Here is a 50,502-nt window from a genome sequence, read left to right on the forward strand (position 1 = left end):
AGGCGATCAGGGCGGGATTCGGCAGGGCGGGACCTGGCGCCATGGGCCTTTTGGTCGCGACGGCCATGTCAGCGCTCCATGATTGGATCTCACGCGAGGCGCGCGACGCCCGATTGGGCTGTTCCCCGGCTCAAACCGGGGACAGGCGACCGGGCGGGCGGGTGCCGCCCGGCCCTCCCGCACGCTTACCAGCGATGCCAGCGGTGCCAGTGGCGGTGCGGATGCCAGCCGTAATAGGCCGGGCCGTGCCAATAGCGGTAGCGCGGATACACCACGACACGGTTGGGAACGCAGCGCCCCCAGGGATTGGGATGCCAGCCGGGTCCGCAACCCCAGGCCACATGCTCGATCAGCGCCGGCGCGGCCGGTTGCGCCACCATCGGCATGGCGGCGGAGGTCGCGACGGTTGCCGCGGTTCCGGTCAAGGCGAGGACGGCTGCTGCCGCATACTGTGTCAGACGGTTCATGACGTTACTCCGAATGTTGTCCGAGAATGAAAACCTGTTCGTACCGATGGGGCCGGCAGGTCTGCCCTTCTCCCGGTTAAACGGCCCTGCGGGCGCTTTCCGTCGGCCGTCACGGTGATTTTTTTGGCTCCGCCTTCGGCTGCGGCCCGGCGCGCCTGGCCAGCCCGTCCGCCAGCACGGCGCGCGCCTCGGCGGAGCCTGCAGCCGCGAACTCGGTGATGCGCTGCTCCAGCCGCGTGCGCAGGGTGATGTCGGCATTGCGGGCCCGTTCAAGGGCCGCCGACAGCGCCGCCGTGTCGAGGACGGGCTGCCGCAACAGATCCGCCGCCTCGCGCCTGGCCTGCTGGCCGTCGAGGATGATGTCGCGCGACTCGCGGCGAACCTCGCGCAATGCCTTGCGGAACAGCATGCGCTGCTGGTCGGGAAGACGGCCGCCGGCCGCCTCCAGCGAATAGCCCTGGCCCTGCTTGCCGCTTCTTACCCAGACGGCCCCGCCGGCAAGCGCCCCGGCCAGGAAGACATTCAGCGCCACCGACGCGATGATGAGCTTACGGCCCGTGCTCATAGGTCCTCCCCGACTGTTTCGCCGTCGGGCCCGGCATCGCCGAACGCCGTCGCATTGGCATCGAGCACATAATGGTCGGACGGAACCTCTGGAGTAACGATGGTCACCAGGGCCAACCCGGCCACCGCGCCCGCCAGGCCAATGCCGGCAAGGCCCAAACCCAGCCACCAGACCAGTTGGCGCCGGCGCTTGACAAGGTGCCGCTCGGCGGTGCGCAGGATGCTGCCGTGCAGCGCCGCGCCGGGCGCCTTGACGGCATAGCTGTCGAGCAAGGCGTCGAGTTTCCCGGCGTGGCCCAATATGACCGCGCCCATCTCGCTCGCGGCGAACATCGCTCCGGCCCTGCGATCGGCCTGCGGCCACCGCCGCAGATCGCCGCCATAGGCCGCCGCCAGAGCCGCAAAGCGCTCGGCATCCATTGCGGGTTCGTTCCTCGACCCATCAGACATCAGTCCATCCTTTGCCGATTGGCGCCGCGTGTCCGGGCGGTTGGATTCCCGGGACCTGGCCACCGGACGCTCGCGAGGTACGGTGAATTCTTCGCATCATGATCGCGCCTTTCTCAGTCATGGGCACCATCCCTGGCCAGGATCGTATGCAGCGCCCGCCGGCCGCGCGACAGCAGGCTCTCCAAGGCATCGACACTGATCTCCAGGGTCGCGGCCGCCTCTATGTTGGACATCTCCTGATAGTAGACCAGGATGATCGCCTCGCGCTGGCGTGGTGCGATTGCCTGCAAGGCCTGCTCGACCCGATGCGGCTCTTCGCGGGCATCGGGAAGCGGGGCGGGATCGACAATGTCCGGCACCGCGTCGGTCACCCATTCGCGGCGCCGGCGCAGCCGGTCGTAGCAGAGGTTGAGCGTGACGCGGTGGATCCAGCTGTCGAAGCGTGCATTGCCGCGCCGCCAGCCCGATGCATGACGCCAGATGCGCATGAAGGTTTCCTGCGCGACATCCTCGGCCTCCGCCGCGTCGCCCAGCATGCGCACGGCCAGCGAAAGGATGCGCGGCAGCTTGCGCGCGACCAGCAACCGCACCGCCTCCGGCTCGCCGGTACCGACGCGGCGAACCAACTCCTCGTCCGGGTCGGCGCTCATCGGCTGGCGCACTCCCGATGTCCATCACGCGTCATAGCCTCTTGGTCATTGCTCCGGCTTGGGAGCGGATTTGTGGCCCGGCCTCTCGTCGGCCGTTAGAATGCCGTCGCCATTCTTGTCCAGCCTGGCGAAGCGCTTGGCGAACAACGCATCGAGCTCGGCCCGGTCGATGAAGCCGTCATGATTGGAATCGATGCGCGCGAAGGATTTGGCGGGATCGCCCTTGACGTTGCGTTTGGCCCGGAAGGCCTCCCACTCCAAGAGGCTGATCTTGCCGTCGCCGTCCGTGTCGGCGGCCATGATCGCCTTCTCCCGCCGCTTCTGGAACTTGGCCAGCGTGATGTCGGACTTGGCGGTGCGGGATGGGGCAGTAGGGGATGTGGCCGCGGGGGATGTGGCCGCGGGTGGCGTGGCGGCCGGTGGTTCTGTCGCTGTCTGGGCCAGAGCCGCGGTGGTCAGCAGGCTCAAGGCAGCGGCAAGGATCGAACGGCGTATCATGCTTCACGTCTCCGGTTGGCGCATGCCATGGCCCAATGCCAGGGTCACGCTTCAACCGTTAAACGCAGCGATCGGAGAAATCCGTCGGTCGCCGATGCCGATCACGCGCTTGCCGCAATGCCGGGCCTTGGCGGCGGCAGGAGAAGTGGCAAAGCACTTCGTCCGGCGCGTCTGGATTACGCCGAGTGATCGTCGGCTACCAGCTGATCCGATTTGAAGCCGGCATGCTGAGGGGTCCACACATCGCCCTCTTTATTGAACCAGTGGCACAGATACATGCCGGAAGCGGCGCCATCGCTGACCGTCATCTTCGGGCCTCCCGACTTCAGCTTGACGACGTCTCCGGTCTTGAAAGTGTTGGGCATTTGGACCTCCCATGCTGACACCTGACATTTCATACCAAAACCGGTGTCCCGACAATGGCATACGGGTCTTTTGGGCCACTGTCTCATGCGGCAACGCGGGGGGCATCGCGGACGGCGCCCTCGGGGCGAAGCGGGCGGCCTCCGCGGATCAGTCCGCCTCGATCACACGCCGGGCCGGCTTCCTGACCGGCTCCCGTTGGCGCGCAGGCGGAGGCTTGTCCGCCAAGGCCTCCTGCTGCAGTCTCTGCTCCCTCAGGCGGGCTGTCTTGGCGTCCCTGGCGTGGCGCTCGGCATCCAGCACCAGCCTCGCCTCACGGTCCGCTCTTGCCAGCTTTTCCTTGTCGACACGCCTTGGCAATTTAAAACCTCCTGTCCGTGGAACCATCGGCAGGAAATGTGCGACCCAAGCGTCTGTTCCAAAAAACAGGCGCCTGTTTCAAAAAAATAGAAATGCGATATCCATCATTTGTTGTTGAGATTTGAAAATGCCGGACCGCGCGGTTGTCAGCGCGTTTCTGGGCGTTGGACCGACCGGCAAAAGGCAAAAGGCCGGAATTCGGGCCAACTTCCGCGCACCCAAGCCGCTTCGACCATTGGTTTGAAAAACTGGTGCCGCTTAGGTGACTCGAACACCTGACCCCATCATTACGAATAAGGGGCGGCCTGAAAAACGCTGGAAATGCAATGGCTTGTATCACGGGTATTTTGAGTAGGCCAAAGTAGGCCATTTCTGCCTTGTGCAGCTATCCAATCTCTGATAGAAAATCTGGACAAATCGGAGTCCAGAATGACAGTTTCCCCATTCACCAAAAACGGCCGGCCATATTTCAGCGTCAAATACCGCGACGAGAACGGGCACCGGAAGAACAAGTCGTTCAGCGACAAGCGCGAGGCCAAGGATTTCGACGGCTCGATCGTGGAAGTGATCCGGCAGAAGAAAGCCGCGATCCTCAACGGCGGCAACGTCGAAGCGCTGATGGCGATGAAGGTCGCTAGCGGCGAACTCAACGGTGACATCGTCGACAGGATCGTTGGGCGCACGGCCGAGGTCACGACCAAAATCAAGACGGCGGTTCCGTTGTTCGTGCAGGCCTGCCGGATCGGCCGCGAAAACCACAAGCCGGTGCGTCCACACACGGCCGACTCCTACGAGCACAAGCTGCGGCCGTTCGTCGATCTGTTCGGGGAGAAGATGGCCGGTGAGATCGGGCAGAAGGAAGCTCGTGAATACCGCGACCACCTGATCGCCACGCGGCGCTCGCGGGCGCAGGCCAAGAACTCGCTGGTGATTGTCAAGATGCTCTTCGCGTGGCTGATCACTGACCGCGCCGAATTGAAGGTCAATCCATTCGAGGCCGTCCGAGTCCTCACCGAGGAATCGAACATCACAATGGTGACCGAGGACGACATCTATTCCGATGAGCAGATCGGCAAGCTGGTCGCCGAGGCCAAGAGGCAGGCCACGACCACGAACCGGTTTCCGGTCCAGTACCACAAGGACCTCGCCGTCCTGACGCTGATGGTCTACGCCGGCCTCCGCATCGGCGAGGCGTTGGCGGTCGAATGGGACAATGTCGATCTGGAGGCCAAGACGGTCGACGTTCGGCAGACGCTGCTCAAAGACATGACCATCGGCCCGCCGAAGACCAAGCAGGCTGTTCGAGTGGTCGCCCTGCATCCCAAGGCCGTCGAACTGCTCAAGCTCTGCGAGGCGCGCGCCGCAGGCAAATACGTGTCGTCTTGCGTCGGCGGTGAGGATGGGGAGGAAGAAGGTCGGCCGACCAGCTACCGCAACTTCAAACGGACGCTCGACCGGCTGATGAAGGGTGCAAAAATCCCGCTGCGCAAGCCGCACTCACTGCGCCACTACTTCGCGTCCAAGCTGATCGACTCTGGCTACGACGGGCCGTCGCTGCGCTCGCAGATCGGTCACGCCGATCTGGCTTTCACGGTGAAGGTCTACGGCCACCTTCTCAATCGCCACACGCGCGTCACCAAGGACGTTGACCGCATGGCGAACGTGGAGTTCGCGTGAGAGGCGTCAAGCCTCCCACTTCAAGAACTCGCTCATGGCGTCGTAGAAGACCTCGGAATCGGACTCCAACCCGAAGCACGGGTTGGCGAACGGCTCCGGCCACCATTCGACGCCGTGAGCGGTGCGGCTGTATTCACGGTAGACGGCGAATGCATCGTTCTCGGACAGGTCGAAGCCATCGGCGTGCGCCATGGCAACGAGCCGCTGAACGTCGGGCTGACATTCGGCCGGCACCGGCAGTTCGAAGTACATAGGTTTCAGCATAAATCCCTGTCCGTTTCTGTGATGTCCTTGATCCGCTGCGTGCACTCTCGATAGCGCCGCACGAACCAACGCACCAGTCGATCTTCGGCCCGGTAGACGGACCAGTCGGATTCCTCGATCGAGCCCTCGGCCACAATGAGGCAGTCCGGACCTTCTTCCTCTACCCAGAACACGCCGAGATTGAAGATGAAGTTCCAGACGCCGTGCGCCCAAGTTGGTGTGCCGTCGTGGGAGAGGACGATGCGGCGCTTGAAGCTGACCCACGTCGCGTCCTCGTACTCCAGCAAACTCAATGCGTCGTCGAGCGCGGACGGCTCGACGGGCACGCTCACAGGGGGTCACCGCCGAACTGTTCGACGAACTTCTGCATGTCGGCGGCGGTGCCGAAGCTGTACACGGTCACCTGCTCGTCGGTGATCGGCGACATCTGAATGTCCATTTCGAGGTTTGCCGGGCGCGCGGCGCGGATCGGCCGCGTCACGTGAAACTTGTATCCCTGCCCGTCGAGAGCGCGGGCGCGTGTCTTGGCCTTACCGAGGCTGCGCTGAAACTGCGGTGCAGTCATTGATTCTATCTCCTGTTGTCAAGAATTACTGGACAGTCTCGGCAAAGAAAGCCTGTCCCGTGGTGTGAACGACCGCCACCGATTCAAGGAAGTCGACGACCTCTTCGAAGATGTTCGTGGTCACGTAGACCTCGGAAGTCATCTGCTCGCCGCCGTGCTCGAACGAGATCATGACGATCCAGCCGGGAAGCTTGCCGGCGACGGCCGAGTGCTCGATCTGGGCGACGATCGTCGCGTCGTCTGTGTCCGCGTCGACGCCGATGGCAAGATCGCTTACGATTTGATCATCGGGATCAACGTTGACGATGAAATCGCCGAAGGCGTTGTCGTAGTTGCCGCCGATCGAGGCGAGACCGGGAATGAAGATGTTGTCGATCCGGACGCCGCGCGCGCGGAGCGCCATCATCTGCTCGTGAGTCATCATATAAGTGCGCCTTTCAGTTTTGCCCAACATTCCGGGCCGACATAGAATTTCCCGCTATCCGGGTCGCGGACGTATCCGCCCGGTGGGACGACGATGAACGTGATGCCGGTCAGGTCGATTTCCGGAAGGCCCAGACCGACGCCGCGCAGCGGGCTCAGTTCGGCCGCTGGAATCTCAGCGCAGGGGTTGGCAGCCGGATTGTCCGAGACCGTGTTCTTCTCGTAACGGCAGCCGAACAAGCCGCCGTTCTTACACACGGCGCAGCCGCTCTTGGGATAGGCCTTACCCTCGTCGCGCAGACGGTTGCGGCAGAGCGCCGGCCGACCGTACAGTTCCTTGTAGACGCTGATCTGCGCCTCGGCGCGTGTCTGCTCGGTCATGCCGCTGTTGCCTTCCCGTAGCCCTGATTGGGCTCGGACCTGACGCGCTCGCGCAGCCATTCGGAGAAATCGAGCGTGCGAATCCTGATCACGTCGGCCATGCGATAGACCTCGTGGCTGTAGCCGCGATCGGGGAAATGGAAGCGCGCATGGCGATCCGTGTCGATCTCCAGAAGGCTATAGTCCCGGTTGATCAACTGGAGGCAATCCTTGACGCTGAACCAGTTGCACAGGTTCGCCATCGAGTCGGTGACGCTGATCCAGCGGCTCTGGAACGCGCGGAAGTACGGATGCGGCCCCATGGGCAGCGCCGCCGCCTGCGCGCCGTCCAGCGTGTGGATGAGGCCGGTTGCGGAGCCTTCGGCGTCGTACCAGAGGCCCTGCGAATCTGCCATGTGACCAACGCGGTAGACCTTGGCGCGGCCTTCAATCAACTCGATCATGATTCAACTCCCAACTCGTCGTGAAAGGTCGTCAGGTCGTCAAGCGCACGCTTCAACGTCCCGATCTGATGCTTCAACGTCGACCCAACCCGGCCGAGGCGCTGCCCGAGCTTGATCTGCCCGGCGAGTTCCTTGGCATCCCAGATGCTGTCCACGTCGATCCCGGCTTCCTTGATCCTCGCCAGCGTCTTGAGCGCCCGGTCTGCTTCCATCGTCTTGCGATCGACGGCGCGCCGAACGCGATCCTCGAAGCTCTTCTCCAACTCGGCCGCGCGCATGCTTACGGCCGCGTCAAACGTCGCCGCATCCACGTCCGAAGCCCGGCGCAGCATTGCCGCTGCAAAGTTGCGATCGAGCGGCTTGACGCCGTCCTTCTTGGGCGCGGGCTTCTTCACCCGGATCGCGCCGTTTTCGTTCACGACCATGTGGCCCCACAGGGCCGGAAGCTCATGTTCATGGACGATGTCGTCCGGCGACACGATCCACCACTTGTCGCAATACTGGGCGATCAACTCAGCCTTCGCCGGATTGCCCAATTCGCGCCGCCAGTCAGATCGCGACACCTTGACCTCGATCCCCTCGATCAGGAGACCGCGCGAAGGCCACAGATTCATGACGATGGCGTCGGCACTCCGGCGCGCAGAGTGACCGGTGGTGTTGGCGACCTCGAACATCAACGCGTATTCGGCCGGCTTGTAGTAGCGCCGTAGCGCCGCGTTGATGTCAGGTGTACTGAGCATAGGCGATCACGTCGAACAGGGTGTTTACGTTCCAGAGCAGGAGGGCGGTCATGCAAGAGAAAGCCCCCGACACCTTGTCGAGCCTGCCGAGCAACTGGTGCATCTGCGGCGTGATGCCGACAGGCGGCTTGAGCGCGTCCGGAAGCATTGGATTGTTGCCCGGCACCGAGGGATCGTCCGCGATCTCGGTCTTCTTGATGTAGACCTTTTCCTTCGGGTCTTCGGCGATGATCAGCGGCGGAAGAACCTTGATGCAGCGGTACTGGACGAGTCGCTTGTTCGTGGATTCCTTCCGGATCAGCCCCAGCGCGAGAAGCCGGCGAATCGGCTTGGTCACGTGGGAAGCGGGGTCATTTTTAAATTTGAAATCGCAGCCGATCTGCGTCGGCGTCAACGGACCATTTTTCTGCAAATGGGTGACCACACGGGCGTCGAAATTGTTCAGGACGATGAAGGGCATCTCAGACTCCCGTTGAACCGAAGCCGCCCGCGCCACGGTCGGAGGTCGGCAGATTGTCGACCTCGATCAAATTGGCATCGGACTTTTTCTCGAAGATGATCTGCGCGATGCGATCACCGTGTTTGATGTTGATCGGAGTGCTGCCGTGGTTGACCAAGATCACTCCGATATCGCCGCGATAGCTGGCGTCGATGACGCCGGCCAGTACGTCGATGCCGTGCTTGTTTGCCATGCCGGAGCGCGGCGCGACCCGCATGTAATGATCGGCCTCGAACGCGGCCGACAGCCCCGTCGAGATGAGCTTCCGATTACCCGGCCACAACGCGAGGACTTCGCCCAGACCGAGATCGGCACACACGTCGTATCCTGCGGCCTGCGGGTCGCCCTTGACCGGGAGAGATGCAGTCGGCGTGTTGCGCCGCACAAGAACGTTAATCATTCACTTTTCTTCCTCTTACATAGTGAACTGGCGACTGCTCAATAAGTTTCGCCGGATCGCTCGGATCGGTTAGTATTGTTGGGTGCGCCGCCAAGTCTGTCAGTGCGTCATTGACATCGAACTCCGAGGCGAACACGAACGTGTTCACCGTCAAAGGGTACGGGTAATCATCACGATTTCCCGTGACGATTGTGGCGGTCGACTTGAACGGGATCGTCTCAATCTTGACGATCTTCTCGGCGCGGTAGGGGCTTACGTCTGGCCGAATCCCTTGAGATTCAATCAGTCCCACCGCGCGCGCAGCTTCCAGCGCGGGCTCTTCCAACTCGATCACGAGTTGGTTACCGCCAGAAATAATTGACAAATGTTCCGCTGTCGAGAGGCTTTCGCGAATATCCGCAGAAACTCCGAAGCGGAGTTCAAGCATATGCTTAATGGAGCGTAGAGTTGCCTCCGAACGATGCGCGATCACGTACCTTGACGGCGCACGTACTGCCCCATTGAGAAGCCCGTAAGCAAAAGCCCACGCCTCGCGCCGTCCCAATTCCATGGGGTTGAACATGAGTTCTTGCGTCTTGTTGGGCTCAATCTGCCAAGATGCCGCATGTGTTAGTGTGCGAGATTTGATGAAGACTGTTCCGTCAGGCAGAATGCGGACGGTAGGACGGCGGGTGCGGCCGAAGCCACCGTAGTCACGATCCGTGGCGATAGCCTCAAGGAATCGATGAACGTCCTCGCCGAGGTCCATAGTTGGTAGGGTGATGTTCGAGGGCCGGCTGCGCTCGGTTGAATGAAAACCGTTAGCCACAACGAAGCCAATCAAGGCAAAACGCCGGAGGTCGCTTTTGTCGATGCCATCAACCGGTGCGGACCAATCGAGCCGAGGGGGAGCGGCTGCGAAGGCCCCGTCTACAGGGATATAGCGAACGACGCGACCGTCCGGCGTTTTGCGAAGCGAGAAGACTGACTCGGGGGACAAGATCAGCTTCGCGCCACTCTCCGTTTCGATGCTGAAAAGCGGCTGCTTCTCTTCGAGCGGAGCGATGTTGACGCCACCTTCCAACCTCGCTGGGCGACTGCCGGAGCGGTATTCCAAGCTGCCGTCTGGACGCTGGTCCAGAAAGAGCGAGTCGCAGTGGAAGATGGCGTTCAACATGTTAATAGGTGTTAACGTAGCTATCCGAGGCTGTCAAGAACAACTGGACAACAAATTAACGATTTAGCGCACCGGGCACGCTCCGGTGGCGCATGCCTCAACGTCAACACCGTCGAAAGAGTTGTCGTTGGCGAGGTCCAAGGCGTTGAGATTCTTGACGTATCGGTCGTAAGTCGACTTGGCCACGACCTCCTGCGGCAGGTAGTCATAGCCAAGGTCCTTCGCGGTCTTGGTCACGTCCTGACGCTGGAGGAAGCTAACTCCGATGAACTCCGACCAGTTGTCGTGGAGCCACTGCACGATCGCCGGGACTTCTTCCGGCCAGAACGAAACCGTGATCGAGCAATTGTGGTCGACGAAGTGCTGCATCAGGGTCTTGTAACGCTCCAACTGACGCACGGCCGGCTCGTTGTCGATCCAGACCTCTTCCCGCTTGCCGTCGACGACGCGGGTGACCGCGCTCAGGCCGCGCTTGCTGTACTTGACCGGGAAGCGGATCAGCTTCTCAGTGACCAAGCGTTCGGTGCCATCCGGATTCTTTCCGGCCGGCTTGTCAAACACGTGGTAGCCGGCGTCGATCGCCTTCTTCAACAGCGGGTCGTGGACGCTGACGCCGATGTTGTTGAACATGTGCTCGGCCTTGGGCTGGTGAGCGCCTTCCTTGATCTCGTCACCGTCCTCGCCCATGGCCTTCGACCCGGTGCCGTTCGGCTGGACCTGAGTGACCAGCGCCGGGCGCGGCGTGTTGAGTTCGTCGGCCATGCTGTAGGCACCGATCTTCGAGATCGAGCGGAAGCCGTTCAGCATCTCTTCAACGTCGGCATACTCCCAGTCGACGTAGCCGGTCGGGCTGACGCCGCACAGGCGCAGAAGCTTGTTGTTGTCGTCCCATGCCGTCTGGAGCACGCCGTCGCGCATGGAAACGCACGTCTGGCGATAGTTGGCACGCGCCAGAATGTACGCGGCGCGCATGAGGCCTTCGTAGTCGCCGTTGAAGCGGTGCATGACGATCTGCACGAGATTACAGAAGCCCTTCGACGGCAAGATGATCTCGGCACAGGGGTTGCAGCCCTCGGCCCAGCCGGCGCGCAGCTTGGCAGCGGCCATGTTGTAGAAGCCCGGCTCGCCGGAGACCACGACCGAGTTGAACAGCACCGACAACTCTTCGAGCGCCGGCTTGCGCATGTAGGTCAAGCTGTTGTTCGACTGGGCGCGCCACGGCGTCTTTTCCCAGTAGTTGTCCTTGGCACGGGCGAAGCGCGCGGCGTCCGGATGATCGGCATCGAGCAAGGCGATCTGGGCAGAGCGGCGCGACGAGAGCACGGTGCCCAGCGCGTTGATGATGTCCAGAATGTCGATGGCATCGAGCGTCTGGCGCGCCTTGGCGTTCATGACATTGAGCATGATGCTCAGGCCGTCACGCAGCGGCTCCCAACCGGACGAAATCCAGCCGTAGCCCTTGAGGCGCTGACCGGCCGGCCGAAGCTCGGAGAAGTCGATCACCAGCTTGCGGGCGCGGTACTTGTTGGCGGTCAGCTTGCCGACCAGCTTGGCCCATGCCTTGGCGCTGTCGCCGACGCGGATCGTCCACACGCCGTCAATGAAGGTCTCGACGTTGTTCTCCGCGCCGCCGCTGTTCGTGCGGGTCGACGGGATGAACTCGAACTCTTCGATCTTGGTGCCGAAGCCGGACAGGAGACCGGTCTGCGGACGGAAGCCGACGCCGCAACCCTGCAAGAGCAGCCAGAACGCGTCGACGATATCGGCAGGAATACGAATGTCGGTGAAGCTGCAATTGAATGCGGCGCTCGCGCGATTCTTGATCACGTCGGTGCCGGCCATCCACTTGACGCGGCCGGACAGGGAGCCCTTGCGGCTCTCCAGAAGCAGGCGAAGCTCGGTGAGTTCCAGTTCCTCGTCGAAGGTCAGCTTGACCTTGTTGGCGTAATCCGCCTTGATCTTGAGCGCCTTGGCGGTCAGTTCCTGCGACTGGACATAGGCAGCCTGTGCCTCGGCCGGATACGGCAGGCCCAGCGCGGAATAGGTGTCGGGGTGTCCCTCGGCATAGAGTTCGAGCGCGCGCGCGTTCAGGCGGTCGGCTTCGATCATCAGGCCCTTGAACTTGGCCTGCTTCGCATTTTCCCAGAGATAGCGCTGATGGCCGATCTGACGGTCGAGTTGTGCGGACTTGGTTTCGAGAATGTCGCCGCCTTCAACGGCTGGACGGAGGTAGGTGCGGTGCTCGACGAAGGCAGCACGCGCGGACTGATTTGCCATTTATGGGTATCCTTTTTGGGCGCAAAGATGGGTACGCCGGGAGCGGTGGTAAGCCGCTCCCGGCGTGACTGGTGTTGGTGCAGTGAGAAGGCGGATGATAGAATTTCGAGACGCAAACGTCCAGCAAATCTTGACAAGCGGCTCACGATATAGTGGGTGCCACTTCCCACGCAGACAAGTTATGGTACGTCGGGGATGTCCAGACCGGCTGTACGCACGAGCACGTCAACACGACATACCCGCCCGTCCAACAAGTACCCTCGGTAGTCCTGAGACATCCTCTTGCCGAGGATCAGACGGGCCTTCTCGATCAAAGTCAGGCCATAGTCCATACCGAGTGCACTGCGCTTATCCACCTTCTGGCGAGCCCGCGCATGGGCAGATCGAGTTTTGGAGGACGGCGGGATTCCCAATTCCGCAATCCACCGTTTTACCCGCGACAGAGACACCTTGTAGTAGACGGCGATCTCGTCGCGGTTCATTCCATTTTCCCGCAGCTTTGTAAGTTCCTCCCGGCTAGGCGTGACCGGGCTTGATGCCATTCATGGACTCCAGACTAATTTCAACGTTTCCGGGTGCGAATCCCATCAATTCGCGCATTGCCGCGAGCACGGTTCCATCGTTCCACATGCGGAACATGGTGGCCGCGACCGCGAAGCCCGTCTTGACCTCTGCGTCGGGGTCTTGATCGAGCCCATCGCCCTCGATTTCCATTTCGAGGCGAACTTTCCCGTCCGGCTGCCGATACTCTCGGATCACCAGACGGCTTTCTTCAACAAACTCTTCCATCTTTCCTCGCTGCCTCATTGGCTGGGCGAGTGGCGGGGCAAACCTGATCAATTGGGTCTCCTGAGAACACTTAGGAATGAAATCCTATCTGAACTCAACCCAAGAGTCGAGGCTCACTTGGGGACGCTACCGCCACTGTTCACATAGACTTCCGCCAACTCTTCAAGTGCCCAGATGAGGCCCTTGCCCTTCGGCACCCAGAAGCCATAGTTGCGCGTGATCCCACGGGCGACGGGCGCGCTCGGCACGGGCAGATTGACGTGGACGTAGTTGAACAGGTGCAGTTCGACGGCGACCTTGCGGTCCTCCTGACTGGGCAGATCGGCGATGGCCGGCAGCGTCAAGACGTTCATGAAGTGCGTCGTCTTCATACCGTCATACGGCCCGCCGATGCAGAGCCCGGTGAACTGTTGGGCTGCCGGCCCATCCAAGATGACGCTGCGCGGAGCCTCGTCGCCTTCACCCTTCTGCGGCCACTGATGGCTCTGGTTTGCGATGTCGACCAAACTCATGTCAGTGCTCCGTCATGGTGGTAGCCGCCGTGATGCTGTTCACGAATCCGACTTCCTCGTATTCCTCGGGATAGTCGGTGCGCAGTCTGCGCTCGACCTGTTCATCGGTGGGCTTGAACGCCCACACGTAAGGCCCAATGGCGTCACCGCTCTCGGTGCAGCCGGTGGTCACCCAGACCTGAGTGCCAGCCGTTCGGGCGAGCGCCTTGCGCTGTTGGTCGCCTTCCGCGAGAAGATCGTGCGGGTAGTCCTGTTCCTGCCAAGCCATCGCCTAGTCCTCGATCGTGTCGCCCGCGATCAGCGCCCGGAAGGGCACCCATCCCCGGAAGTTGCGGGTGATGCCGCTGTCGAGCTTGCCGCCCATGGGGAACGGCGTAGCCTGATGCTCGGTCGGAGACGCGTGCACGGGCTGATTGACGATGAGGCGCTGGAAGAGATTGCAGTCGTCCACATAGTCAGTCGGCTTGCCTTCGACCGTCCGATACGACACGCGGGCACTGCGCGCCGCCGACACGATGACCTTGACGGCGTCCAAGGTGGAGTTGAACCACGCGCCCTGTCGGTTCGGCCCGCCGATCACCTTCAACGACGGGATCGCAAAGGACAGATCGGTTGAGCGCAGACGCTGTTCGTCGCCGCCTTCGATGTAGGGCTTGTGCCATTCCCCAAGGCGAAGAAGATTGGGGGTTGAGTGCAGACGGGCTTCCTTCACCTTCTGGGCGAGGTCGCGGATTTCCGGCTGGGCATCCTTGTGGTCCCGCAGGCCGTCGAAGTTAGCCCAGTCGGTCGAAGTGACGACCGTGCGCGTCGACAGATACGGCTCCAGCACGCGGTTGACGATCTGCTTGGCGAAGCCGAGGCCGTTGAGTTCGAGCGCATGCCTGACCGCGTCGGCGCGCGCCGCGTTCCAGATCGCCCGGCCCTTGTCGGTCAGGGCGTCGTCGGCGATGTTGAACGCCTGCATGCCAGACTGGTTCAGGCCCCATTCCAGCGGCTCGACCAACTCGCGCAGGCAAGCGGCGATCAGCTTTTCAGTGGGGATTGCGCGGCTCGATGCACCGTTGCGGCTGAAAGCCCGGTGCGTGTTGAACTCCGGCAGGATGTACCGGTGATAGTGTAGTTCGAGCGTGGTGATGCGGATGCCGGACTCAGAGATGGAGTCCGCGAGGATGTCAGCGCTGATCTCCATTAGACGAGACCCCGCGATCCGTTGACGACTTCCATCATTCGGAAGACGGCCGCGTCCAACTGCGTGAGGCTACCGTGGTTGTAGATCGTGAAATCGGGCACGATCTTTTCCATCTCGACCTCGGATGGATGCGTGTCCCCGGAGTTGGTGCCGGGACGCACGACGCGGGCGACGGTGCCGCCATGTTCGCGGACGAAGTCGGCCTCGTGCAGGAACCGCAGGTCGGTCAGCACGACGCGCTCGGTGCTCTCAACCTTGGCCCGGATGATGTCGGTCCACAGATTGACGCCGAAGAAGTTGCGCCACTCCGTGCCGAGCTTCTGCATGGCAAAGCGAGTCGACTTGTTCTGGAGGACGCGAAGCGGCTCTTCCTTCTCGGCCTCTGTGCCGTTGATGCGCACGTCGGCCTGTTCGTCTGTCATGCCGGTGCACTTCAAGAGGAACTTGATCATCCCCTTGAGCGGACCAGCGAACGCCACACGATCATAGTCGTATTCGGCGTCGATCATCGAAGCGACGGTGTCTTTGCCGGAGCGCTTCTTTCCGGTCATTCCAATCAGCAATTGAGTTCTCCTTGTCAAGTAATTCTGGACACGATGGTCAAGTTTCGAGCGCGCTCAACCAGTATTCGACGCGCTGCCATTCCGTGTGCTGCATCGGAATGTCGCTCAGAAAAGCGCGAAGCTCTTTGATAGGATCGGCTTGGCAATCCGGACACTCGACGACACCAGAGGTAGGCTCGCCGCCAAGGCGTTCGTCTACTCGCTTCGTGTCGCTGCACGTCGAGCACCGGAAATCGAGCGGCCGGAAGTACGGGCGCGTTGCGTCCCGTTCCTCCTGCACGGTGAGCAGCCCGCGCTCGATGAGGACGCCCTGAATGTAGCCAAGCCAGCGATTGGCTTTGCAGATCGGCATGGCGGACTCACACCCGTCGATCAGTTCGTTCATGAAGACCCGCAGGTCAGGATCGTAGAACTCCAACCGGGTATAGCGATCCATGACGCACACGATGGCTTTGTGGTACGGCGTCATTACATCACCAGCGTGAGGCGTTCGGCCGCGCGCGTAACGGCGGTGTAAAGCCAGCGAGACGCGTCGGCGCGGAAAGAGCGCGACTGATCGTGCACGACGACTTCATCCCACTGCGAGCCCTGCGATTTGTGGCAGGTGATCGCATAGGCGTAGTCGATCTCGTGGACGTTCGGGTCCTGCCGGGCGCGGAACACGTCCCGCTTCGGCGCGGTCGGATTGTTCTTGCCCCGGTAGTGCTCTTCGAGGGTCGCCTGCAAACAGCGAAGCTGAAACGAGCGACCTTCCTCGTCGTTGATCCCCATGTTGAACGTGATGCTGCCGTCCGACAGCCGGCCAACGTCCTTGTCGACGATCGCCATGGTGCCGTTGACCAAGCCCGGATGCTTCTGGCTGTTCTTGGTCACGATCATCATCTCGCCGGCACACGGGCCGTCGCCGCCAAATCCGGAAAGCTTCCGCAGCTTCCGCGTAATCTGCCAGCGCTTCTCATGCGTTCCGACGATGATCTGCGCATCAAGATCGAGGTCGAAGGTCTTCTGATCGTCCTTCGGCTCGATTACGTTGAGCAGCCCACCGCCGTGGGACCCATAGGGAACCTCGTCGCCGTTTCGGATCAGCATCGACGCCCAGATGATCGGGTTGTCGGCTGCCTGCCGGTGGATTTCGGTCAGCGCCGCGTCCGCAATTCGGTTGCAGAAGCCGGGGCCGGACGGATCGACCGGTGGCAACTGGCCGGGGTCGCCGATGGCAAGGATCGGAACGCCGAACGAACGCAGGTCTTCCGCCATGTTGGCGTCAACCATGGAACACTCGTCGACCACGATAAGATGCGCGCCGCGCAGGGACGGCGTGTCCGGATCAAGCTGGAACTTCGGGCTGTTCTCGTCGTAAGCGCGTTCGAGGTCCTTTTCCCACTGTTTCACCTTGCGGGCGAGTTCGCGGATCAAGGTGCTGTCGCCGGACGACTGGGCCGTCTTGTAGTCGGCCTGCGCACGGAAAAGCTCCTGCTCGATCTGGTAGGCCTTCATCGCCTTCGGGCGGTAGATGGCCTTGTGGATCGTCGATGCGGTCGCATTCATGTTCTCGGCGCGCAGCTTCTTGGTCATGACCTTCGCGGCCTTGCCAGTCGGCGAGCAGAAAACGATCTGCGAAGGATTGAGGCCGGTGGCCTCAACCAAGAACGGAAGAACCGTCGATTTACCGGTGCCCGCAAATCCCTCAAGCAGGAAGTACGGCGCTTTGTCGAGACCGCGATCTACGACCCGTTCGACCGTCTGTTCGTCGGTCGATGGATCGTACATGTGGCGGAGCGATTCCTTTGCCTCGGGGAGATCGCGATACCAATCGCGCCAAGACAGGATCGTCTTGTCCTGCTGCGGAGAGAGGGAAATGCTCATCAGGCGAGCCAGACAATCCCGCTCTTGCCAGACACCAGCGTCTTACGGACACCGGAGTCGACGATCTGCCCGGCCTGCCGCAGTTCCGTCAGGCGCGGCCGGACAGTGAACGGGGACAGCTTGAGCGACGACGCGACTTCGTCGCAGGTCATCGGCTCTTCGGTGAGCAGTTCCAGCACGCGGCTGCGGACGCTCTTGGCGGACTCGACAGTCGGCATTGCCGCGAGCGAGGTATCGGTGTCGGCGTGGCCGATTCCGTTGACGTATCCCATGATCAGTCCTTTCGTCCGTCCGGATGGAAGTCGATGGCAACGGGAGCGCGCAGCTTCCCGTCCGGCGTGCGCTGGCGCATGAACCGGATCGTGACATCGCCGCCCTCGTAGTGGTCCTTGTTCTCCAGAAGTTCCTTGCAGAACGGCTGGTTGCCTCGGATGCCGGCTTCGTTTTCACGGCCGTCCTCAAGCTCGACCACGACGCGCTTGGCGTATCCCGCCCAGTTGCCGTTGCCTTCCTCGATCCGGAGCAGCTTGAACTCCTTCGTCTCGAAGTCCTTGCGCTTGAGCAGGCTCTTGGAGCGCGTGTGCTCGTAACCGAAGTCCGGCAGACGGACCATTTCGCCCTCGTAGCCATTTTCCAGCCAGTAGATGAGCAGGTTGTCCAACTGCTCCTGATTGTGGACCTCGATCGTGGTGACGATCTTGATCGGGCAGGCTTCGTCGGCACCGAGCGCGCTGAACCGGAAGAGGTCTTCCAGCATGCGCAAGCGCTCGGGGAACTTCTTCTCCGGTGCCACGATGTCGTAGACGTGGAACTGGATGAGATCGCGCTGGCGCTGCGCCAGAGCTTCGCGCTGCTTCTCTTCGGAGATGCCGGCCTTGAGCGCCTTCTTGTCGAGCTTGAAGCCCTTGCGGATCACCGACGACAGGCTGTTGAAGTCGTCCTTGAACTCGTGATTGTAGAGTTCGCCGTCGAGCACGAGTTCCGGGTATTTAGCGAACACCGGAGCAAGCTGCTCAAGGATATGATCGATCGACTCGATCGGCTGACCTTCGCGGCTGTTTGCGCCGTCAATGGTGATGATGGCGCGGATGCCGTCGAGCTTCGGCTGAGCGAAGACAGGGAACGTCAGCGGCTTCTTGAGCTTGTCGTATTCCTGCGCGAGCATCGGCTGAATGAACAGGTCGTCGAACGTCGCGTTCGGGTCGCGGCGGTACTTGCGATCGAGCTTCTTCTTCTCTTCGGCCGCGCCCTCGAACAGGGCCTGCGCCTCGGCCGTGGCCTGAGACTTCGGCGTGCAGGACGACCAGCCGGACGTGACGACAGCGCCGCCAACAATGCCGCTGATGCCGCGCCACTTCGGGCCGGCAACCTCATACTGCCAGAAACGCAGGACACCCTTGGAGTCCTTGCGGAAAATCTTGTCGGAAATCATGGATATCCCCAGTCGGGAGGAAGGGTGTCCCGGCCGAAGCCGGGACGATGGGGATCAGGCCACAAAGTCCTTGACCCGCGAGCGGATACGGCCGGCGCGCGCAACGTTCTCGGCTGCGGTTGCCTTGGCGGTCTCATGCTTGGCGATCTTGGCGGTGGCCTTTTCGACCTTGGCTGCTTCGGACGCTTCGACACCTTCGAGGTAGGAGTCGGCGGCGAGCATCTTCTTGATGGCCTTGTCGAGGGTCTTGCCGTCGATGATCCGCAGACGGACCAACAGCGCAATGATGGCGTTCATTCTTCACCTATGTCGGGAATGAGAGGGGAACGCCGGGGCCGAAGCCCCGGCAGATGGATCAGAAGGAGCGGCGGCGCGCCTGACGCTCGCCGGCCGGAACCGGCTTGGCGGTCTCGGTGGCGGGAGCCGCTTCCTCGGCCGGAGCCTCCGCAGCGGCGGCAGCGGCAGCCTTGGCGGCACGCTTCTCCGCCAACTGGCGCAGGAGTTCGGCTTCCTCGTCGTCGACCTCGGGCTCGGCAGCCGGCGCAGCCTTGGCAGGTTCCGCCTTCGCGGTTGCCTTGGTGACCTGCTTCGGAGCGTCCTTCTTCGGCGGCGTCTTCGGCTCTTCGACGATGTTGGCGTTCTCGTCGCCTTCCGAAGTGCGGCGACCATCGCCATACTGGGCGATCAGGTCGTCTTCACCGATCCAGTCCTTGATCGGGAACTTCGGGAAATACTTCTTGCCGTGCTTCTTTTCCTTGGGCATGTAACTACCCTTTTCGAGAGTCACGATCGGAAGCGCGCCGGGGTTGTTTTTGTACTGCCGGCCATAGTCCTTGAGCAGGTCGCCCAGCGGGCGCATTGCGGACTTCGTGGTGGTCTTGTACGTGATCTGGACCCCGTCGTGACCGTCGCCGAGCAGGCGGAAGTCGATGGCGAACTGCTCGGACCAGCCGTCCTTGGTGCCGTCGTCATGCTCGGTGTACGGACCATGATCCGCAAGCTCGTGCTTGCCGGGCGGCGGACCCTGAACGATCGGGACCATCACTTCGTCGACGACCTTTTCGTCCTTCCAGCAAATCCAGCCACGGCGAGCGCCGGCCACGTCAGCCACGATCTCTTCGCCTTCGTCGATCTCCGTGGCATTGCTGCCGTAGGACATCTCGCCGGAGTTGCCGTTGAACTTGGCATAGATCGCGGACGATCCACCAAGCTCGTTGCCCGCCGACGCGAACGGATCGTAGGCACTCTCCTGAGCGACTTCCGTCCGGCTGCGGGTTGCTACTGCTGAACTCATAATGTCTCCTTTTCGTTTCAGCGTTGCGCTTGACTTCCGACGCCGGATGTCAAGTAATTCTGGACACGACGATTAATCGTTGTCGTCGTCGTCAAGGTCCTTGAAGGTGACCTTGAGAATTTCGTAGGGGTTGCCGAGCTTCATGTGGTCGTCGACATTGATGCCGGCGTCGATCAGCGACTCCTTGTCCAAAGTCTGTCGGCCCTGAGCCATCGAGTAGCTGACGCTCCACGAGTTCCCTGCGGCCTTGTTCGATCCGTAGCGCCGGAGCACTTCCTTGATCTCTTCGTTCAGGCGCGCCAATTCCGCCTTGGCCTTCTTCTCGGCCTTGGTGGCGGCGCGGCGACGGAACAGAAGCTCGTTCTCGTTGAGCGCGGCGAGCAGTTCCGGATTCTGGCTCGCCTTCTTGTCCGTCGTCTTGCCCGGCATCGCCTTCACGGTCGTGTCGAGGCAGGACTTCTGATAGGGGCAATACTGGCAGGTGCCGTCGATCACGCCTTCGCGATGAAGCTTCGACGGGTCCGTCGTCTTGAAAACCAACTCGGCGCGGTCCTGAGCAACCTTGAACTTCTTCTCGTCGTATTTGACGATGAAGACTTCGATATCGTCCAGAAATGACGCGTTGATGTATAGCAGCACTGCATAGTTGGGCTTGAACGCAGTAGTCTTGCGCATCAAACCCATCTGAATCTGGGTCTGGCCGTGGTGGATCGCCTTTTCCTCGGCAAGGTCCACACGCGGGTCGATCGACTTGACCTCCAACATGAAACAGTCGGTGCCGAGGTCTTCCACGCCGTACTTGGCCAGCGCGTTGCGGGACACGCCCCGGATCAATCCGTCCGGCGTCACCGACAGCACACCCTCGGGCCGGCCGTTGTCGTCGAAGTCATCCGGATCACCGTCGAAGAGGGTGATCTGGTTCTCGCCGCCCATCAGGAACTCGAACAGCTTGAGTTCCTGCATCGCGTAGTGCATCGCCGGCACCACGATATGGTTTTCGATGATGTCGCCGCGACGGAGTGCGCCCCACGATTCCTCGTAGTCGGCGTCGGGCTCGTAGCCGTTGCGCTTGTAGTACGCCTTGCGCAGGCAGCCGAACGCCTCCGATCCGCCCAGCGTCTTGTTGCGGTCGTGACCCCACTTCTTGTTGGTGCCATCAACCCACTGCTGGAAGATGTCCTTGAAGTCGAGCGGTGCTTTCGCGCTGATCACAAGGCACCGCCGATCGTGACCTTGCCATGGAACGGCTCGAAGCAGTTCATGACGAGGGTCTGAACGTGCCGGCCGATAGTCGGGCCGGTCAGGTAGGTGCCGCACCGATAGTCGATGAAGAGGACTATTACTTCCTCGTCCTTATCGGTGCCGGTGTAGCGCATGAGCTTGGGAAAGCCGCCCGTCTTGTCGGGCTGCTCGATTACAGTCTTGAGCATGATTATTCTCCGGTGACGCCGTCGCCCTGCATGGGGACGAACTCGACGGTCTGGATGCCTGCGGCCTGCTGGCGGGCGTGTTCTTCACTGTCCTTGAAACCCTTGGCGTAGCCGAGGGCGAAGGCTTTCTTGAACATGTCGAGGGTGATGTTTGCTGCGGCTTGACGAAGCTCATTTTCGCCAGCGTCACAGACCATCTGGAGATGGCTGGAGGACAGGATCGCGGCGCGCTCGGCAGCAAATTCGAGCATAGGATCGCCATCGTTGGCGACCTCGGGGGTCTCAGTCATTTCGCGTCTCTCTTATCGCTTGTATCTTTTGAGCAGCGACCGGGCACACCCGGTCGCTGCGACCTCCCGCGCCGAGGGCAGTCGGCGCAGTGGTGCTAGGGGTTGGTGAATCAGGCCGCTTCGGCTGCGGGAAGCTGGGAGGGAAGGGCGATAGCGCCCCGATTCACCAATTCGAGAAGGACGCGGGAAGTTGCCCGACAGTCCACGATTGCGTTGTGAGCGCCTTCCAGTTCTTCATCGAAGAAGAACTTCATGCACTCGGCCAGCTTGGGCCACTTGTAGTCTTCGTTGTGCAGCGGACGCTTGGACCGCTTCTTCACGATCTGGGTCGACGCCTTCATCGTGCAGACGATCGGCTTGCCCTCGAAGGGGTCGCCGATGTCGTTGCGCTTGAGCGCCAGATCGACCATCGCCTGCGCGCGGCGCATGATGATCGTGTCGAACGCCGTGTTGTGGCAGACGACGAGATCGGCCGCTGCGACCAGTCCGTTGAACACGTTCACGACGTGATCGAGATCGAGACCGGCTTCTTCGGCGATCTGCTGGGTGACGCCGTGGATCAGCGCGACTTCCTGCGGGATTTCCCACGAGGACGGATATACGATCAGGTCGCAAGACCCGAGTTCGCGTCCGTTGGTCAGGTCGATCAACAGCGCGCCAAGCTGCACAAGCTTCGGCTGCTGCGGGGCGATCGGGTCGGCCTTGAAGTCGGCCTTGCCGGTCGTCTCGGTATCAAAAATGAGGGCTTTCATGGGAGGGGTATTCGCTCCGTCTGTTGTGCTTATGTAAAGCAATTCTGGACAAAAAAGTCAATCGGAAGTTAGGAACGCTGTCCTAAATGCCCTCGGGCCAGATCGTGCGCGGCTGCCCCGAATTGGCGACGACGCCAACGGCGATGTCGTCCCAAATCTGGATGCAGGCATAGTCCTTTTCGTTGGTGATCTTGAGCGGCGGGATATCGACCCTCGCCAACCATTCGTGCATGAACTTTGCCAGATTCACGCGGTTCTCAACGTCAGACCAGCGGGCGGTGAAGATGCGAACTTCGATGCCGCGCGCCAGCCAACGCTTGATGCGCTCGACCATCGGCATGATGGGCTCGCCGAAATGGTTCTCGCCCTTCCACTCGGTGTAGACGGCCAACGTTCGGTCGAAGTCGACCCCGATCCATCCGCTCATTTTTTGTGCTCCTTGCGCTTGATGCGCTTTTCAAATTCTGTCAAGCATTTCTTGACATCCTTGACCTCAGAAAGCAGCCGTTCCATCGGCGTCGATCCGTCCTTCGGCGAAGTGGCGTGGAAGCCAAATCGGTGGCCCTTGAAGATTTCCTTGATGACCTCGGAACATTCCTCGCCGAGGCGGTCGATGACGCCTTCGAGATCGAGAGTGCTGAGTGGGTGCTTGACCAAATCCATCATGCGTACCTGTCGTTGTGAAACTCTTCGTCGGTCATGCTCTCGTGGCGTATTCCGCCGAGGATGATCGACTGGCGAAACTTGCGCCGGTAGGTGAAGACCAGCACCAGCAAGAAGCCATTGGCGGCGAACATTGCTGCGGTCGGCCAGATGGTCCACCACTGCTGGAGCCCGGCGAAATAGAAGATCGAGAAGCCGGCCCAGAGCGTGAAGAAGATCGCGGACGGATAGGTGTGGCCGGCCACGTCCTTGCGCTTCCAGATGTCGAGCGCGTTGAGCACGACAAAGCCTGCGGCGACCCAGTTGAAAAGAGCGTTTCCGATGTCCATCCAGTTAGCCATGACGACGCTTCACTTCCTTCAAAATTGGATCACCGTGACAGGGCTTCGGGTGACAGAAACAGAGCAGATCGCAACCGATCAGCGGACGTAAGTCCAGCTTGGGTAGGACCTGATCGCAGAACAGTTTGATGACCTGCGTTCGAGTGCCGTCGACACCGACCTTGAACGGGTTGCCGTATTTCGATCCGCGTCCGATGTAGACGGCGGCTTCCGGATAATCCCCGTGGTAGAGGTTGAAGACCTCCGGCATCACACCTTCTCGTATTTGTTCAGCACCGCCTCCTGACGCCACATGGGTGCGGTCGGGTCGTACTGCTCGGGCGGCGTGAAGCCGAATGCGACTTCATCGTGATCCGTGTGGAAGAAGCAGACCACGCGACGAGTAATCGTCGGGTCTGCTCTCGACCGAAGCTCATCCCCGATATGAAGGATGACGCCTTCACTGGTCTGCGACATCGGGAATAGACGGCCGTATCGCCGGCCGAGGAAGTCCATCGTCATCTGCGAGAAGCGGGACTTCTGCGAGGACTTCGAGCGCATCACCATGTAAGGCTCTCGATCGTCGCCGGGTCGAACTGACCCATTGGATGCCATTCGCCCTTCATGATGCGCATCATCATGGCCATCTCGGTCTCATCGAGCATGCCTGCCGTCGCCTGCCAGAAATCGGCCATGGAATTGCCGGAGAGCACGCCATAGGTGTTGACGCCGTAGCGACAATGCATGCCGTCCTTGAAGACACCGATCCGGACCTTGCCGTCCTTCTTGTCCTTCCAGATCACGGTGTACGCCGTGCCGTCTGCGTGAATGTTCACAGGCGGCTCGACCGATCGATCCCAGCCGACGAAATACTTGATCGGCTTGGTGCCGTAGAGCAGGAACGGACCCTTGCGGTTGGTCCGCTTGATCCACTTTTTCACTTCGTCATTCATCTGCACTCGACCTTCTATGCCGCTGCCTGACGGTGCTTGGCCCAGCTTGCTCGCACGCCGTCAGCGGCTTCGAGGCAGGCGTAATGCTGGACCTTCGACAGGTCTTTTCCGCGCTGGCTGATCGACCACGGAATGATCGCAACGCCGCCGTCGCGGCCGATCGAGAGTTCGTCCCGCAGGCCTTTCAACAGATTGGGGAAGGCCGCTTGAATGGACCTCAGTTCCTTCGGCGCGGTGATGAGCGCGAGGTACGAGAAGGTCGCCGAAATGAGCAGGCGCAGACGCATTTTATCCTCCAATTCCGAGCACGGTGCGGATGGGCTTTTCCCACTCGCCGCGCATGACGATGAACTCGTCGCAGTCGTAATCTTTGCGGGTCCAGTTCAGCGCGTCCTTCGACGTGAGACTGATCATTGAGCGGCCGATGATGACCCTTGCCGGGATGCACCACAGGTGCGTGCCCAGCACCCAAAGCTCGTCGATCTCGCCCGGTGCATACGGCCGAGACCCGCCGTTCTGGTTGAGTCCAGAGACCCGCAGCTTGACGTTCTCGTATTCCTTGCCGCGCGTCTTGAAGCGGGTGCCCACCTTGACCTGTGCCCGGCGAGATTCAGCGCCGGCCGTGTAGATCAGATCGACGCGGGACTGCGTGATCGTCGGCATGAACACGTCGTGCCCCTTGCCGAGAAGATGGGCGGCGACAAGCTGCTCAGCCGCCGCGCCGACGCGATGCTGGTTCACTCCCATCTGCACTCAACCCGCAAGCTGCATGCCGAGAAGGACAAGGCCGACAATGATGCCGAGCCCTCCACCGAAGACGCAGATCGCAGTCGCGGCGATGAGGCTGTCGAGGCGAGGCGACAGGATCGACGTGATGCCGATGATGATCATCGCCGCGACGTAGAGGCCACCGAGGTAGAGTGCAGATGCACCGACGATTTCGAGACCGGTCATCAGAACGGGACCTCGTCGGTCTTCACCAAGCGCAGGCTCAGGATGCAGTATCCCTTATCGAGCACGGCCGAGGAAAATGCGCACGGCGTCACGTCGTCGGTGATGAAGGTGACCACCACGTCGACCTCGTTGCCGGAATATTTGCCCTCGAAGGGATCGTATTCCTGCAAGGTCAGGACCTGCCCAACGAAGAACTCGCGATCGGCTTTGGAGCGTAGATCGTGGGTCTTGTCGCCGCGCGCGATGGCCTGAAAGAAATGGCTCCAGCTTTTAAGCTTCATCGTCTTCCTCCAAGATTTCATGTGCATGTGAGATGCCGTCCCAGCTATCGACGCCGGCAGCTTCGAGAGCACTGACCCAGCGTTCACACTGGATGAGGCGCTTGTACTCTTCGACCGTGATCGTGACGGTGTTCGTCAGTGCGTCTGTGCCCATGTCAAACCGATCTTTCCTTCCGCTCCGACTGGAGCGCGATAATCAAAATGATGGCCGGCGTCGGCCGCTGCACGGATCGCGATCTCGCGAGCGTGTTCCGCGATTTCCTTGGTGCGGCAGGCCGACTGGATTTCGTCGTGAATCCACGCGCAGAGCGTGAAATCCCCGTGCCAGCCCATGACGTAGCCAGCCTCTTCCATGTACTGGACGTAGAGGCAGACCCACTTCTTAGCCAACAAAGCAGCATCCGACTGGAGAAGCAGGTTGAGTGCAGAGTGCGGCGACTTGACCCAAAGCTTCCGGCCGTCGAGACCCGGCATCCAGCCCTGCTTCGCCTGCCGCGCGACCCAGCGCATAAGTTCGCGGTAGGCGGGGACGCCTTCCTGAAACTTCGCTTTCAATTCCTTGCCGCGCGCCGCCATCTTCCGTTCCGGCGTGCCGGGCGGGCAGACGATCGAGCCGATCTTCGCATCGCCACCGCCGTAGAGCGTGGCGTAAATAAAGGTCTTGGCGTTGTCGCGCGTCGGCAGACCTGCGGCCTGCTGATTGGTCGTGTGCACGTCGCCGTTGAGAACGACTTCGAGGTATGCACCGTCATCGTACTGGGCCAGATGGTGGCCGAAGCAGCGAAGCTCGATGCCAGACAAGTCGCAGCCCATGAACCACCACTGGTGGCCGTCGAGCTTGGGAGCCTGAAACAGGTTGCGGCATTCCCAGCCGTAGTTGCCGGCGCGGCCCATGACGATGGCCGCTTTCTTGAGCGTCCCGTCTTCCTTGAAGCAGTGCGGGAAGAACTCGCCGTTCGCGTCGAGCAGTGCCGGATTCTTGGTCCCGTCCTTGAAGACGGTATCCATGATCTTGACCTTCGGCACCTGCGCGATGTTCGGCGAAGAGTGCGAGGCGCGTCCGGAGCGGGTGCCACCGGCATTGGTGCGAGGATGGATGAAACCATCCTCGTCGACCATCTTGAGCCAGCCGTTCTTGCCGTCCGAAAGCATGCCGAGCAGTTTCGAAAGGAAGAACAGTTCCGCGAGCGTGTCACAGATCGGCCAATCGTTGGCGAGGCCGCGCAAAACCTCGTCGTCGACGGTCGGGTTGCCGGCTTCCGTGAAGTCGACAGGCTCCCAGTTGTAGACGACGCGCAGGCGGTCGATGATCTGCGGCCGAGAGTTCGGATTGAAATCCTTCTTCTCGATTTTGCAGTACGGCGCGTCCTGACTGAAATGCTGATAGCAGCCAGCGCCGGGGCCATCCTTGACCTTGACGCGGCGCGTGGCGCGCTTCTCGATCGTGACCTCGCCCCAGATCGAGCGGCTGTCGTCCTCGCCGTACTTCTCGCGCGGCTCCGACTTGTACTTTTTGGCCGGGGCCATCCAGTAGCCGAAATGCTCGATGGCGACGGCCGACAGCTTCTCGTATTCGGCGCTGACTTCCGCTTCGAGGACCTTGGCAGCTTCGACATCGAACCAGATGCCGGACTGCTCCTGAATGGCCATCAACTCGGTGATCTGGTGCTCAAGAACGATGGCCGCGTGAGACCATTCAATCTGCTTGCACTTCATCCACAGGCGGTAGGTGACCTCGATATCGTCTTCGCAGTACGGGACGCCGGTCTCGAAATCGAACTGCTTCCAAGGGTCAAGGCCCTTGGCAATCATGTCCTTGGAGTAGGAGCCTTTGTAATGCCCGAGGCGCTGGCCCCACGCTTCGAGACCGTGCCGGCCGATCAGCTTGCCTTCCAGCGTGCCGCGCTCGTGAAGCTTGTAGTCCTTGTCCTTCTGGTTCGCGAAGAGCATCTGGGACATGACCTGCGTGTCCCGAATGATCTGGCCTTCCTTCGGCTGATAGTCCTCGTAGAGCTTGTCGAGCACCATCAAGTCGTAGCCGACGAGATTGTGGCCGATCGAAACGTCGGCCTGCTCGATGATACCAACGGCGTCGTCGATCTCGTCTCCGACGTAGGAGAAGATCGGCGACGGCACGTCGTCATCGATCACCATCAGCGAGATCACCCAAATCTTGGAGACCTGCGGAAGGAGACCGTCCGTTTCACAATCCCAAATGACTTCGCGCATCAGAGCTTCGGCTTGATCGCGTGGTGAAGCTCGGCGGCGCGGTTGCCCGCAGCCGGAGACCAAATGAACCACGCATAGTTGTGGCGGGGAGACCCGGTGGAATCCGCGATCCAACGCGGACGCCAAAGCAGGGTCAGCTTGGCGTCGAACTGCTTGCAGTCGGCGAAGAACTTCCGGCGCGTTACGGCGCTGTCGACCTCGTTGCGCATCAGCATCGCGCAGGTGACGCCGTAGTCACGGGCGAGCATGACGCACTTGGTCAAGAACGCGTCGATCACGTCGCGCTGGTAGGGCGGATTGGTGATGACGAAATGCGGCGTCGGCCTGTGGTGGTCGAAGTAGGTGTCGGGGACCGTGGTGAAGTCCATGTAGACGCCGTCTTCGGTCTGCGGCGCGATGTCGGACTCGGTGACGGTCGCGCCGTACAGCCGGCATACCTTTGAGATATGCCCCTGTCCGGCAGCGGGCTCCCACACGCGCTTCCCAAGGATCGACTGGCCGCGCGCCTCAAGAAACTTGAGAAGCGCGTGGGTGCAGCCTAGATCGATGGTGCCGTAAAAGTCGTTCTCGACACGAGCGTGAACCGGCGCGCCGAGCATTGCTGCATCGGCCCGCATCAGAAATACACGTCTCCGCTGAGCAGGATCGGAGGCATCGGCATCAGGTCTTCGGTGGTCTCGCGGACCATGTCGACCGACGTGCCGGGAATGCCGGTGGTCTTCGGCGTCAGGACGTAGCCGCGACCGGTCGCCAGCATCAGACGCATGAAGGTCATGATCACCGCATACTGGCGATCTTCCTCGTCCTCCCAGATGGTGTCGGACAGGAAGGCCTCGGCGTTCGGATCGGTCCACTGGTGCGGCCGGTCTTCCAGTTCGCCCGTGATCTCGGAGACGTACTTGCCGTCGAGGCTGTAGCGCCGTGCTTCCTCGGTCACCGCCTGAAAGTCGGCCCACTTGAGCAGGTCGTGGTACTTCTCGAACAAACCTTCGAGTTCGAAGCGCTTGACGATCACGTCGTGCAGGCGGGCTTCGATGTCACTGTACGCGGTGCCGAGCAGACGCTTGAGCGGCGTCATGACATCGCAGCAATAGGCCTCGGGGAAGTCATGCACGAGGCCGACGATGCCCGCCTCGGCGATCTCCTTCTCGGACATGCCCTGTTCGGTCGCGCGCATCATCATGAGCGTAGCGACTTCGCAGACATGCTGGCCGATCTTGAGAGGGGAATGGCCACCGAAACGAGCCACGCGGGAGAGCGAGATGCCGATGTCGGACAGGGTGATTTCGTTGACATCAGGGCGCAGAAAATCGACGCGGCGACCAGTCGCCGTCATAATCCAAGTCATGTTTTGGGGTCCTAATCTGTCAAGTAATTCTGGACACTTGGTGCAAGTTTTGGTTAACAAAGTCAATCGAAACTTAGGAACGCTGTCCTAGCCGTCCAGCGCTTCGTCGATAATTGCTTGTTTTTCCACGATCTTTCCAAGCAGGGCGTCGTCGAGCGATCCCATGACAACAAGATGGTGGATCAGCACATTTTCGGTCTGACCGAACCGGTGAGCCCGGTCCTCGGCCTGACTGAGTTCGTGCGGCAGCCACGTAAGCTCGGCGCAGACCACGATCTTGGAGCGGGTCAGCGTGTAACCGGTGCCCGCCGCCGTGTACTGGCCGATGAACGGATTGCAGTTTTCGTCTTCCTGAAAGCGATCGGCCTCGGCCTGCCGTTTCTTCGTCGGGGTCGCGCCGTAGATGCAGGCGCAGGAATTATCCCACCGCGCCTTGAGCGCTTCGATGACTGCCCGGTGGTAGGCGAAGACAATGACCTTCTCGCCCTGATCGATCAGGCTCTGGACGTGCTCGATGATCATCGGCACCTTTTCCAGCGCCAGTTCGGCGCGGGCGATGGCCAGCTTGTTCAGCGGTGTGTCGTTCATCGCACTGCCGTCGACGGTGGCTGCGTAATCCTCGAACATCTGTGGCCGGGCGTTCATCACCAGTTCGGCGATCGACGCGTCGTCCATGTCCTTGTGAATGCCGGCCTTCGCCTCGTACTGCCGAAGCAGTTCCTTGACCGCGTCCTTCTCGGCCGCGACCTTTTTGATCAGGCCTTTCGACGACAGCGGAATGATCTGGCGGGTCTTCGGCGGCAGGTCCTTGAGAACGTCCGCTTTGAGATGGCGTACCATGAATCGGTCGCGCATGATCTTGCGAAGTTCGGGTAGGTTCGAGGCACCGTTGTCTTCGAGCCCCATGGCCGTCTCGTAGCCGCCACAATAGCGATAAGCGAAGGCAAGTCGGTTGCGGCCAAGGCCATCAGGATCGCAGCGACGGACCAGCGGCCAGATGTTCTTCACACGGTTGGGGATGGGTGTACCGGTCAGATAGACTTCGCGATGCGCCTTGATGTCCTCGAAGCGCTTCTTTTCCTTCTTGGTCTTTTTCTTGCCGTCCTTGGTCAGCCGCTGCTCGCCGGTCATCGGATCGATGTCGGGGACGGTGATGGAGACCTTGCGTGGGCCGGAGCCGAACACGTTGACGGTGCGCCGGGCTTCCTCATTCTGGAGGTTGTGCGCCTCGTCGCAGATCAGAATGTCCCACGTGCCGCGCCGGATCGCGTCATAGTGCCGATAGAGGATGTCGTAGTTGATGATGACGCATTCGGAGTCGGGGAAGTAATCACCCTCTGCGATGTCGACGCTCAGCCCGTGGATGTCCCACTTCTCGACGGCGCGCTTCCAATGCTCCTTGTGGGAGGCTAGGCAGATGACCAGCATCGAGCGGACATCGGGCAGGTTATTGGAGAGCCCGAGCGCGCTGACGGTGTTGTGGGTGACGATGAACTCGTCGGTGACGTAGAGGCTGTCGGCCGCGTCGACTTCGAGACAGCGGACCTGATCTTTGCCGGCCGGCAGGATCGACGTGATGCTGCGCGGCGGCAGCCCCGGCCGGAACTTGGACCAGCGCTTCTTCACCTTGGTCGCGGTCGTGCGGTAGCCGACGAGTGGCAACCAGACATCGTCTGGAAGGAAGATTTCGAGCTTGTTGCGGCGCGTGTTGCGTTCGACGAACACCAGTCCGCCGAGACTGCGGGTGATCTGCACCACGGCCTCGACGAGGTCTTCCGATCGATCACGGTGAGTGAGCAGGACACGGATGTTGTCGCCGCGCACCCAGCCGAAAATCCGGATCACGGAGCCGAGGAAAGCCATGCGCTGGGAGAGCGAGCCGTCGATATACTGGAGGGCGTCGATCTCGAACTCGCCTTCGAGATAGGGCCGCGTCAGATGCGCGCCGGCAATCGCCGGGTCCATGGTCACGGTCTTGTGCATGAACTCTACCGGTGCCGTAAGGGTCGGTAGATCGAACTCTTCGCCGTTCATGAGGCGCGCGGCGATCTCGGTCGTGTCGATTGTCACGAAATCGCCGACCGCATGGTCGTAGACGGTCCACAGGTGCTCGCCGTCGACGACGACGGACGCACCATCACTCGTGGTGACGCGGTAGACCGGGAGGATGCCTCGATCGTGGATTTTCAGGATGCGGGTCGGCTTGCCGTTCGAACCGATGACGTGATCACCGGCAGCAAGATCGCCGACCGCCCGGAAGCCAGTCGGGGTAGCCAACCTCGTGGTCAGGGGGTGACCCTTTCCGAGGCCGGGCTGGTCGGCGATCAACGTCCGCCTGCGCCGCAGCGCATAGCGGATGCCGGTTTCCTGAAACTCAAGGTACTCCCCGTCCTCTGGACGGATGAGCGCCTGCATTAGGCGATGGCCGGAACCGGATCGTTCAGGAGATAGTCGAACTCGGTGAGCGACTTCTGAGCGTCAACCGCATCGACGACCTGTGGATAGAGCGGGTCGTGCGCCGGGATGGCCCAATTGCCGATATCGGTGAAAAGCGCGATGCCGACACCATCCTTCTTGATGGCTGCGTATCCAAGGGACATGGGAACTCCGTCATGGTTAATGGTGTCGCCCATTACTATCCAAAAACGTGGATGTCCAGCAATTCTTGACAATGGCCCATGAGCCACTTTTCCAAATTTCTGGCCTCGCGCGTGGATTCTGTTATGTTGGCCGGATGTCTCCCGATGATCCCGAGTACCTGTCCTGCACGTGCATCCATCGCACCCTCAAGGACCATGAAAAGATTCAGCTTTTGACGCCGCGCGGCGTCGTCTACACCTTTGCGAAAGATTGCCCAGAGCACGGAATGAAGCATCTAAATCCGGAGATGGAGGCATCTCCGGAAACTGCTTGACGTGTCAAGAATTTCTGTCTAAAACAACTCCGTCAACACAAACGGAGTGGTTCCCATGGCAGACATCATCAAGTTCCCGCCACGCAAGGCGGTCAAGGTCCCGCCGAAGGCCGAGGTCCATAGGGTCTCGCATCGCGGTCACCACGGCCGGGCCAAGATCATCACCAGCGACCAGTTCGAGACGGCGCTGGCCAAGTGCGAAGAGAAGTCGGTCTTCTCGACGCGTGATCGGCTCATGCTTCTTCTCTCCCACTATGCGGCGCTGCGGGCGCAGGAGATCGCATGGTTGGAATACGAGGACATCAGCGACGTGACCGGCGAGATCGTCGCCAGCATTCACGTCACCAAGAAGGCCGGCAAGTACGGCAAGGAACGCACCATTCCGATGCACCCGGCAATCCATGTCGCCATCGCGGAATATTGCGCTCAGGCCGGCATCACGGAAGGCCCGATTTTCTACGGCCGCTTCGGTGTGCAGATGACGCCGAATGCAGTCCAGAAGCAGTTGAAGGCGATCTATGTCGCCTGCGGCTTCAAGGGTGCGACCTCGCATAGTGGCCGGCGCGGCTTCATCACCAAGCTCGCCCGCACGGCCGGCTCGGCGAATTGCTCGCTCAAGGATGTCCAGCTTCTCGCCGGGCACGCCTCGCTCAAGACGACCGAGACCTATATCGACGCATCGCCGAATGCGTCCGCGCTGGTGGCGTCCCTCTAAGCGGGACGCCGGCAAGATTCAATTGACCGCTTTGTCAAGAATTGCTAGACAACCGGTTCTCATAAAACGAAAAGATTCCGGATGTCTGAAACTCCTTTCCTCCAGTCTTGGCTCGGCGGTGCCTTCTCCCATGTCAAAGGTGACATCGATTTTCTAAACGCAGACGGCTCCGCAGTCGTTACGACTGGAGACTATCAGGAGATCGTTCAGTTCGTCGAAGAGCAGGATGAGGTTTTCGCCGATCTGCTCGTGGATCAGACCCTCGCCGGCTTCGCCCTTCAATTCCCCTCGCAGGATATCGAGCCCAACGCTGGCGTGTTCGCGCCGTCGTTCGCCGTCTATGGCAACGGCTACCGCTGGGATGTCTATCTGGTCGAAGGTGACACCGATCGCGTGCGCAAGATCGTCGCCGATCTCCAGCCGATCGAGAATGATGGGCACACGGTTGAGCGGGTGATCCCGCTGCCGGTGAAGTCGTTCGAGATGACCGACGCAGACGCAGATCGTGTCGAGCGCGGGTATCGGATTTTCACGACAGACGAGATCGAGGCAGCGTTTTTCGCACCCGGTGAACAGATTTCAGACGAACCGACCAGCCGTGTCTATGACGCCGAAATCTGGGGCACGATGACGCCGGAAGTCGCGGCGCTGCCGATCGCCCTGTCGGTCGCCGAGAACCGTTTCGAGAAGGAATGGAAGTCCGTTCCCGAGGCTCCGTTCAAGGCCGTGTTCGAGGGCATGTTCGCCCAGCACAAGATCGGCAAGAAGGAAGGCCGCTGCTTCGTCACCGGCACCCTCGGTCAGTCCAAGCGACGGACCAAGAACAACGTCCTCAAGAACTACATGATGGGCATCGACGTGGACTCGGGCGCGTCTCTGGAGGATTGCTTCCAGCGCGTCCGTGCGGCCGGACTGACATGCATTCTCTACACGACCCACTCTCACGGGTCGACCGGCATCGAGGTCGCTCAGGATCGCTTCCACCGCTGGGCTGAGAAGAGCCAGATTGACACCACGCCGACGACCGAATCCATTCGCCGCTATCTGCGCGAGGAAACACCCTACGTCGACGACGTGGTCGACGCGGCCGCGTTCATCGAAAAGCGTCAGGACGACGGCATGAAGCTGATCATCCAGACGCGGCCGATCGACAAGTTTCGAATGCTGTTCCCGTTGGCTGCCCCGTTCATCTACACGGAGCAGGACGGCGCGCATAAGGACGTGATCAATCTCTGGTCGCAGAAGGTTCTCGGCCTCGGCCGGTCGTTCGGCATCGATCCCGATCCGGCCGCGCGCGATCCGTCGCGCCTGTTCTACCTGCCGCGCCACTCGAAGGATCACCACAACTACCGCGTCATGCTGACTTGCGGCCGGCTGATCAAGTTCGAGGACATCCCGAGCGCCGGCACTGCCAAGGTCTCTTCCGACCCGTTCGATCAGGCTGCCTACATCATGGGCGCGACGGCGCGCGGCCAGATCGTGTCGCCGACACTGGGCGTTGAATTGCGCCAGTGGGCGCGAGACCGTAGCCACGGCTTCGACATCGCGCAGGTGTTCAAGGATCACTGCGAAGACAAGATTCGCACAGAGCAGTCCGAAACGAAGTTCACGATCGAATGCCCGTTCGACGATGACCATTCCAATCCCGGTGATCCCGACGATCAGGGCTGCTTTATCCAGTCGGCCGGCGCTGACGCCGAGACCTTTTCATTCCATTGCAGCCACGCCGGGTGCTCCGGCCGTGACCGTCTCGCGCACATGCAGAAGGCGATGCAGGATGGCTGGTTCCCTGATTCCATCCTGACCGACCCGACCTACGATCTCGCCGGCATCGACGACGAGGAAAAGCCGAAGTCGGAAGCCGACGACGATATCGACGGCGAGGACGCGAAGCAGGCTGATTATTCGACCCGCTTCTCTGAGGCTGTCGAAGCCGTCTCGGCGATCTCGAAGACTTCGTCGCGCGCCAAGGTGCAGGAGCTTTATCACCAGATCGCGGCGCTGGGTAAGCGCAGCGACCGAAACGAGTTCGCCACCAAGATCGCCAAGACGCTCGATCTCGTAAAGGCCGACGTGATGGGAGCCATCAACGGCCTGCGCTCTTCCGGTCAGGTCGACATCGATGATGACACGCCGGACCCGGCGACCTTGGTCAAGCAGCTTCGACGCACCTACAAGAAGTTCAAGGCCGACAAGAACGTCATCATCGTTCCAGTGGTTGACTCCAACATGAAGGGGTCGATCGACTATTTCGTCGACGCCTGCAACGTTCTCAACGGGCGCGAGCCTTGGGCATACTCCTACGGCTCCCAGAAGATTCGCTGCGTCCAGTCGACCAACAATGAATACCTCACCGAGACGCTGACCCGGCCGGTCATCAAGTCCGTCGCCCAGATCAAGATGGAAGTGATCAAGTTCTCGTCGGACGGATCGCTGATGCATGACAAGCTGCCCGACGAACTGGCGGATCAGGCGTGTGTGTCGCCCGCGCTGGCACTCCACAAGCTGGAGGGCTTCTCCGAGCTTCCATACTTCACCAAGGACGGCAAACTGGTCACCACGGCCGGCTATGACCGCGACGGCTGCCGTATCCTGCGCTACGAGACGACCGAGGGCACCAACCCTTACGCGCCTGACCAGTTGTTCGAGGTCAACAACGCAAACCTTGCGCTGGCCAAGAAGGAACTCTTCGGCCTGTTCAGTGACTTCCCTTTCAAGGACCATCCGAACGACGAGGACGGTGGCGTGTCGTCCAAGGCGCACCTGCTCGCCATGATGCTACAGCCGCTCGTGCGCAGCATGTTCGAGGGCAACACGCCCTTCTACATGGTCGACAAGCCTGCGGCCGGCACGGGCGCAACCTTGCTGGTCACGACGGCCATGCGGATCGCCACCGGGACCACGATCGGCACCGTGGCCATGTCCAACAATGAGGAAGAGCAGCGCAAGTCGATCACGGCCCGGTTTCAGACCGGAACGAACGTGACCTTCTTCGACAACCTGACGCAGCCGATCAACTCGCCGCATCTGGCCAACCTCGCGACTTCGTCCGAGTGGGAAGATCGTCTTCTCGGGTCGACTGCCATGGTGAAAATCCCGAACCGGATGCAGGTCATCCTCGCCGGCAACAACGTGCGGACCTCGGACGAAAACACTCGCCGCGTCCTGCCGATCCGCCTCGATCTCGATGACGATCCGACCGACTCCGGCCGCGTGTTCGCCATCGCCGATCTCAAGGGTCACGTCGAGGCCAACTCCGAGCGCCTGTACAAGCACCTGATCCTGCTCGTGCAGTATTGGCTCCAGAACCGTCCGGCCGGCTACAAGGCCAGCGATTGGCACGGTTTCAGCCTGCCGTCGTTCGAGCAGTATTGCGGCGTCATCGGCAGCCTGCTTGAGACGATCGGCGTCGAAGGCTTCGGCGCGGCCTGCAAGTACGTGAAGTCCGACTCGTCCAGCGCAGAAGCGTGGGGATCGTTCCTCGCGGCGCTCGCCAATTCGCCGAAGGGTCGCGTCGGCGCGGACATCAAGGTCCACTACGATTTCGTGGAATCCAAGCCGATGAAGATGGCCGATATCGCGGCCTTCTATGCCGACTGGGGAGACAAGGAACACCTTCCGGTCAACGGCACGCGGGGCGTGCCGATCAACGACGATCCGACCGTCGTTCAGAAGGACATGACCAACGCTTTCGGAGCCGTGCGCGGGAAGGTCTTCCGGTTCGACTGGAAGGGCTCCAGCGGCGAGTTCGAAAGGATCAAGGTCAAGATCGTGTCGGAGAAGACCAACAACGTCACCACGTGGTTCATCCGGCGCATTGAGTCCGACCGGGTCGCCGCCTAATCAGGAAAGTCCCCATGGAAGAAGCAATCCTCCAGTTCTTCAAGTTCGAGCATCTGCCCGAAAAGCTCCAGACCATCTCCAAGCCGTTCGGCGATATGGCCAACTGGATCGTAGAGAAGCTGCCGCGCAATCCCGAGCGCACCACGGCGCTGCGCAAGCTGCTCGAAGCCAAGGACGCGGCCGTCCGCGCCAACATCTTCGTCGCAACCCCGATCTAACAGAAAAAGCCCGGCGCGAGCCGGGCTTTTCTTCACCATTCTGTTGCGAGGCCGGTGAGGCCCCACGAGGACTACGCTGCGAGAGCGCGGGCCTCGAAGTGGTTGTCGTTATCTGCGACAGTTACAGTTGTGGACGATAACGGTGTACCTAGCCGAGACGCGTTCTTCCTTCTTCGCAGCAGTCGATCCTATTTCGCCCCCATCAAAACCGCAGCCTTGGTTCCAGTTGCAAGACTGGAAGGAGACGGGTTCCCCGAGCCTCCCGGCGTGCATACCCACGGAGCTACCGTGCGCTGCGGTTATGGTGGAGGCGGCGGGTTCCGCCCCCGCGTCCTGCATACAATCCAGTTGCCCGAATTACGTCCATACCTCCGTTTCCGGAGTGTCCGAAAGATAGCGCATCTTTCGGACGGCGTCAAGCAGTTCTGGACAAATTCATTGGTAAAATGATTCCCAGTCTGCCTTGGTCAGGCCTTCGTGAGCGCGCAGGGTGTCTATCACCCACCAATAGATCGTGTCGTTCGGACGGCCCTTCTCCAGCTTCTCGTATTCCTTCCAGCGTTCGTTCAAAGCCTCGGCGCACGCCTTTGCACGGGCCTGCGTCGGGAACTTGATTTGGACGCCGGGAAACCACTTCTTCTGGACGAAGAGACAGGTCCGCCCCTTGCGGTGGCAGAGCCGCCAAGTCTTGTCGTCATGCTGGCGCGCTGCGAAGGGCAAGTCAGTCCCGCTCCAGCGCGTCGATGATGCTTTCGACGGTCTTCAACCGGCTCGTGAAGCCGAGTTGGCCAAGAAGTTTCTTTGATGCAAGCATATGCTCCATGACGGCGTCACGGCTGAGCGTCCCGCGCTCGATTTCGTTCAGGAAATATTCTGCCGGCGTAAGCTGTTGAAGCGCGTTCGGACCCTTCGCCTGAACCGTGATCTGGACGCGGCGCATGTTCAGTGCGTGCCCGGTGACCTGCGGCTCGACATCCTCGATCGTATCGATGTCGACGTGCTCGGGAAGGGCGATGATCTCGCTCTCCGCCCCGCCGATGTACATGATGATGTTCGGCACCGGCACCCGCCCGATCGTGATGCTCGGCTTTGACGATCCTGACAGGGCTGCGAACTGCTCCGCCACCTGCCGGCGCGTCGTCCAACTGAAACCGGTATGGTTCAGCACGGAGCCGCCACGATAGACCTTCACCGGCTTGCCGCGCTGCGCCGACCGCTTGATAAAGTCCAACTCGAACTTCTCCATGGCGGTGAAGCGGTTGGGATCACAGACGCGCTCTTTGGTGAGCATAGCCCTGAGAGCCGGACCATTGAGAAACAGGGACTCGGAGCCGGTCCAGACCTGACGGAACAACGGCCAGAATAGGTCCTGATCGTCTCGCGTGAGGACTTGATGCACGTCGTGCAGACCTGCAACCCGCTCATGCTTGTCGTGCATTGTGAACAACGCACGATGGTACTCCGAAAACATCCTTGCCTCCAACCCGTTTGTGGAATGTGTGTCCAGCATCGCTTGACAGTGCCGTAAAGAAACCCTAGACAGCATTCAGGCTAAACGCAAGCCCCGGAGTTGTCAAAAACTCCGATCCGGCGAAAACAGAGGAAACTGCCGAACCATGTCCAATTTCCAGTACATCGCACCGACCGGAAACATGCGCTTCCCAGTGAAGGCATGGAACAAGGGCGTCGAGTTCGATGATGGTACTTATTCCCAGCTTTCCAACATCGCAAGCTTGCCGATCGTCCACAAACATGTCGCTGCTATGCCAGACGCTCACGTCGGCATCGGCGCGACGGTTGGCAGCGTGATTGCGACCAAGGGCGCGGTGATCCCGGCTGCGGTCGGCGTCGATCTTGGCTGCGGTATGATGGCGTGGCGTCTTTCTCTCAAGGAATCTGATCTGCCTGACAGCCTCGGGCACGTCCGCTCCGAGATGGAACGGGCAACGCCGCACGGCCGCACGAACAACGGCGCTGACGGCGACGTTGGCTCGTGGACGCGCAAGTCTGCACCGGATTCTGCACTCAACCGGTGGGACTCTCTGGAAGGGCGCTATCTGGAGATCATCGCCAAGCACCCGAAGGCGAAGTCCTTCAACGGCATGAACCATCTGGGCACTCTCGGCACGGGCAACCATTTTATCGAGCTTTGCGCCGACGAAAATCAAGACCTTTGGGTAATGTTGCATTCTGGTTCGCGCGGCGTCGGCAACCGGATCGGCTCCTACTTCATCGAAGCTGCGAAGAAGGAAATGGAGCGCTATCACGTGATCGAGTATCTGCCGAGCGCGGATTGCTCGTACCTCGTCGAGCACACCGACCTCTTCGACGACTATGTCAAGGCTGTCGAGTGGGCGCAGGACTTCGCGTGGGAGAACCGCAAGCAGATGATGCAGCAGACGCTTGAGGCGCTGCGGAAGGTCCTGCCGCCGTTCCATGTCACGCAGGAGGCGGTAAACTGCCACCACAACTACATCAGCCGCGAGTACCACTTCGGCGACAGCGTCATCGTCACCCGCAAGGGTGCGGTGCGTGCTCGTGAAGGCGACCTCGGCATCATCCCCGGATCGATGGCGACCGGCTCCTACATCGTGCGCGGCAAGGGCAACCCGGAATCGTTCTGCTCCTGCTCGCACGGTGCCGGCCGGCGCATGAGCCGCACGCAGGCCTTCAAGGCGATCAGCGTGGAGGATCATATCAAGGCCACCGAGGGGGTCGAGTGCAGAAAGGACAAGGATGTCATCGACGAGAGCCCGGCAGCCTACAAGGACCTCGGCGCGGTCCTCGCGGCACAGTCTGACCTTGTCGACATCGTCCATCGTCTTCGAACGCTGGTGAACGTGAAGGGTTGAGTGCAGATGGCCCAGTCCACGAAAATGTCGATGCTGGAGGCCGTGGCTAATACGGCTTCCGGCTACGTGATCTCGATCCTGACCTATCAGATCGTGATGCCGCTGCTCGGCTACAACACGTCTTGGAGCGACTCGGTCGTGCTGGTCGGCGTCTTCTCGGCGATCTCGATCGTGCGAAACTTCATCGTGCGGCGGATGTTTGCGCGAGCGGGTGCCTAATGCTCACGGTCGAAGTCGAGTTCCCGACCGGCAAGCGTGAAGTCGTGGCCTACGTCGATGGCAGCGAAGGCTATCTCAGCGCCCGTCCGCCGCATCCCGAAATCCGTCGCATCCTCCCAGCACCGATCATCGGCTGGGAGTTTCATCAGACCCTCGGCGGTGATTGGTACGCGTTCGCGGTGCCGGTCGATCGCGACCACTGGAGCCGCGTAGGATAATGCAACCGATCAGACAGGCAGAACTCTTCCGAGAACTGGCGCGCAAGGCACATGGCGGCAGCTTCGCCAACCAGTGGGCCGAGGCTGACGCGGCCAAGACCCTGATCAAGGCGTTCGAGAGCATCACGACCGAGGAAGCGACCGATATGATCCGGGCGCTCCAGCCGCACTACGCCGCTGGCGACAGTCTCAAGGATCGCCTGACGCGCCTGATGGACAAGCTGGAGAACGACGGTCTCTACACGGACGCGAACACGTGCTGGCTGGCGCTGGAGCAGTTGAAGAATGATTGACAAGTACGATCATCAGGTCGCCGCGCAGATCGCCTTCCTGAGAATGAATGGCGGTCTCATCGTCCGGATCAAGCGCAACGGCCAGATCACGTTCTGCCGCAAGCCTGAGCCACGGAAGCGAAAACGTTTGACTTCTTTGTCCAGTAATTCTTAACATCCAGAACTCAGAAACGGAGTTCCCGATGAAGACCCTCATCTTCTGGTTGACCATGGCGGCGGCTTGGTTCACCCACGTCTACGCCTGCATCCTGTCCGATCGGATCGGACTGCTCTTCGCCGGGTCGCTGATCCCGCCGATCGGCTGGGTCCACGGCGTCGGCTACTGGTTCGGCCTGTTCAATGGCTGAGCCTGTTTCCTTCCACGAGCAGAACGACAATTTGCCGCCTGCCAAAGGCACCGAGAAAAGCGTGAAGACGCTTCCGTGCTTCCGCGACGGCGAGCAGGTTATCTCCGCGTGGCGCTTGACGCCGGACGAGATCGTCGACGTGATCAACACAGGAATCGTCTGGTGCGGCGTCATGGGCAGTACCCAGCCGCCCGTTTACCTTACCGGTCATAACCCGTTTGTTGTGCAGCCCAACTAGCTGACACACGAACAGCGTCATGGTAGTAGAAGCGCCATGACTGAAAAAGACAAACTCACGGCTGCGATTTCCGAAGTTCTTGCCGGCGCGCAGCCGGGAGATGCATTTCTGTGCTGCATCATGCACGTCGCCGACTGTCCGCACTTTGTTGCTGGGCATTGTGATTGTGTGATGATCCAGCTTACAGCCACGACTACAGCCAAAGAAGTAGCTGACCTATACGATCGGGTTAAAAACTGATGCCTGTACTTCGCCAAGCCATCATTGATCGGCTTGACCTGCACAACAACCGAAGCGTCCTCTATGTCTACGGTGACAACCTTGCCTGCAAAGGCTTGGGCGGTCAGGCGAAGGCAATGCGCGGCGAGCCGAACGCGATCGGCATTCCCACCAAGAAGCGGCCGTCCATGGAGGATGGGTCGTTCTTCTCCGACGCAGACTACGATGAAGTGGTGCCGCTGATCTCGGCGCGCCTGCGGCGTGCTGCGCGACATCTCCAGAACGGCGGCATCGTCGTGATCCCGGCCGCAGGGCTCGGCACCGACCGCGCACGATTGCGTGAGAAGGCTCCCTCGATCGCTGATTTTCTCGATTCAGAGATCGCCGCTCTGTCCAGAATTGCTTGACAAAATCGTCCAGAAAGGGTTGACTGTGGAGACGGCTGTAAAGCTGGATTCTCAGGAGCAAACCCTTGATCAAGAAGTCCCTCATCGCGGGGCTCGCACTGCTTGCCGCAGTCAGCGCCGTCGCGGCCGAAGAACAGAAGCCGTGGGCGATCTGGCCTGACGATCACGTCTTCGACGAACAGATCGGCACCCTTCACGCCATCACGGTCGGCTGCAAGTCCTTCGAGGCGGCACTAGCCGATGGCAAGCGCTGGATCGAGGACCCGGAGAACTGGGACACCAAGGACAATTCGGCAAGCTGTCTCGATCTGACCAAGGCCAAGGGCAAGAAGAAGCGCAAGCCTGTTCAGATGATGATCCTCGACGTTCACCCGTCCGTCCTGAACACCGCAGCAACCCACCACCTGTTCATTGTCGAGGCCGTCGACGCGAAGAAGCGCATCTGGTTCACGTGGGCCTTCGAGACGGTCAGCCTCCCGCAGGTGTAAAGCAGCGATCCATAATCTCTTCAATGTCGATCACGGCGAAGCCCTGTTGGTTCGATCTGCACACCATATCGCCCGTGCCCGTGCCTCCGGGCATGGCTACGACGACGTTGGGCTTCGGGAAGCTATCGAGCAGCATCTGATTGCGGAGCGGCCCAGCGGCCTTCCCCCCGCCGTCCCAGTCGGCCGGCAACTTGCGCTCGGCGATGCGCCGCGACCGCGCCCACAGACCGAACAGGCGATCCGCGCCCGGAGCGTCCCCATGCGAGACAAACCGGATGTTGAGATAAGTCCGGATAATGTCCATGGACTCGGCAAGCAGCCCATAATTCACGAACTCGCGTCCGCCTGTGCCGGCGACGACGATACCCATGCCGGGCTCAAGGATGATCAGGCTGGAGACGCGCTGGCACTCGATGCGCAGGGCGTCGATGAAACTGTTCGCAATCATTCCTGCACCGCCTCCTTGATCTTGCCGATGATCGCCGCCAAGGTCTCTTCGGACAGGCCTTTGATCTCCTTGCGGATGGCGGACGCCTTGCGGATCAGTGCATTGCCCTCATTTTCCAGTCGATCTGCTTCAAGCATCAATCGTTCGGCGTCGTCGTTCCATTCGAAGAGGTCGGACATAGACTCCTGCGAGCGCCGATCGCTTTCGTCCTTCTTGATCCAGACTCTGCCGGGCTTACCGTCAACCATGCCGACGACGGTCACCTTGTAGACCTTGCCCCACTGCTTGATGCCGTAGACCAGATTGGCCAGCTTGATCTCTTCACGCAGCTTCGCGGCGATCAGGCCCTTCACCTTGCCCATAGACTTGTGTTCGACATTCAGAGCATGGCAGCGCCAGACTTCTTCGTTCTCGCCGAACATGACCTTGAAGCCCAGATATTCAAATTCGAATGCCATCAGACCGGTCCTACCTTCTCAAATCTTCCCGGCGTCGTGAACGCCTTGTCATGTTCCGCCATCGGCCTGAACCACCGCTTAGCCTCGGGATCATACATCTCGTCGGCCCTGACGTAGGCAACCAGCGTTTCACCGGATTCCGTGTGATCGCCGATCGACTCTACGAAATACAGATCGCCCTTGAAGTGACGGTAGTAGCAGCGAACCTTCGGTTTCAAAACAGGACTTCTCCCCAGTTGCGGCGAGACGAGACCTCTGAATAGGCCAGATACGACTCGCTCCATGGAACACGGCCGACGACGATCACGTCCTCGATCGGATAGATGCATCCGGCGATGCCGGAACCGGTGATGTATTCTGCTTGAGTGGCATCGCACCATTTCAGGCGCGTCCGACCTTTGCCTGCGTCTATTTCGCGGCTCGCCTCTTCGAGGATCGACCGGATGAGACGATCCATGAAGCTGTCGCCCTTTGGCGGCTCTGGTGTGTGCTTCTTCATGTAGCCGGTCACGCGCCAACGGTCTGGGCGGTAGTATTTTGCGCGCTCGATCGCATGCGGGTGGTCCTCGCGGAGCATCACGATATCGCCGATCCGGGGCGTAAAACGAACAAGGGCGGTGCCCATTCAATCTCTCCGTAGTGTTGACACGGATAGATTTACTGGACACCGCCTGTCAAGTCAATCTTGCAGTTGGTCTAAGGTTAATGTGCCTTCAAGTTCTGGACCTGCTTACCGCAGCCGGGGCAGGCGATGTAGTAGATCGTGTCGGTCCCGCCGCCGTAGTCGGTGTGCCGGAAGCTCTGAACCTCCGACCGCGTATAGCGCAGCCTAGAGGCGCAGTTCCGGCAGGTGACCTCATGCACCTGTGTTTCGTCTTTGCCGATGATCTGGACCATTACAACCCCTTGTAGGCAGCCAGCTTCCGGACCTCGTCGAAGGTCCAGAACTTGGTCTGCGGCTTACTCATGCCGCGCGTCATCCGATAGACCGGCTGGAGAAGGTCGTCATCGTAGTGCGTCGGCGCGCGGCTGTTCTCGACAATGATCTTGTCGTTCTGCTCGAACACGTACTGGATGCCGGGCTTCGACGCCTTTGACATGTCCGTCTTCGGCAGCTTCTGCACCGAGCGCCAGCGGAAGCCCGTATCGCAGATCGCCGAGGCCTTCATGGCAAAGCGCAGCGTGTCACGGTTGACGTGCTGGAGCAGGCCGGCACCCATGCCAAAGGCGACGTTATCGATCGACCAGCCATCAGCCAGCATGTTGCCGACGATAAGAGCGATCTTGTCCTTGTCGACGCCGTCGCCCTGAATGATACGGACCTTCGGATTGAGGACCTTGTAGCCCTTCGAGTTGATGGTGAAGCCGAACAATTCTCCCAGCGTCTCCAGAGACTGCATGACGAGGATCAGCGGGTCGCCACTGTCCGGACGGATCACAAGCGTGCCGCCCATGCTCAGTACCTTATCGCGCAGGCTTCCGCCCCAGATGTTCTCCAGTGCGTTATAGAAGTCGTAGCTATCGCTCACGACCGCGACCAGACCGTTGCCGAACTTGTCGAGCATGTTGGCGTAGGCGTCTTCCTCTCGATTGACTCCCCACGACGTGATCGTTGAATGCTCGGCCGCAGGGATCGAGAAGCCCGGCATCGGGCAGTCATAGAACTGCATGGCGTAATACGCGCCCATGACCGTGTCGGTGCCCATGAAGTTGACCAGATGCGCCGCGCCGCCGATGCCGGCCTGTTCGTTGGCAGCCGTGCCGCGAGCGCCGAAGTCGTGGAGCTTGAACGGCAAGGCTGCGGCCGGATTGTCGGAAGACATGAACAGGGCGTCAGCCAGAATCTTCTTGCAAGCACGGCTATTGGTGGCGACCGTCGACGGATACCAGACCGCACGCAGCAGCGCCGTTTCGAGGTAGCTGGTCAGCCACGGCAGCCGATCGTCGGTGTTGACGACCTGAACCAGCGGCGTGCCGGTGGGCACCACCATGCCCTCCGGCAGCGCGCAAATCTCCAACGGCAGATAGCCGTTGTAATCGTCGGCGATGATCTCCCAGCCGCGCCGGTTGAAGGGCACGCCGTGGGCGGTGAAGAACGCCTCGGCCTCGTCGATGACCTTCGTGTTGATCAGCTTGTAGGTGCCGGTCAGGTAGTCGCGGATGAACATCTGGAGGCCGAAGAACAGAACCTCGTCATAGCCGGCAACCGGGCGCGCCTCGATATAGCTGCTCACATAGGTCGTGCCGGGCGGATACTGGAGGAAGTGCGAGGTCTTGTAGGAGTCGGTGTTCAGGATCGGGTTGATATGGTTCATGGTCAGAGTCCCAGCATGTCTTGAATGATATGGAAGTGGTCTTCGAACATCTCGTCTTCCGAGAGGTTCGCGATCGAGCGCCACTCGGCGCTGGCGGCGTCATCCGAGCCGGTCACCTTCCAGAGCGGCTTGGCGTCCGGCAGGCGGAAGAGATGGGCGTGCGTCACCGTCCGGCCGCGCGAAGAACGGTAGGGATTGTCGAAGACCTTGGTCTCGGTGATGTACGTCTGGAGCCGCCCAGCCGGGATGCGGCCACGGCCGTCCTCGATCTCGGTCTCTTCCTTCAACTCGCGCGCCGCCGCGTCACGGATGCGCTCGAACTGGTTGATGAAGCCACCCGGCAGCGCCAGCAGTCCCTTGCCCGGATAGTCGCCCCGGCGAACCAAGAGAATGTGACCAGACTGGACGACGATGGCGTCAGCCGTGATGAACGTCGGCGGGAAGGGTGCCGGCTTCCACGAGTCCTTGTAGCGCTTGATCGCCTCGGTCTCGTAGAACACCTGATAGTATGCGTCAGTGATATTCCACTCTTCGAGGAAAGCGGCGACAGCTTCGGGAAGAAGCTGCGTCTGGATGCCGCCGACATAGGAGAAATAGGACTCGCGGATCGGCGTGGCGCTCAGCACGCGGTGCTTGGGCGCGATGTCGACCGACGACCAGTCGGGAAAGAGCTTGAGATAGAAGGACGACTGATCCTTGGAGAACCCCACCAGCAGGACTTCATCCTTGCCGGGATCATTGGTTTCCATGGCGACGGCGTTGCGCACGTCGGTGATCCAGCGTTCGTCGCTGGGGTGGTCGTGGATAGGCTGGAAGACGATCTTGTCGTTGGACACTTCCCAAGGGAAGCAGCGCTTGATCATCTCGCGGCGTTCATCGAACGTCCACGGATTGCGATCCGACCGCGCCGCACCGGCAGAGCCGATGAGGATGACAAGCTTGTCGACCTGTTTGAGAGCTTCGCGGACCACGTGTTCGTGGCCGCGATGGAAGGGCTGGAGCCGCCCGATAAAGACGCCAATGCGCATGAGACACCCTCATGTTAGAGATGGGATCACGGACACCCCGTGACTGTCGGGGTACTACTCCGTTTTGTACGCGGAGTCCAGTAATTCTTTACACGGCTCGCACGAGACGGAGTTCAGCGAGCCGCCGCAACTGTTCCTGTTGAGCGCCGACCATGCGGAAAAGAGGCATCTGCTCTCGACCCGCGCGATAGAAGGTGTGCATGAAGAAGTCGAACTCGCCGAGGTAGAGTTCGGCGAACTTCTGATCCTCGGTCAGGATCGTGAAGGCGTGGTTGCAGTAGCGATCCGCGAGCTTGACGATCGACGACCGGATGTCCCCGGAAGCGCGCGGCAAGCTGATCTTCTTGGCCTCGAACCGGCCAAGTCCAGCCGGATCGGTGACGCGATCGACGATGCCCCCGATGTCGTCGCCATAAGCGTACATGATGTCCTCGACGGTGAAATCGCTCTCCGAGTTCGGGTCCTCGACGATGTCGTGGAGCCAAGCCGCCGCATTGGTCGCCACGTCGGTTGAGTGCAGAGACACCAGACCGGCGACGGCCGTCAGATGGTGCACGTGGGTGAAGTCCTTGCCGTAGCGCTGGAACCTGTGGTGGTCGATCGCCAGAGCACGTGCTTTGTCGATAATCGTTCGGTCTGCTTTCATGAGCCATTGTCCAGATTTGCTTGACGTTTTGGTATGTCAAGCGTATCTCTACAAGTTCAGAGAATCCTGTCAAGCAATTCTTGCAGCCCTTGGTTAACGGCGCGGTGGCGGAGTGGTTTGACGCACTGGATTGCAACCCCAGTCACGCCGGTTCAATTCCGGCCCGCGCCTCCAAGGGCTACTAAATGATTATCCTTGGCATTGTAGCCAACCAGCAGAACGGTGGGACTTACGGCACGCCGCCGCCTGTGTCGGCCAAATGGCGCGTGCTGGTGAACGAAACCGGCAGCTACGCTCCGAACACGACCGTCTTCATCAACAAACTCGAATGGCTCGATGCGGCCGGTGCCGTGATCTCGGTTGCTAGTGCCGATCATTCCGCCAACGCCTCGGAGGGATCGCATCTCCCGCAGGCCTGCTTCGACGACATCGATGGAACTTACTGGGCAGGACCTCGCGACAGCGGCACGCTCTACGGCGTCAACGCGTGGATTCAGACCGCTTGGGCGGCCGAAGTCGAAGTGCGTGGCGTGCGATTGCAGGCGGGCTGGGACAACACGATTGGCAGCCCGGCCGAGTTCTCGGTTCAGTACCTGACGCCGGGCGGGGCGTGGCTCACGCTCTTCAAAGTGGTCTCGCAGGTCGACTGGGACATTCAGGAACTACGCAATTTCCACCTTGGCGGACGGGTCTGGCGTCTCTGGGTCAACTCGACCTTGGAAGGCACCAAGGTCGCGATCGGCGAGATCGAGTTCCGCTCGGTCGCCAACGTGTCGGAGCGCCACAACGACGACGGCGGGCAGCCGCTGGTCAACTATCAGGCGTTGCCTGAGAGCCGCTTCAACGCGTTTGACAATGACCCGGCAACGGTCTGGTCGGCGAACACGCTGCCGGCGCGCATCGAATACTGGTTCCAGACGACCAAGCCGGTGGAGCAGGTCGCCGTTTTTGCGGTCGCGGATCGTCTCGATCAGCAGCCGCTCACCACTCAGCTTTTCTATTCGGACGACTACGGCTTCTCGTGGACGGAAGCAGGCGACGTTCCGGTTCTCAGCGTCAGCGGCGGCTACGGCCTCGGCTACGGCTATTTCTACGGAGGCTCTTAATCATGGCATCTCGTTCTCTACCCGGCTTGGGATTGACCGGTTTCTGGGACCTCGGTGCCAGCGACTGGAAGCCCGGCATGGACACCAACATGCGAACGCTGTCGGTCCTCGTGCAGACGGCCGTCCTGTCGCGCACGGCGGCTCTCCCCGGATCGCCTGTTGACGGCAACATCGCGATCGTCGCAACGGCCGGGCCACACCTGAATGACATCGCGATCTTTGACGCTGGCGCATGGGTCTACGTCACGCCGAAGGAAGGTCACTTCGCGTGGGTCATGGATCAGGAAGAGCTTGTCATGTTCGACGGCTCTGGCTGGGTAGTGTTCTCGGCTGGCGTCAAGAACCTGGCCGAACTTCTCGATGTCGATGTCACAACCGCATCCCCGACTGATGGTCAGGTCCTCAAGTGGGATGCCGTCGCCGACAAATGGAAGCCGGGCAACGCCGCCGCCACTCTGGCGGGGTTGACCGACTACGACGGTACGCCGCCGCCTACCGAGGGTCAGGTTCTGACCTACAACGACACGACCGATAAGTGGGAACCACGAAACCCCTCGGCAGGGAATCTCGCCGGTCTGGGCGACGTGGATTTCGCCACCGATGCGCCCGGCAATGGTGATCTTCTCCAGTTCAACGGCACCAGCAGCAAGTGGGTGCCGTTCACTCCATCCATCGAACTGAGCGTCTTTGCGTCGGGTACGCTCGACACGTCGGAAGTGATTTTTTCCCATATCGCAGGAAAGGGATTCACTCTCCCGTCCGCCCTGACCGGGTCGCTGGCCGTTGCCGCTGTCGCGTCGACCGGCACCGCCGTCTTGAAGATCAAGAAGAACGGCGCGGATGTCGGGACCATCACGTTCACGGCGTCTGCGACCGGCGTCTTCGCCATGGCCTCCGCGACCGCGTTCGTGGCTGGCGACATTCTCAACATCGTCGCGCCTTCCTCGCCCGACGCCACCCTTGCCAACATCTCGGCCTCGCTGGTCGGCTCGCTTACGTAGGAGGTTCCCAATGGGACTTGCATTGATCGATGGTTTTGACGACTACGCCAGTTCCGCTGGCGGGGAGGGCGGCTCCGACGCCGTTTGGGTCGGCTTTGGTAGCCCTCCTGCCTCGACCTATATCACGGGGCTTCTCGGCAGCGGCCGAGCCCTCAATCTGGTCGGTGCCAACAACACGGGCGGGCGCAGCCGAAACTTTGCTCAGGCGATCGGCGACGGTGCCATCTTGAGCTTCCGGTTCAAGGCCAGTCAGTTTGGCCAGTTCGCATTGTTCGGATTCGGAGGCATTTTCGCAAAAACGAATAGTGGTGGCCAGATTCAGATTTGCCGTGGAGGTTTCGACACCAACAACAACACCGTTATCCTGTATTCGAGTGGTAATCTGGCCATCAATACTCCCTATTTCATTGAAGTGAAACTTGTAGGAAAGACCTCCGGAGGCTCGCTTGAACTCTTCGTAGATGGGAACTCGTGGGGGACGTTCTCCGGGCAGACCCAGACCTTCAACGGCATTAGCTCGGTGCAGCTTGGAGCCGGGCAGTCTGGTCAGACGTGGGCATACGATGATCTCTATGTGCTTAACGATGTCGCAGACGTTCGCCTCGGCGACATGAAGGTCGTCACCCTGCTCGCGAACGCAGACACCGCAGATGCGGACTGGACCCCGAGCACCGGCACCGATGGTTATGCGGTGATCGATGACGATCAGGCCAATACTTCCGACTATCTGTCGGCGTCTAACGCTGGCGATCTCAGCCTCTTCGATTTCGCGAACCTCGGATTCTCTCCTGCCACTGTCGCAGGAATCGCGATCGAAACGCTCGGCAAGAAGTCGGATGCAGGCACGACCACGATTCGAAACGTCGTCAAGTCCGGCAGTGCCATCGCCAACGGCACGACGCGCAGCGTGGGCACGGCGTTCGGTTATCAGGCGCAGGACATCTTCCCCACCGACCCGAACACGAGTGCGGCTTGGACCGGCGCGGCAATCGACGCCCTCAAGGCCGGCATCGAGCGTGTCGCCTGATCGAAATCATAAGGGAAAATATCTATGAGTCTGCTTTGGATCGATGGGTTTAACCATTACGGGACGAACGGGAGTCGGCTGGCAGCCTCGGCGGCGGGTGCCTATGACACCCTCCTGAACAACTCGGGAACGGTGTTTGTGGACCAGCCCGCAATGGGCGGTAAGGGTGCGCAGCTTTCCGCCACAGGTGGTGAAGGCTTTGCTCTGGCCAAGGCCTATCCTGCGCCCTACTCGTCTGGGGCTTTGGGGGTAGGTTTCCACATGATTTATCCGGTTTCGTTCAACACGCTCGATTTCATCGTCTTTATGTCTTCGACGGGCACGGTGCTCTATCGCATCCAGTTGAATGAGGGCACCGGTAAGCTGGCCATCTTGAATGGCGCAGGCACTACCCTCGCCACTTCGGCCGGGACCCTCGCCAACATGACCTACTACCATGTTGAAGCGAAGATGATCATTG

General features: G+C 60.7%; 78 protein-coding genes, 1 tRNA gene and 1 other RNA gene (1 of these 80 only partly in view). 19 read left to right on the forward strand and 61 right to left on the reverse strand.

The window, feature by feature from the left end:
* Positions 1–185: 185 nt before the first annotated feature.
* The 7 genes from EOA36_RS00555 to EOA36_RS00585 form a co-directional block, all read right to left on the reverse strand.
* Positions 186–467, reverse strand: coding sequence for a hypothetical protein (locus tag EOA36_RS00555; protein ID WP_127275152.1), 282 nt, complete (start codon positions 465–467; stop codon positions 186–188).
* A 109-nt stretch (positions 468–576) separates the two neighbouring features.
* Positions 577–1,032, reverse strand: coding sequence for a periplasmic heavy metal sensor (locus EOA36_RS00560; protein WP_127275153.1), 456 nt, complete (start codon positions 1,030–1,032; stop codon positions 577–579).
* The gene (locus EOA36_RS00565) at positions 1,029–1,481 is read right to left on the reverse strand and encodes a hypothetical protein (RefSeq protein ID WP_127275154.1); all 453 of its coding nucleotides are present in this window, start codon (positions 1,479–1,481) and stop codon (positions 1,029–1,031) included. Before EOA36_RS00565 ends, EOA36_RS00560 begins: the two co-directional genes overlap by 4 nt.
* A gap of 113 nt (positions 1,482–1,594) precedes the next feature.
* On the reverse strand, positions 1,595–2,131 hold the full coding sequence (locus EOA36_RS00570; RefSeq protein WP_127275155.1) for an RNA polymerase sigma factor: 537 nt from the start codon (positions 2,129–2,131) through the stop codon (positions 1,595–1,597).
* Positions 2,132–2,176: 45 nt separating this feature from the next.
* Positions 2,177–2,629: an acid-shock protein gene (locus EOA36_RS00575; RefSeq protein WP_127275156.1), complete on the reverse strand. Its 453-nt coding sequence runs from the start codon at positions 2,627–2,629 to the stop codon at positions 2,177–2,179.
* A 176-nt stretch (positions 2,630–2,805) separates the two neighbouring features.
* Positions 2,806–2,994, reverse strand: coding sequence for a DUF2158 domain-containing protein (locus EOA36_RS00580; protein WP_127275157.1), 189 nt, complete (start codon positions 2,992–2,994; stop codon positions 2,806–2,808).
* A 148-nt stretch (positions 2,995–3,142) separates the two neighbouring features.
* Positions 3,143–3,352, reverse strand: a complete 210-nt coding sequence (locus EOA36_RS00585) for a hypothetical protein (RefSeq protein ID WP_127275158.1) — start codon at positions 3,350–3,352, stop codon at positions 3,143–3,145.
* A gap of 429 nt (positions 3,353–3,781) precedes the next feature.
* On the opposite strand from EOA36_RS00585, the gene EOA36_RS00590 reads away from it, so the two are divergent.
* Positions 3,782–5,029 carry a site-specific integrase gene (locus tag EOA36_RS00590; protein ID WP_127275159.1) on the forward strand — a complete coding sequence of 416 codons (1,248 nt, stop codon included), beginning with the start codon at positions 3,782–3,784 and terminating at the stop codon, positions 5,027–5,029.
* A 6-nt stretch (positions 5,030–5,035) separates the two neighbouring features.
* On the opposite strand, the gene EOA36_RS00595 is transcribed toward EOA36_RS00590, so the two are convergent.
* The 43 genes from EOA36_RS00595 to EOA36_RS00800 all read right to left on the reverse strand — a co-directional run bounded on the left by EOA36_RS00595 (position 5,036) and on the right by EOA36_RS00800 (position 31,642).
* Positions 5,036–5,293, reverse strand: coding sequence for a hypothetical protein (locus tag EOA36_RS00595; protein WP_127275160.1), 258 nt, complete (start codon positions 5,291–5,293; stop codon positions 5,036–5,038).
* On the reverse strand, positions 5,287–5,625 hold the full coding sequence (locus tag EOA36_RS00600; RefSeq protein ID WP_127275161.1) for a hypothetical protein: 339 nt from the start codon (positions 5,623–5,625) through the stop codon (positions 5,287–5,289). Before EOA36_RS00600 ends, EOA36_RS00595 begins: the two co-directional genes overlap by 7 nt.
* Positions 5,622–5,858 (reverse strand): hypothetical protein, encoded by a 237-nt coding sequence (locus EOA36_RS00605; protein ID WP_127275162.1) that lies wholly within the window; start codon positions 5,856–5,858, stop codon positions 5,622–5,624. Before EOA36_RS00605 ends, EOA36_RS00600 begins: the two co-directional genes overlap by 4 nt.
* A 25-nt stretch (positions 5,859–5,883) precedes the next feature.
* Positions 5,884–6,282, reverse strand: a complete 399-nt coding sequence (locus EOA36_RS00610) for a hypothetical protein (RefSeq protein WP_127275163.1) — start codon at positions 6,280–6,282, stop codon at positions 5,884–5,886.
* Entirely contained in the window at positions 6,279–6,662 is a 384-nt protein-coding gene (locus tag EOA36_RS00615) for a hypothetical protein (protein ID WP_127275164.1), read from the reverse strand. Before EOA36_RS00615 ends, EOA36_RS00610 begins: the two co-directional genes overlap by 4 nt.
* Positions 6,659–7,105 carry a hypothetical protein gene (locus EOA36_RS00620; RefSeq protein ID WP_127275165.1) on the reverse strand — a complete coding sequence of 149 codons (447 nt, stop codon included), beginning with the start codon at positions 7,103–7,105 and terminating at the stop codon, positions 6,659–6,661. The genes EOA36_RS00615 and EOA36_RS00620 overlap by 4 nt, the downstream gene beginning before the upstream one ends.
* Positions 7,102–7,779 (reverse strand): hypothetical protein, encoded by a 678-nt coding sequence (locus tag EOA36_RS00625; RefSeq protein WP_127275166.1) that lies wholly within the window; start codon positions 7,777–7,779, stop codon positions 7,102–7,104. Before EOA36_RS00625 ends, EOA36_RS00620 begins: the two co-directional genes overlap by 4 nt.
* A 49-nt stretch (positions 7,780–7,828) precedes the next feature.
* Positions 7,829–8,305 carry a hypothetical protein gene (locus EOA36_RS00630; RefSeq protein WP_127275167.1) on the reverse strand — a complete coding sequence of 159 codons (477 nt, stop codon included), beginning with the start codon at positions 8,303–8,305 and terminating at the stop codon, positions 7,829–7,831.
* A 1-nt stretch (position 8,306) separates the two neighbouring features.
* Positions 8,307–8,744: a dUTP diphosphatase gene (dut, locus tag EOA36_RS00635; protein ID WP_127275168.1), complete on the reverse strand. Its 438-nt coding sequence runs from the start codon at positions 8,742–8,744 to the stop codon at positions 8,307–8,309.
* Positions 8,737–9,900: a hypothetical protein gene (locus tag EOA36_RS00640; protein ID WP_145969093.1), complete on the reverse strand. Its 1,164-nt coding sequence runs from the start codon at positions 9,898–9,900 to the stop codon at positions 8,737–8,739. Before EOA36_RS00640 ends, dut begins: the two co-directional genes overlap by 8 nt.
* A 63-nt stretch (positions 9,901–9,963) precedes the next feature.
* Positions 9,964–12,177, reverse strand: coding sequence for a ribonucleoside-triphosphate reductase, adenosylcobalamin-dependent (nrdJ, locus tag EOA36_RS00645; RefSeq protein ID WP_127275170.1), 2,214 nt, complete (start codon positions 12,175–12,177; stop codon positions 9,964–9,966).
* Between the two features lie 179 nt (positions 12,178–12,356).
* A complete protein-coding gene (locus EOA36_RS00650) occupies positions 12,357–12,659 on the reverse strand; it encodes a hypothetical protein (protein WP_127275171.1) in 303 nt (100 codons plus the stop codon).
* A 34-nt stretch (positions 12,660–12,693) separates the two neighbouring features.
* Positions 12,694–12,966, reverse strand: coding sequence for a hypothetical protein (locus EOA36_RS00655; RefSeq protein WP_145969094.1), 273 nt, complete (start codon positions 12,964–12,966; stop codon positions 12,694–12,696).
* A gap of 113 nt (positions 12,967–13,079) precedes the next feature.
* Entirely contained in the window at positions 13,080–13,478 is a 399-nt protein-coding gene (locus EOA36_RS00660) for a hypothetical protein (RefSeq protein ID WP_127275173.1), read from the reverse strand.
* 1 nt (position 13,479) lies between these two features.
* Entirely contained in the window at positions 13,480–13,746 is a 267-nt protein-coding gene (locus EOA36_RS00665) for a hypothetical protein (protein WP_127275174.1), read from the reverse strand.
* 3 nt (positions 13,747–13,749) lie between these two features.
* Positions 13,750–14,667, reverse strand: a complete 918-nt coding sequence (locus EOA36_RS00670; protein WP_127275175.1) for an FAD-dependent thymidylate synthase — start codon at positions 14,665–14,667, stop codon at positions 13,750–13,752.
* On the reverse strand, positions 14,667–15,230 hold the full coding sequence (locus EOA36_RS00675) for a hypothetical protein (RefSeq protein ID WP_127275176.1): 564 nt from the start codon (positions 15,228–15,230) through the stop codon (positions 14,667–14,669). Before EOA36_RS00675 ends, EOA36_RS00670 begins: the two co-directional genes overlap by 1 nt.
* Positions 15,231–15,267: 37 nt before the next feature.
* Positions 15,268–15,666, reverse strand: a complete 399-nt coding sequence (locus EOA36_RS00680) for a hypothetical protein (protein WP_127275177.1) — start codon at positions 15,664–15,666, stop codon at positions 15,268–15,270.
* Positions 15,667–15,698: 32 nt separating this feature from the next.
* On the reverse strand, positions 15,699–17,096 hold the full coding sequence (locus tag EOA36_RS00685) for an AAA family ATPase (protein WP_127275178.1): 1,398 nt from the start codon (positions 17,094–17,096) through the stop codon (positions 15,699–15,701).
* On the reverse strand, positions 17,096–17,368 hold the full coding sequence (locus EOA36_RS00690) for a winged helix-turn-helix domain-containing protein (RefSeq protein WP_127275179.1): 273 nt from the start codon (positions 17,366–17,368) through the stop codon (positions 17,096–17,098). Before EOA36_RS00690 ends, EOA36_RS00685 begins: the two co-directional genes overlap by 1 nt.
* Before the next feature lie 2 nt (positions 17,369–17,370).
* Positions 17,371–18,528 (reverse strand): hypothetical protein, encoded by a 1,158-nt coding sequence (locus EOA36_RS00695; protein ID WP_127275180.1) that lies wholly within the window; start codon positions 18,526–18,528, stop codon positions 17,371–17,373.
* Positions 18,529–18,582: 54 nt separating this feature from the next.
* The gene (locus tag EOA36_RS00700; protein ID WP_189553041.1) at positions 18,583–18,825 is read right to left on the reverse strand and encodes a hypothetical protein; all 243 of its coding nucleotides are present in this window, start codon (positions 18,823–18,825) and stop codon (positions 18,583–18,585) included.
* A 58-nt stretch (positions 18,826–18,883) separates the two neighbouring features.
* Positions 18,884–19,822, reverse strand: a complete 939-nt coding sequence (locus tag EOA36_RS00705; RefSeq protein ID WP_127275182.1) for a hypothetical protein — start codon at positions 19,820–19,822, stop codon at positions 18,884–18,886.
* A gap of 72 nt (positions 19,823–19,894) precedes the next feature.
* Entirely contained in the window at positions 19,895–21,034 is a 1,140-nt protein-coding gene (locus tag EOA36_RS00710; RefSeq protein ID WP_127275183.1) for a hypothetical protein, read from the reverse strand.
* Positions 21,031–21,252: a hypothetical protein gene (locus EOA36_RS00715; RefSeq protein ID WP_127275184.1), complete on the reverse strand. Its 222-nt coding sequence runs from the start codon at positions 21,250–21,252 to the stop codon at positions 21,031–21,033. Before EOA36_RS00715 ends, EOA36_RS00710 begins: the two co-directional genes overlap by 4 nt.
* A 2-nt stretch (positions 21,253–21,254) precedes the next feature.
* Positions 21,255–21,542 carry a hypothetical protein gene (locus EOA36_RS00720; protein ID WP_127275185.1) on the reverse strand — a complete coding sequence of 96 codons (288 nt, stop codon included), beginning with the start codon at positions 21,540–21,542 and terminating at the stop codon, positions 21,255–21,257.
* A 110-nt stretch (positions 21,543–21,652) separates the two neighbouring features.
* Positions 21,653–22,336, reverse strand: a complete 684-nt coding sequence (locus tag EOA36_RS00725; protein ID WP_127275186.1) for a 3'-5' exonuclease — start codon at positions 22,334–22,336, stop codon at positions 21,653–21,655.
* 40 nt (positions 22,337–22,376) lie between these two features.
* On the reverse strand, positions 22,377–22,721 hold the full coding sequence (locus tag EOA36_RS00730) for a hypothetical protein (RefSeq protein ID WP_127275187.1): 345 nt from the start codon (positions 22,719–22,721) through the stop codon (positions 22,377–22,379).
* The gene (locus tag EOA36_RS00735; RefSeq protein WP_145969096.1) at positions 22,718–22,960 is read right to left on the reverse strand and encodes a hypothetical protein; all 243 of its coding nucleotides are present in this window, start codon (positions 22,958–22,960) and stop codon (positions 22,718–22,720) included. The genes EOA36_RS00730 and EOA36_RS00735 overlap by 4 nt, the downstream gene beginning before the upstream one ends.
* Positions 22,957–23,286: a hypothetical protein gene (locus tag EOA36_RS00740; RefSeq protein WP_127275189.1), complete on the reverse strand. Its 330-nt coding sequence runs from the start codon at positions 23,284–23,286 to the stop codon at positions 22,957–22,959. Before EOA36_RS00740 ends, EOA36_RS00735 begins: the two co-directional genes overlap by 4 nt.
* Before the next feature lie 4 nt (positions 23,287–23,290).
* Positions 23,291–23,548 (reverse strand): DUF4326 domain-containing protein, encoded by a 258-nt coding sequence (locus EOA36_RS00745; protein WP_127275190.1) that lies wholly within the window; start codon positions 23,546–23,548, stop codon positions 23,291–23,293.
* Positions 23,548–23,844: a hypothetical protein gene (locus EOA36_RS00750; RefSeq protein WP_127275191.1), complete on the reverse strand. Its 297-nt coding sequence runs from the start codon at positions 23,842–23,844 to the stop codon at positions 23,548–23,550. The genes EOA36_RS00745 and EOA36_RS00750 overlap by 1 nt, the downstream gene beginning before the upstream one ends.
* Entirely contained in the window at positions 23,838–24,230 is a 393-nt protein-coding gene (locus EOA36_RS00755; RefSeq protein WP_127275192.1) for a hypothetical protein, read from the reverse strand. The genes EOA36_RS00750 and EOA36_RS00755 overlap by 7 nt, the downstream gene beginning before the upstream one ends.
* A 14-nt stretch (positions 24,231–24,244) precedes the next feature.
* A complete protein-coding gene (locus EOA36_RS00760; protein ID WP_127275193.1) occupies positions 24,245–24,517 on the reverse strand; it encodes a hypothetical protein in 273 nt (90 codons plus the stop codon).
* A gap of 1 nt (position 24,518) precedes the next feature.
* Complete coding sequence (locus EOA36_RS00765) at positions 24,519–24,971, reverse strand: group I intron-associated PD-(D/E)XK endonuclease (protein ID WP_127275194.1); 453 nt, start codon at positions 24,969–24,971, stop codon at positions 24,519–24,521.
* A 12-nt stretch (positions 24,972–24,983) separates the two neighbouring features.
* Positions 24,984–25,184 carry a hypothetical protein gene (locus EOA36_RS00770; protein WP_127275195.1) on the reverse strand — a complete coding sequence of 67 codons (201 nt, stop codon included), beginning with the start codon at positions 25,182–25,184 and terminating at the stop codon, positions 24,984–24,986.
* The gene (locus EOA36_RS00775; RefSeq protein ID WP_189553045.1) at positions 25,184–25,465 is read right to left on the reverse strand and encodes a DUF3850 domain-containing protein; all 282 of its coding nucleotides are present in this window, start codon (positions 25,463–25,465) and stop codon (positions 25,184–25,186) included. The genes EOA36_RS00770 and EOA36_RS00775 overlap by 1 nt, the downstream gene beginning before the upstream one ends.
* Positions 25,455–25,619, reverse strand: coding sequence for a hypothetical protein (locus tag EOA36_RS37055; RefSeq protein WP_189553047.1), 165 nt, complete (start codon positions 25,617–25,619; stop codon positions 25,455–25,457). The genes EOA36_RS00775 and EOA36_RS37055 overlap by 11 nt, the downstream gene beginning before the upstream one ends.
* Complete coding sequence (locus EOA36_RS00780) at positions 25,601–27,694, reverse strand: DNA polymerase (protein WP_127275197.1); 2,094 nt, start codon at positions 27,692–27,694, stop codon at positions 25,601–25,603. Before EOA36_RS00780 ends, EOA36_RS37055 begins: the two co-directional genes overlap by 19 nt.
* Positions 27,694–28,311, reverse strand: coding sequence for a hypothetical protein (locus EOA36_RS00785; RefSeq protein ID WP_127275198.1), 618 nt, complete (start codon positions 28,309–28,311; stop codon positions 27,694–27,696). Before EOA36_RS00785 ends, EOA36_RS00780 begins: the two co-directional genes overlap by 1 nt.
* Positions 28,311–29,042 (reverse strand): hypothetical protein, encoded by a 732-nt coding sequence (locus EOA36_RS00790; RefSeq protein ID WP_127275199.1) that lies wholly within the window; start codon positions 29,040–29,042, stop codon positions 28,311–28,313. Before EOA36_RS00790 ends, EOA36_RS00785 begins: the two co-directional genes overlap by 1 nt.
* Before the next feature lie 87 nt (positions 29,043–29,129).
* Positions 29,130–31,457, reverse strand: a complete 2,328-nt coding sequence (locus tag EOA36_RS00795) for an SNF2-related protein (RefSeq protein WP_127275200.1) — start codon at positions 31,455–31,457, stop codon at positions 29,130–29,132.
* Positions 31,457–31,642, reverse strand: a complete 186-nt coding sequence (locus tag EOA36_RS00800; protein WP_127275201.1) for a hypothetical protein — start codon at positions 31,640–31,642, stop codon at positions 31,457–31,459. Before EOA36_RS00800 ends, EOA36_RS00795 begins: the two co-directional genes overlap by 1 nt.
* A 369-nt stretch (positions 31,643–32,011) precedes the next feature.
* Between EOA36_RS00800 and EOA36_RS00810 the strand changes: the two genes are divergently transcribed.
* From EOA36_RS00810 to EOA36_RS00820, 3 genes are all read left to right on the forward strand, one after another.
* Positions 32,012–32,671 (forward strand): site-specific integrase, encoded by a 660-nt coding sequence (locus EOA36_RS00810; RefSeq protein ID WP_127275203.1) that lies wholly within the window; start codon positions 32,012–32,014, stop codon positions 32,669–32,671.
* 81 nt (positions 32,672–32,752) lie between these two features.
* Positions 32,753–36,514 carry a hypothetical protein gene (locus EOA36_RS00815; RefSeq protein WP_127275204.1) on the forward strand — a complete coding sequence of 1,254 codons (3,762 nt, stop codon included), beginning with the start codon at positions 32,753–32,755 and terminating at the stop codon, positions 36,512–36,514.
* Between the two features lie 14 nt (positions 36,515–36,528).
* Positions 36,529–36,732 carry a hypothetical protein gene (locus EOA36_RS00820; protein ID WP_127275205.1) on the forward strand — a complete coding sequence of 68 codons (204 nt, stop codon included), beginning with the start codon at positions 36,529–36,531 and terminating at the stop codon, positions 36,730–36,732.
* 29 nt (positions 36,733–36,761) lie between these two features.
* Here EOA36_RS00820 and ssrA read toward each other — a convergent pair.
* From ssrA to EOA36_RS00835, 3 genes are all read right to left on the reverse strand, one after another.
* Positions 36,762–37,155, reverse strand: a transfer-messenger RNA (tmRNA) gene (gene ssrA, locus EOA36_RS00825).
* A 12-nt stretch (positions 37,156–37,167) separates the two neighbouring features.
* On the reverse strand, positions 37,168–37,452 hold the full coding sequence (locus EOA36_RS00830) for a hypothetical protein (RefSeq protein WP_127275206.1): 285 nt from the start codon (positions 37,450–37,452) through the stop codon (positions 37,168–37,170).
* Position 37,453: 1 nt separating this feature from the next.
* Positions 37,454–38,203 carry a hypothetical protein gene (locus EOA36_RS00835; protein ID WP_145969097.1) on the reverse strand — a complete coding sequence of 250 codons (750 nt, stop codon included), beginning with the start codon at positions 38,201–38,203 and terminating at the stop codon, positions 37,454–37,456.
* Positions 38,204–38,348: 145 nt separating this feature from the next.
* Here EOA36_RS00835 and EOA36_RS00840 point away from each other — a divergent pair, with 145 nt between their 5' ends.
* The 10 genes from EOA36_RS00840 to EOA36_RS00875 all read left to right on the forward strand — a co-directional run bounded on the left by EOA36_RS00840 (position 38,349) and on the right by EOA36_RS00875 (position 42,013).
* On the forward strand, positions 38,349–39,584 hold the full coding sequence (locus tag EOA36_RS00840; protein WP_127275208.1) for an RtcB family protein: 1,236 nt from the start codon (positions 38,349–38,351) through the stop codon (positions 39,582–39,584).
* Positions 39,585–39,590: 6 nt separating this feature from the next.
* Positions 39,591–39,803, forward strand: a complete 213-nt coding sequence (locus tag EOA36_RS00845) for a hypothetical protein (protein ID WP_127275209.1) — start codon at positions 39,591–39,593, stop codon at positions 39,801–39,803.
* Entirely contained in the window at positions 39,803–40,021 is a 219-nt protein-coding gene (locus tag EOA36_RS00850; protein ID WP_127275210.1) for a hypothetical protein, read from the forward strand. Before EOA36_RS00845 ends, EOA36_RS00850 begins: the two co-directional genes overlap by 1 nt.
* Complete coding sequence (locus EOA36_RS00855) at positions 40,021–40,314, forward strand: hypothetical protein (protein ID WP_127275211.1); 294 nt, start codon at positions 40,021–40,023, stop codon at positions 40,312–40,314. The genes EOA36_RS00850 and EOA36_RS00855 overlap by 1 nt, the downstream gene beginning before the upstream one ends.
* Complete coding sequence (locus EOA36_RS37060) at positions 40,307–40,468, forward strand: hypothetical protein (RefSeq protein ID WP_189553049.1); 162 nt, start codon at positions 40,307–40,309, stop codon at positions 40,466–40,468. The genes EOA36_RS00855 and EOA36_RS37060 overlap by 8 nt, the downstream gene beginning before the upstream one ends.
* A gap of 28 nt (positions 40,469–40,496) precedes the next feature.
* Positions 40,497–40,661: a hypothetical protein gene (locus EOA36_RS37065; protein ID WP_189553051.1), complete on the forward strand. Its 165-nt coding sequence runs from the start codon at positions 40,497–40,499 to the stop codon at positions 40,659–40,661.
* Positions 40,654–40,899 (forward strand): hypothetical protein, encoded by a 246-nt coding sequence (locus tag EOA36_RS00860; protein WP_127275212.1) that lies wholly within the window; start codon positions 40,654–40,656, stop codon positions 40,897–40,899. The genes EOA36_RS37065 and EOA36_RS00860 overlap by 8 nt, the downstream gene beginning before the upstream one ends.
* Positions 40,900–40,935: 36 nt before the next feature.
* Complete coding sequence (locus EOA36_RS00865) at positions 40,936–41,139, forward strand: hypothetical protein (protein WP_127275213.1); 204 nt, start codon at positions 40,936–40,938, stop codon at positions 41,137–41,139.
* A gap of 116 nt (positions 41,140–41,255) precedes the next feature.
* Positions 41,256–41,525: a hypothetical protein gene (locus EOA36_RS00870; RefSeq protein ID WP_127275214.1), complete on the forward strand. Its 270-nt coding sequence runs from the start codon at positions 41,256–41,258 to the stop codon at positions 41,523–41,525.
* A gap of 65 nt (positions 41,526–41,590) precedes the next feature.
* Positions 41,591–42,013, forward strand: a complete 423-nt coding sequence (locus tag EOA36_RS00875) for a hypothetical protein (protein ID WP_127275215.1) — start codon at positions 41,591–41,593, stop codon at positions 42,011–42,013.
* On the opposite strand, the gene EOA36_RS00880 is transcribed toward EOA36_RS00875, so the two are convergent.
* The 8 genes from EOA36_RS00880 to EOA36_RS00910 form a co-directional block, all read right to left on the reverse strand.
* Entirely contained in the window at positions 41,994–42,461 is a 468-nt protein-coding gene (locus EOA36_RS00880; RefSeq protein WP_127275216.1) for an SLOG family protein, read from the reverse strand. The genes EOA36_RS00875 and EOA36_RS00880 overlap by 20 nt on opposite strands.
* On the reverse strand, positions 42,458–42,919 hold the full coding sequence (locus EOA36_RS00885) for a hypothetical protein (protein WP_127275217.1): 462 nt from the start codon (positions 42,917–42,919) through the stop codon (positions 42,458–42,460). The genes EOA36_RS00880 and EOA36_RS00885 overlap by 4 nt, the downstream gene beginning before the upstream one ends.
* On the reverse strand, positions 42,919–43,137 hold the full coding sequence (locus EOA36_RS37070) for a DUF1653 domain-containing protein (RefSeq protein WP_189553053.1): 219 nt from the start codon (positions 43,135–43,137) through the stop codon (positions 42,919–42,921). Before EOA36_RS37070 ends, EOA36_RS00885 begins: the two co-directional genes overlap by 1 nt.
* Complete coding sequence (locus tag EOA36_RS37075) at positions 43,134–43,544, reverse strand: hypothetical protein (protein WP_189553055.1); 411 nt, start codon at positions 43,542–43,544, stop codon at positions 43,134–43,136. Before EOA36_RS37075 ends, EOA36_RS37070 begins: the two co-directional genes overlap by 4 nt.
* A 77-nt stretch (positions 43,545–43,621) precedes the next feature.
* Positions 43,622–43,816, reverse strand: a complete 195-nt coding sequence (locus EOA36_RS00895) for a hypothetical protein (RefSeq protein ID WP_127275219.1) — start codon at positions 43,814–43,816, stop codon at positions 43,622–43,624.
* Complete coding sequence (locus EOA36_RS00900; protein WP_127275220.1) at positions 43,816–45,234, reverse strand: nicotinate phosphoribosyltransferase; 1,419 nt, start codon at positions 45,232–45,234, stop codon at positions 43,816–43,818. The genes EOA36_RS00895 and EOA36_RS00900 overlap by 1 nt, the downstream gene beginning before the upstream one ends.
* Before the next feature lie 2 nt (positions 45,235–45,236).
* Positions 45,237–46,262 carry a bifunctional nicotinamide-nucleotide adenylyltransferase/Nudix hydroxylase gene (locus EOA36_RS00905; RefSeq protein WP_127275221.1) on the reverse strand — a complete coding sequence of 342 codons (1,026 nt, stop codon included), beginning with the start codon at positions 46,260–46,262 and terminating at the stop codon, positions 45,237–45,239.
* 88 nt (positions 46,263–46,350) lie between these two features.
* Positions 46,351–46,908, reverse strand: a complete 558-nt coding sequence (locus EOA36_RS00910) for an HD domain-containing protein (protein WP_127275222.1) — start codon at positions 46,906–46,908, stop codon at positions 46,351–46,353.
* A 98-nt stretch (positions 46,909–47,006) separates the two neighbouring features.
* On the opposite strand from EOA36_RS00910, the gene EOA36_RS00915 reads away from it, so the two are divergent.
* The 5 genes from EOA36_RS00915 to EOA36_RS00935 all read left to right on the forward strand — a co-directional run.
* Positions 47,007–47,082, forward strand: a tRNA-Cys gene (locus tag EOA36_RS00915).
* 11 nt (positions 47,083–47,093) lie between these two features.
* Positions 47,094–48,014, forward strand: a complete 921-nt coding sequence (locus EOA36_RS00920) for a discoidin domain-containing protein (RefSeq protein ID WP_127275223.1) — start codon at positions 47,094–47,096, stop codon at positions 48,012–48,014.
* Positions 48,015–48,016: 2 nt separating this feature from the next.
* Positions 48,017–49,015 (forward strand): DUF2793 domain-containing protein, encoded by a 999-nt coding sequence (locus EOA36_RS00925; protein ID WP_127275224.1) that lies wholly within the window; start codon positions 48,017–48,019, stop codon positions 49,013–49,015.
* Between the two features lie 10 nt (positions 49,016–49,025).
* Complete coding sequence (locus EOA36_RS00930) at positions 49,026–50,042, forward strand: hypothetical protein (protein ID WP_127275225.1); 1,017 nt, start codon at positions 49,026–49,028, stop codon at positions 50,040–50,042.
* A gap of 24 nt (positions 50,043–50,066) precedes the next feature.
* Positions 50,067–50,502: the 5' portion of a hypothetical protein gene (locus tag EOA36_RS00935; RefSeq protein ID WP_127275226.1), read on the forward strand. It continues 620 nt past the right edge of the window; 436 of the gene's 1,056 nt are visible here — the first part of the coding sequence; the start codon lies at positions 50,067–50,069; the stop codon falls past the right edge of the window.

Source organism: Mesorhizobium sp. M8A.F.Ca.ET.021.01.1.1 (assembly GCF_003998025.1).
GTDB lineage: Bacteria > Pseudomonadota > Alphaproteobacteria > Rhizobiales > Rhizobiaceae > Mesorhizobium.

What these genes read in the sequence shown, in the direction of transcription:
- EOA36_RS00555 (WP_127275152.1), bottom strand. Translation starts at nt 467, where the DNA reads ATGAACCGTCTGACACAGTATGCGGCAGCAGCCGTCCTCGCCTTGACC.
- EOA36_RS00560 (WP_127275153.1), bottom strand. Translation starts at nt 1,032, where the DNA reads ATGAGCACGGGCCGTAAGCTCATCATCGCGTCGGTGGCGCTGAATGTC.
- EOA36_RS00565 (WP_127275154.1), bottom strand. Translation starts at nt 1,481, where the DNA reads ATGTCTGATGGGTCGAGGAACGAACCCGCAATGGATGCCGAGCGCTTT.
- EOA36_RS00570 (WP_127275155.1), bottom strand. Translation starts at nt 2,131, where the DNA reads ATGAGCGCCGACCCGGACGAGGAGTTGGTTCGCCGCGTCGGTACCGGC.
- EOA36_RS00575 (WP_127275156.1), bottom strand. Translation starts at nt 2,629, where the DNA reads ATGATACGCCGTTCGATCCTTGCCGCTGCCTTGAGCCTGCTGACCACC.
- EOA36_RS00580 (WP_127275157.1), bottom strand. Translation starts at nt 2,994, where the DNA reads ATGCCCAACACTTTCAAGACCGGAGACGTCGTCAAGCTGAAGTCGGGA.
- EOA36_RS00590 (WP_127275159.1), top strand. Translation starts at nt 3,782, where the DNA reads ATGACAGTTTCCCCATTCACCAAAAACGGCCGGCCATATTTCAGCGTC.
- EOA36_RS00595 (WP_127275160.1), bottom strand. Translation starts at nt 5,293, where the DNA reads ATGCTGAAACCTATGTACTTCGAACTGCCGGTGCCGGCCGAATGTCAG.
- EOA36_RS00605 (WP_127275162.1), bottom strand. Translation starts at nt 5,858, where the DNA reads ATGACTGCACCGCAGTTTCAGCGCAGCCTCGGTAAGGCCAAGACACGC.
- EOA36_RS00610 (WP_127275163.1), bottom strand. Translation starts at nt 6,282, where the DNA reads ATGATGACTCACGAGCAGATGATGGCGCTCCGCGCGCGCGGCGTCCGG.
- EOA36_RS00615 (WP_127275164.1), bottom strand. Translation starts at nt 6,662, where the DNA reads ATGACCGAGCAGACACGCGCCGAGGCGCAGATCAGCGTCTACAAGGAA.
- EOA36_RS00620 (WP_127275165.1), bottom strand. Translation starts at nt 7,105, where the DNA reads ATGATCGAGTTGATTGAAGGCCGCGCCAAGGTCTACCGCGTTGGTCAC.
- EOA36_RS00625 (WP_127275166.1), bottom strand. Translation starts at nt 7,779, where the DNA reads ATGTTCGAGGTCGCCAACACCACCGGTCACTCTGCGCGCCGGAGTGCC.
- EOA36_RS00630 (WP_127275167.1), bottom strand. Translation starts at nt 8,305, where the DNA reads ATGCCCTTCATCGTCCTGAACAATTTCGACGCCCGTGTGGTCACCCAT.
- dut (WP_127275168.1), bottom strand. Translation starts at nt 8,744, where the DNA reads ATGATTAACGTTCTTGTGCGGCGCAACACGCCGACTGCATCTCTCCCG.
- EOA36_RS00640 (WP_145969093.1), bottom strand. Translation starts at nt 9,900, where the DNA reads ATGTTGAACGCCATCTTCCACTGCGACTCGCTCTTTCTGGACCAGCGT.
- nrdJ (WP_127275170.1), bottom strand. Translation starts at nt 12,177, where the DNA reads ATGGCAAATCAGTCCGCGCGTGCTGCCTTCGTCGAGCACCGCACCTAC.
- EOA36_RS00650 (WP_127275171.1), bottom strand. Translation starts at nt 12,659, where the DNA reads ATGAACCGCGACGAGATCGCCGTCTACTACAAGGTGTCTCTGTCGCGG.
- EOA36_RS00655 (WP_145969094.1), bottom strand. Translation starts at nt 12,966, where the DNA reads ATGGAAGAGTTTGTTGAAGAAAGCCGTCTGGTGATCCGAGAGTATCGG.
- EOA36_RS00660 (WP_127275173.1), bottom strand. Translation starts at nt 13,478, where the DNA reads ATGAGTTTGGTCGACATCGCAAACCAGAGCCATCAGTGGCCGCAGAAG.
- EOA36_RS00665 (WP_127275174.1), bottom strand. Translation starts at nt 13,746, where the DNA reads ATGGCTTGGCAGGAACAGGACTACCCGCACGATCTTCTCGCGGAAGGC.
- EOA36_RS00670 (WP_127275175.1), bottom strand. Translation starts at nt 14,667, where the DNA reads ATGGAGATCAGCGCTGACATCCTCGCGGACTCCATCTCTGAGTCCGGC.
- EOA36_RS00680 (WP_127275177.1), bottom strand. Translation starts at nt 15,666, where the DNA reads ATGGATCGCTATACCCGGTTGGAGTTCTACGATCCTGACCTGCGGGTC.
- EOA36_RS00685 (WP_127275178.1), bottom strand. Translation starts at nt 17,096, where the DNA reads ATGAGCATTTCCCTCTCTCCGCAGCAGGACAAGACGATCCTGTCTTGG.
- EOA36_RS00690 (WP_127275179.1), bottom strand. Translation starts at nt 17,368, where the DNA reads ATGGGATACGTCAACGGAATCGGCCACGCCGACACCGATACCTCGCTC.
- EOA36_RS00695 (WP_127275180.1), bottom strand. Translation starts at nt 18,528, where the DNA reads ATGATTTCCGACAAGATTTTCCGCAAGGACTCCAAGGGTGTCCTGCGT.
- EOA36_RS00700 (WP_189553041.1), bottom strand. Translation starts at nt 18,825, where the DNA reads ATGAACGCCATCATTGCGCTGTTGGTCCGTCTGCGGATCATCGACGGC.
- EOA36_RS00705 (WP_127275182.1), bottom strand. Translation starts at nt 19,822, where the DNA reads ATGAGTTCAGCAGTAGCAACCCGCAGCCGGACGGAAGTCGCTCAGGAG.
- EOA36_RS00715 (WP_127275184.1), bottom strand. Translation starts at nt 21,252, where the DNA reads ATGCTCAAGACTGTAATCGAGCAGCCCGACAAGACGGGCGGCTTTCCC.
- EOA36_RS00720 (WP_127275185.1), bottom strand. Translation starts at nt 21,542, where the DNA reads ATGACTGAGACCCCCGAGGTCGCCAACGATGGCGATCCTATGCTCGAA.
- EOA36_RS00730 (WP_127275187.1), bottom strand. Translation starts at nt 22,721, where the DNA reads ATGAGCGGATGGATCGGGGTCGACTTCGACCGAACGTTGGCCGTCTAC.
- EOA36_RS00735 (WP_145969096.1), bottom strand. Translation starts at nt 22,960, where the DNA reads ATGATGGATTTGGTCAAGCACCCACTCAGCACTCTCGATCTCGAAGGC.
- EOA36_RS00740 (WP_127275189.1), bottom strand. Translation starts at nt 23,286, where the DNA reads ATGGACATCGGAAACGCTCTTTTCAACTGGGTCGCCGCAGGCTTTGTC.
- EOA36_RS00745 (WP_127275190.1), bottom strand. Translation starts at nt 23,548, where the DNA reads ATGCCGGAGGTCTTCAACCTCTACCACGGGGATTATCCGGAAGCCGCC.
- EOA36_RS00750 (WP_127275191.1), bottom strand. Translation starts at nt 23,844, where the DNA reads ATGGTGATGCGCTCGAAGTCCTCGCAGAAGTCCCGCTTCTCGCAGATG.
- EOA36_RS00755 (WP_127275192.1), bottom strand. Translation starts at nt 24,230, where the DNA reads ATGAATGACGAAGTGAAAAAGTGGATCAAGCGGACCAACCGCAAGGGT.
- EOA36_RS00760 (WP_127275193.1), bottom strand. Translation starts at nt 24,517, where the DNA reads ATGCGTCTGCGCCTGCTCATTTCGGCGACCTTCTCGTACCTCGCGCTC.
- EOA36_RS00770 (WP_127275195.1), bottom strand. Translation starts at nt 25,184, where the DNA reads ATGACCGGTCTCGAAATCGTCGGTGCATCTGCACTCTACCTCGGTGGC.
- EOA36_RS00775 (WP_189553045.1), bottom strand. Translation starts at nt 25,465, where the DNA reads ATGAAGCTTAAAAGCTGGAGCCATTTCTTTCAGGCCATCGCGCGCGGC.
- EOA36_RS37055 (WP_189553047.1), bottom strand. Translation starts at nt 25,619, where the DNA reads ATGGGCACAGACGCACTGACGAACACCGTCACGATCACGGTCGAAGAG.
- EOA36_RS00780 (WP_127275197.1), bottom strand. Translation starts at nt 27,694, where the DNA reads ATGCGCGAAGTCATTTGGGATTGTGAAACGGACGGTCTCCTTCCGCAG.
- EOA36_RS00785 (WP_127275198.1), bottom strand. Translation starts at nt 28,311, where the DNA reads ATGCGGGCCGATGCAGCAATGCTCGGCGCGCCGGTTCACGCTCGTGTC.
- EOA36_RS00790 (WP_127275199.1), bottom strand. Translation starts at nt 29,042, where the DNA reads ATGACTTGGATTATGACGGCGACTGGTCGCCGCGTCGATTTTCTGCGC.
- EOA36_RS00795 (WP_127275200.1), bottom strand. Translation starts at nt 31,457, where the DNA reads ATGCAGGCGCTCATCCGTCCAGAGGACGGGGAGTACCTTGAGTTTCAG.
- EOA36_RS00800 (WP_127275201.1), bottom strand. Translation starts at nt 31,642, where the DNA reads ATGTCCCTTGGATACGCAGCCATCAAGAAGGATGGTGTCGGCATCGCG.
- EOA36_RS00810 (WP_127275203.1), top strand. Translation starts at nt 32,012, where the DNA reads ATGGCAGACATCATCAAGTTCCCGCCACGCAAGGCGGTCAAGGTCCCG.
- EOA36_RS00815 (WP_127275204.1), top strand. Translation starts at nt 32,753, where the DNA reads ATGTCTGAAACTCCTTTCCTCCAGTCTTGGCTCGGCGGTGCCTTCTCC.
- EOA36_RS00820 (WP_127275205.1), top strand. Translation starts at nt 36,529, where the DNA reads ATGGAAGAAGCAATCCTCCAGTTCTTCAAGTTCGAGCATCTGCCCGAA.
- EOA36_RS00835 (WP_145969097.1), bottom strand. Translation starts at nt 38,203, where the DNA reads ATGTTTTCGGAGTACCATCGTGCGTTGTTCACAATGCACGACAAGCAT.
- EOA36_RS00840 (WP_127275208.1), top strand. Translation starts at nt 38,349, where the DNA reads ATGTCCAATTTCCAGTACATCGCACCGACCGGAAACATGCGCTTCCCA.
- EOA36_RS00845 (WP_127275209.1), top strand. Translation starts at nt 39,591, where the DNA reads ATGGCCCAGTCCACGAAAATGTCGATGCTGGAGGCCGTGGCTAATACG.
- EOA36_RS00850 (WP_127275210.1), top strand. Translation starts at nt 39,803, where the DNA reads ATGCTCACGGTCGAAGTCGAGTTCCCGACCGGCAAGCGTGAAGTCGTG.
- EOA36_RS00855 (WP_127275211.1), top strand. Translation starts at nt 40,021, where the DNA reads ATGCAACCGATCAGACAGGCAGAACTCTTCCGAGAACTGGCGCGCAAG.
- EOA36_RS37060 (WP_189553049.1), top strand. Translation starts at nt 40,307, where the DNA reads ATGATTGACAAGTACGATCATCAGGTCGCCGCGCAGATCGCCTTCCTG.
- EOA36_RS37065 (WP_189553051.1), top strand. Translation starts at nt 40,497, where the DNA reads ATGAAGACCCTCATCTTCTGGTTGACCATGGCGGCGGCTTGGTTCACC.
- EOA36_RS00860 (WP_127275212.1), top strand. Translation starts at nt 40,654, where the DNA reads ATGGCTGAGCCTGTTTCCTTCCACGAGCAGAACGACAATTTGCCGCCT.
- EOA36_RS00865 (WP_127275213.1), top strand. Translation starts at nt 40,936, where the DNA reads ATGACTGAAAAAGACAAACTCACGGCTGCGATTTCCGAAGTTCTTGCC.
- EOA36_RS00870 (WP_127275214.1), top strand. Translation starts at nt 41,256, where the DNA reads ATGCGCGGCGAGCCGAACGCGATCGGCATTCCCACCAAGAAGCGGCCG.
- EOA36_RS00880 (WP_127275216.1), bottom strand. Translation starts at nt 42,461, where the DNA reads ATGATTGCGAACAGTTTCATCGACGCCCTGCGCATCGAGTGCCAGCGC.
- EOA36_RS00885 (WP_127275217.1), bottom strand. Translation starts at nt 42,919, where the DNA reads ATGGCATTCGAATTTGAATATCTGGGCTTCAAGGTCATGTTCGGCGAG.
- EOA36_RS37075 (WP_189553055.1), bottom strand. Translation starts at nt 43,544, where the DNA reads ATGGGCACCGCCCTTGTTCGTTTTACGCCCCGGATCGGCGATATCGTG.
- EOA36_RS00895 (WP_127275219.1), bottom strand. Translation starts at nt 43,816, where the DNA reads ATGGTCCAGATCATCGGCAAAGACGAAACACAGGTGCATGAGGTCACC.
- EOA36_RS00900 (WP_127275220.1), bottom strand. Translation starts at nt 45,234, where the DNA reads ATGAACCATATCAACCCGATCCTGAACACCGACTCCTACAAGACCTCG.
- EOA36_RS00905 (WP_127275221.1), bottom strand. Translation starts at nt 46,262, where the DNA reads ATGCGCATTGGCGTCTTTATCGGGCGGCTCCAGCCCTTCCATCGCGGC.
- EOA36_RS00910 (WP_127275222.1), bottom strand. Translation starts at nt 46,908, where the DNA reads ATGAAAGCAGACCGAACGATTATCGACAAAGCACGTGCTCTGGCGATC.
- EOA36_RS00920 (WP_127275223.1), top strand. Translation starts at nt 47,094, where the DNA reads ATGATTATCCTTGGCATTGTAGCCAACCAGCAGAACGGTGGGACTTAC.
- EOA36_RS00925 (WP_127275224.1), top strand. Translation starts at nt 48,017, where the DNA reads ATGGCATCTCGTTCTCTACCCGGCTTGGGATTGACCGGTTTCTGGGAC.
- EOA36_RS00930 (WP_127275225.1), top strand. Translation starts at nt 49,026, where the DNA reads ATGGGACTTGCATTGATCGATGGTTTTGACGACTACGCCAGTTCCGCT.